The sequence below is a fragment of the Planococcus sp. VCh962 genome (genome assembly GCF_057748275.1).
Genome location: NZ_JBYLHS010000002.1, coordinates 155716 through 213386, shown reverse-complemented (window position 1 = coordinate 213386; position 57671 = coordinate 155716). Strand labels below are relative to the sequence as shown.

The 57671-nt window shown below is 45.5% G+C and carries 36 protein-coding genes (1 of these 36 running past the window's edge); 25 read left to right on the top strand and 11 right to left on the bottom strand.

Annotated features, from left to right (window positions below):
- The 12 genes from AC3AQ9_RS08395 to AC3AQ9_RS08340 all read left to right on the top strand — a co-directional run.
- Positions 1-664, top strand: partial view of an aminotransferase class I/II-fold pyridoxal phosphate-dependent enzyme gene (locus tag AC3AQ9_RS08395; RefSeq protein ID WP_488307017.1) — the 3' portion only. The gene continues 503 nt to the left of window position 1, outside the view; only the last 664 of its 1167 coding nucleotides appear in the window; its start codon lies off the left edge, out of view; its stop codon occupies positions 662-664.
- A gap of 32 nt (positions 665-696) precedes the next feature.
- A complete protein-coding gene (locus tag AC3AQ9_RS08390; protein ID WP_488307016.1) occupies positions 697-2316 on the top strand; it encodes a M20/M25/M40 family metallo-hydrolase in 1620 nt (539 codons plus the stop codon).
- 720 nt (positions 2317-3036) lie between these two features.
- Complete coding sequence (locus AC3AQ9_RS08385) at positions 3037-3987, top strand: nuclease-related domain-containing protein (RefSeq protein WP_488307015.1); 951 nt, start codon at positions 3037-3039, stop codon at positions 3985-3987.
- A 517-nt stretch (positions 3988-4504) separates the two neighbouring features.
- Complete coding sequence (locus tag AC3AQ9_RS08380) at positions 4505-5638, top strand: mandelate racemase/muconate lactonizing enzyme family protein (protein WP_488307014.1); 1134 nt, start codon at positions 4505-4507, stop codon at positions 5636-5638.
- Positions 5631-6722: an amidohydrolase gene (locus AC3AQ9_RS08375; protein WP_488307013.1), complete on the top strand. Its 1092-nt coding sequence runs from the start codon at positions 5631-5633 to the stop codon at positions 6720-6722. The genes AC3AQ9_RS08380 and AC3AQ9_RS08375 overlap by 8 nt, the downstream gene beginning before the upstream one ends.
- A 110-nt stretch (positions 6723-6832) precedes the next feature.
- Positions 6833-8245 carry an alanine/glycine:cation symporter family protein gene (locus AC3AQ9_RS08370; protein WP_488307012.1) on the top strand — a complete coding sequence of 471 codons (1413 nt, stop codon included), beginning with the start codon at positions 6833-6835 and terminating at the stop codon, positions 8243-8245.
- An 85-nt stretch (positions 8246-8330) separates the two neighbouring features.
- Positions 8331-8813: a VanZ family protein gene (locus tag AC3AQ9_RS08365; RefSeq protein WP_488307011.1), complete on the top strand. Its 483-nt coding sequence runs from the start codon at positions 8331-8333 to the stop codon at positions 8811-8813.
- 215 nt (positions 8814-9028) lie between these two features.
- Positions 9029-11203 (top strand): 5'-nucleotidase C-terminal domain-containing protein, encoded by a 2175-nt coding sequence (locus AC3AQ9_RS08360; protein WP_488307010.1) that lies wholly within the window; start codon positions 9029-9031, stop codon positions 11201-11203.
- Positions 11204-11423: 220 nt separating this feature from the next.
- Positions 11424-12872 carry an N-acetylmuramoyl-L-alanine amidase gene (locus AC3AQ9_RS08355; protein WP_488307009.1) on the top strand — a complete coding sequence of 483 codons (1449 nt, stop codon included), beginning with the start codon at positions 11424-11426 and terminating at the stop codon, positions 12870-12872.
- Positions 12873-13028: 156 nt separating this feature from the next.
- A complete protein-coding gene (locus AC3AQ9_RS08350; RefSeq protein ID WP_488307008.1) occupies positions 13029-14930 on the top strand; it encodes a S8 family peptidase in 1902 nt (633 codons plus the stop codon).
- Between the two features lie 216 nt (positions 14931-15146).
- Entirely contained in the window at positions 15147-16196 is a 1050-nt protein-coding gene (locus tag AC3AQ9_RS08345; protein ID WP_488307007.1) for a C40 family peptidase, read from the top strand.
- Positions 16197-16395: 199 nt separating this feature from the next.
- A complete protein-coding gene (locus tag AC3AQ9_RS08340) occupies positions 16396-18402 on the top strand; it encodes an S-layer homology domain-containing protein (RefSeq protein WP_488307006.1) in 2007 nt (668 codons plus the stop codon).
- A 497-nt stretch (positions 18403-18899) separates the two neighbouring features.
- On the opposite strand, the gene AC3AQ9_RS08335 is transcribed toward AC3AQ9_RS08340, so the two are convergent.
- The 4 genes from AC3AQ9_RS08335 to csaB all read right to left on the bottom strand — a co-directional run bounded on the left by AC3AQ9_RS08335 (position 18900) and on the right by csaB (position 24362).
- A complete protein-coding gene (locus AC3AQ9_RS08335) occupies positions 18900-20468 on the bottom strand; it encodes a hypothetical protein (RefSeq protein ID WP_488307005.1) in 1569 nt (522 codons plus the stop codon).
- An 11-nt stretch (positions 20469-20479) separates the two neighbouring features.
- Positions 20480-21994, bottom strand: a complete 1515-nt coding sequence (murJ, locus tag AC3AQ9_RS08330) for a murein biosynthesis integral membrane protein MurJ (RefSeq protein ID WP_488307004.1) — start codon at positions 21992-21994, stop codon at positions 20480-20482.
- Between the two features lie 68 nt (positions 21995-22062).
- Positions 22063-23244, bottom strand: coding sequence for a glycosyltransferase family 4 protein (locus AC3AQ9_RS08325; RefSeq protein WP_488307003.1), 1182 nt, complete (start codon positions 23242-23244; stop codon positions 22063-22065).
- Positions 23241-24362 carry a polysaccharide pyruvyl transferase CsaB gene (gene csaB / locus AC3AQ9_RS08320; protein ID WP_488307002.1) on the bottom strand — a complete coding sequence of 374 codons (1122 nt, stop codon included), beginning with the start codon at positions 24360-24362 and terminating at the stop codon, positions 23241-23243. Before csaB ends, AC3AQ9_RS08325 begins: the two co-directional genes overlap by 4 nt.
- A gap of 133 nt (positions 24363-24495) precedes the next feature.
- Between csaB and AC3AQ9_RS08315 the strand changes: the two genes are divergently transcribed.
- From AC3AQ9_RS08315 to AC3AQ9_RS08300, 4 genes are all read left to right on the top strand, one after another.
- Positions 24496-25212 (top strand): WecB/TagA/CpsF family glycosyltransferase, encoded by a 717-nt coding sequence (locus AC3AQ9_RS08315; protein WP_488307567.1) that lies wholly within the window; start codon positions 24496-24498, stop codon positions 25210-25212.
- Between the two features lie 171 nt (positions 25213-25383).
- Entirely contained in the window at positions 25384-26481 is a 1098-nt protein-coding gene (locus tag AC3AQ9_RS08310; protein ID WP_488307001.1) for a glycosyltransferase family 4 protein, read from the top strand.
- Entirely contained in the window at positions 26478-27878 is a 1401-nt protein-coding gene (locus tag AC3AQ9_RS08305) for an O-antigen ligase family protein (protein WP_488307000.1), read from the top strand. The genes AC3AQ9_RS08310 and AC3AQ9_RS08305 overlap by 4 nt, the downstream gene beginning before the upstream one ends.
- A gap of 562 nt (positions 27879-28440) precedes the next feature.
- Positions 28441-31479 carry an S-layer homology domain-containing protein gene (locus AC3AQ9_RS08300; protein ID WP_488306999.1) on the top strand — a complete coding sequence of 1013 codons (3039 nt, stop codon included), beginning with the start codon at positions 28441-28443 and terminating at the stop codon, positions 31477-31479.
- Between the two features lie 1087 nt (positions 31480-32566).
- On the opposite strand, the gene AC3AQ9_RS08295 is transcribed toward AC3AQ9_RS08300, so the two are convergent.
- Positions 32567-32971, bottom strand: a complete 405-nt coding sequence (locus AC3AQ9_RS08295) for a hypothetical protein (RefSeq protein WP_488306998.1) — start codon at positions 32969-32971, stop codon at positions 32567-32569.
- Positions 32872-33678, bottom strand: a complete 807-nt coding sequence (locus AC3AQ9_RS08290) for a DUF3987 domain-containing protein (protein WP_488306997.1) — start codon at positions 33676-33678, stop codon at positions 32872-32874. Before AC3AQ9_RS08290 ends, AC3AQ9_RS08295 begins: the two co-directional genes overlap by 100 nt.
- 283 nt (positions 33679-33961) lie before the next feature.
- Between AC3AQ9_RS08290 and AC3AQ9_RS08285 the strand changes: the two genes are divergently transcribed.
- The 6 genes from AC3AQ9_RS08285 to AC3AQ9_RS08260 all read left to right on the top strand — a co-directional run bounded on the left by AC3AQ9_RS08285 (position 33962) and on the right by AC3AQ9_RS08260 (position 44317).
- Complete coding sequence (locus AC3AQ9_RS08285) at positions 33962-34237, top strand: excalibur calcium-binding domain-containing protein (protein WP_488306996.1); 276 nt, start codon at positions 33962-33964, stop codon at positions 34235-34237.
- Between the two features lie 369 nt (positions 34238-34606).
- Positions 34607-35656 carry an S-layer homology domain-containing protein gene (locus AC3AQ9_RS08280; RefSeq protein WP_488306995.1) on the top strand — a complete coding sequence of 350 codons (1050 nt, stop codon included), beginning with the start codon at positions 34607-34609 and terminating at the stop codon, positions 35654-35656.
- Between the two features lie 296 nt (positions 35657-35952).
- A complete protein-coding gene (locus AC3AQ9_RS08275) occupies positions 35953-37197 on the top strand; it encodes a serpin family protein (protein ID WP_488306994.1) in 1245 nt (414 codons plus the stop codon).
- Positions 37198-37445: 248 nt separating this feature from the next.
- Positions 37446-38990, top strand: a complete 1545-nt coding sequence (locus AC3AQ9_RS08270; RefSeq protein WP_488306993.1) for an endonuclease — start codon at positions 37446-37448, stop codon at positions 38988-38990.
- A 282-nt stretch (positions 38991-39272) separates the two neighbouring features.
- Entirely contained in the window at positions 39273-42764 is a 3492-nt protein-coding gene (locus AC3AQ9_RS08265; protein WP_488306992.1) for a DUF8508 domain-containing protein, read from the top strand.
- A gap of 266 nt (positions 42765-43030) precedes the next feature.
- A complete protein-coding gene (locus AC3AQ9_RS08260) occupies positions 43031-44317 on the top strand; it encodes an S-layer homology domain-containing protein (protein ID WP_488306991.1) in 1287 nt (428 codons plus the stop codon).
- Between the two features lie 102 nt (positions 44318-44419).
- On the opposite strand, the gene AC3AQ9_RS08255 is transcribed toward AC3AQ9_RS08260, so the two are convergent.
- A complete protein-coding gene (locus AC3AQ9_RS08255; RefSeq protein WP_488306990.1) occupies positions 44420-45322 on the bottom strand; it encodes an S-layer homology domain-containing protein in 903 nt (300 codons plus the stop codon).
- 483 nt (positions 45323-45805) lie between these two features.
- Between AC3AQ9_RS08255 and AC3AQ9_RS08250 the strand changes: the two genes are divergently transcribed.
- A complete protein-coding gene (locus tag AC3AQ9_RS08250; RefSeq protein WP_488306989.1) occupies positions 45806-47797 on the top strand; it encodes a S8 family serine peptidase in 1992 nt (663 codons plus the stop codon).
- A 366-nt stretch (positions 47798-48163) separates the two neighbouring features.
- Here the strand turns inward: AC3AQ9_RS08250 and AC3AQ9_RS08245 are convergent, their stop codons facing one another.
- The 3 genes from AC3AQ9_RS08245 to AC3AQ9_RS08235 form a co-directional block, all read right to left on the bottom strand.
- Positions 48164-49207 (bottom strand): hypothetical protein, encoded by a 1044-nt coding sequence (locus AC3AQ9_RS08245; RefSeq protein WP_488306988.1) that lies wholly within the window; start codon positions 49205-49207, stop codon positions 48164-48166.
- 11 nt (positions 49208-49218) lie between these two features.
- Positions 49219-50646, bottom strand: coding sequence for an MBOAT family O-acyltransferase (locus AC3AQ9_RS08240; protein ID WP_488306987.1), 1428 nt, complete (start codon positions 50644-50646; stop codon positions 49219-49221).
- Positions 50647-51127: 481 nt separating this feature from the next.
- The gene (locus AC3AQ9_RS08235) at positions 51128-52984 is read right to left on the bottom strand and encodes an LTA synthase family protein (protein WP_488306986.1); all 1857 of its coding nucleotides are present in this window, start codon (positions 52982-52984) and stop codon (positions 51128-51130) included.
- A gap of 224 nt (positions 52985-53208) precedes the next feature.
- Between AC3AQ9_RS08235 and AC3AQ9_RS08230 the strand changes: the two genes are divergently transcribed.
- Positions 53209-54525, top strand: coding sequence for a S1C family serine protease (locus tag AC3AQ9_RS08230; protein ID WP_488306985.1), 1317 nt, complete (start codon positions 53209-53211; stop codon positions 54523-54525).
- Positions 54526-54822: 297 nt separating this feature from the next.
- Here the strand turns inward: AC3AQ9_RS08230 and AC3AQ9_RS08225 are convergent, their stop codons facing one another.
- Positions 54823-55584 (bottom strand): C40 family peptidase, encoded by a 762-nt coding sequence (locus AC3AQ9_RS08225; RefSeq protein WP_488306984.1) that lies wholly within the window; start codon positions 55582-55584, stop codon positions 54823-54825.
- A 646-nt stretch (positions 55585-56230) separates the two neighbouring features.
- Between AC3AQ9_RS08225 and AC3AQ9_RS08220 the strand changes: the two genes are divergently transcribed.
- Positions 56231-57208, top strand: coding sequence for a patatin-like phospholipase family protein (locus AC3AQ9_RS08220; RefSeq protein ID WP_488306983.1), 978 nt, complete (start codon positions 56231-56233; stop codon positions 57206-57208).
- Positions 57209-57671: the final 463 nt, after the last annotated feature.

The following is a 57671-nucleotide window of genomic DNA, read 5'->3' as shown; positions in this document are numbered from 1 at the left end:
TTTCCCTTCCAATCCCACAGGTGTCACGCTGACGGAAGCCCAAATGGGGCCGTTGGTGGAAGAGCTCAGCAAACATGAAATCTTTGTGGTGACCGATGAGATCTACAGTGAAAATACATTTGAAGGCATTCATATTTCGTTTGCTGGTTTTGATGCCATTAAAGACCGGACGTTTCTCGTGCACGGCTTGTCCAAATCCCATTCCATGACGGGCTGGCGCATGGGCTTTTTGCTGGGGCCGGAACAATATGTTACACAAGTGCTGAAAGTGCATATGTACAATACGGTATGTGCATCCTTGCCGAGCCAGTATGCCGCAATCGAAGCGTTGAAGAATAACCGTGACGCTCCGGAAGTGATGAACCGGGCCTATCGGGAGCGCTGTGATTTCGTCTATGGAAAACTGACCGAAATGGGCCTTGATGTCGTGAAACCGGCAGGCGCCTTTTATATTTTCCCTTCCATCGCGAAATACGGCATGACATCGTTCGAATTCGCCACCGCTTTATTGAAAGAAGGAGGCGTGGCCGCTGTGCCGGGGTCAGCCTTTACAAAAGCGGGAGAAGGTTTTCTCCGCATTTCATATGCCTATTCCATGCCGACGCTTGAACAGGCGATGGAACGCATGGGGGCATGGCTGAAAACGCTGGAGCAAAAACGATAACAATCGGAGTGGCATATAGAGGAGGGCATAAGATGACGACATACTGGGGGACTCCCGAAAAACTGCAGGAATTGTTATGTGAATTGGTCGGCTGGAAAAGCATGACCTTAACAGAAGGTGAAGTCCAGTTCGCCTATAAATTAAAAGAAAAACTGGAGATGCTTCCATATTTCCAGGAACATCCTGAAAACTTGGCGCTAACGCAAGTGAATTGGGGGCGTGAAAACGTCACGGCACTTTACAAACACCCTGACGCTGCCGAGACGATTGTACTCATCAGCCATTACGATACCGTCCATACTTCGGAATACGGCGATTTGGAGCCGCTTGCTTGCAGCCCGCTGGAATTGGCAGAAGCTTTCATGAAGGTTCGTGATGAATTGGATCCCTATGCTCAGGCAGATCTCGAGTCAGGGGAGTACTTATTCGGGCGAGGCACCATGGACATGAAAGCAGGTCTGGCGCTCCATATGGCAATGATTGAAAAAGCGGCTGCCGAACAATGGCCCATCAATTTGCTGCTGGTGACAGTGGCCGATGAAGAAGTGAATTCCGCCGGCATGCGCTATGGTGTTGCGAAACTGCTGGATCTGGAACGGGAGCATGGTTTGGAATACATCTTATTCTTGAACGGTGAACCGGTATTTGCCCAACATCCAGGAGATACTGCGCATTACCTCTATACCGGATCGATCGGCAAGATCATGCCATCCGCCTTGTTCTACGGCAAGGAAACACATGTCGGCGAACCGCTATCCGGCATCACTTCCAGCTATATCTCGACTTATTTGACGCACCGGATGGAGTGGAATACAAGTTTTACGGAAACCGTCCACGGAGAAACAACGCCTTTGCCTGTAACTTTATTTCAGCGGGATATGAAAGAAGCGTACTCGGCACAGACCCCGTACCGGACCAGCGCCATGTACAATGTCTTTTTAATGGAAAAAACGGCCGAGGAAGTATTTGAGCAATTCGAGAAAGTGGCCATCGAAGCGATGGAGCATTGCACGCGCGACTACCGCGCCATGTGCGAACGCGAAAACATCGAACCGGTCGGCGATATCCGTGTGCTCCGCTTTGAAGAATTGATGAAATATGCAATTGAAAAGTTTGGCATCGATTATGTCAATGCGGCATTATACGATACCATGATGCATCCGGAATGGGATGTGCGTGAAAAGTCGATGCATATCGTCGACATCCTGTTGATCAATTGCCAGGAGCTGACACCGGCGACCGTGCTGCTGTATGCGCCGCCTTATTATCCACCAGTAAACTCATCGGAAGACGAACTTGTCAAACGCTGCGTGGAACAAGTGACGACCAATGCGATGAATAAATTCGGGCTGAAAATAGAGCAAATCCATTACTTCAACGGCATTTCGGATTTAAGTTATGTCAATTACACCGATCAAAATGGCGGCTGGATCACCTATGAAAAAAACACACCCGTTTACGGCGACCTATACAACATCCCGTTCCAGGCGATGAAGCAATTGCAGGCGCCTGTCTTGAATGTCGGACCTTTCGGAAAAGACGCCCATAAACGCACCGAACGGCTGCACATCAAAAATACATTTGAAGAAATGCCGATTTTGCTGGAAGAATTGATTTTGTCGATTTCGGTTAAGAGCCAAATGATTAAATGAAGAGCATGATAAAAGAAGAGACCTTCGCTTAGAGCGAAGGCCTCTTTTTGATTATCTTTGAAAAACACCGATAGAAACTTGTGAAACGCCGATAGAAAGCGTTAAAACACCGATAGAAACCGGAGAAACACCGATTAAAAAGCTGGAAACAGTGATAGAACCCCTTCGGACTGTCGATAGAAAATCGTTCTATCGCATTTCGCCAAAGCGAAATGCATGTTTGGCAGCGAAGGGCTCTTCCATCCAAGCCTTTGATTTTGTACCAGAGAGCGGAGCATGTTTTGGAGAATATCGATAGAAAATAGAAAAACACCGATTTAAAAGCTGGTAATAGCGATAGAAACTTTCAAAACACCGATAGAAATCAGATAAACTTCGATAGAAAAGCCGGAAACACCGATAGAACCCCTTCAAACTGTCGATAAAAAAGTTTGGTCTTTGTATTTCGCCAAAGCGAAATGCATGTTTGTTCTTTGAAGGAGACCTTCGCTTCAGGCGAAGGTCTTTTCCATCTGAGCCTTTAAATTTGTACGAGAGGGTGAAGCTTGTTTTGAAGAACACCGATTAAGAACTTGAAAACATCGATAGGTAAAATATTTCTCTCGGCCAATACATCATCCAAATCTCATTTTTCCATCGATATAGCTATTCAAATCTCGTATTTGGATATATATGGAATTATCTCGAGGAGCTTGATACAATCAAGCAGGGGGGATGAAAATGATCATTAAGTATCGTGAAAGAACAGCGAAAATCGCTGGCTATGAAGCGTTATTGAAAAGGCTACCGGTCAAACATGAAAAGAACAGCAAAATCCAGGAATTGCTGAATTACGAGAAAGCGGGAGCAGGAGGCGAAGAACGAGTGGATGAACTCCTGTCTTACTTCGAGCCGGACTATCCGTTTGTCGTCATTCAGGATTTGTCACTGCCAGACCGCAGCCAAATTGATACTGTTTTTATTACACAAGATCGGCTATTGATATTGGAAATCAAGAATATGGGAGGAGAGCTGAAGCTTCAGTCGAATCCCAGCGTATTGGATCAAACCATGCCGAATGGAAAACGCCGCTATTTTAAAAGTCCGGTGATCCAGGCAGAAACGGCAAAAATCAAAATGGAAAAAGTGTTGAAGCAAATTGGCTGTAGCTTGCCGGTTGAAACCGCCGTAGTAATGGCATATCCTTCGCAAGTGATTGGAAATGTGCCTCCGGGAGCAACCGTATGGATTGCAGATGAACTGTTTTTCCAATTGCACCGGTTAAAAATTGAAAAGCAGCTTCTTAGTGTGGAACAGCTGAATTCACTCGGCCAAAATCTCTTGGCTGTTGATCAGAAATACCAGCCTTTCCCTTTAGCCCCCAACATGAGAATCAATCTCCAGGACATCCAAAATGGCGTCTACTGCCCGCGCTGCGGTTTAAGAAAAATGAAGCGCATCGTGCGCAAATGGGAATGCGCACCGTGCAACTTAATCAGTTTGGATGCGCACCTCACAGCCATTGACGATTGGTTTATGCTTTGCAAACCAACCATCACTTCGAATGAATGCAAAACCTTCCTTGGAATGCCGACTCAAGAAGCTGCCAAACGGGCATTAAAAAGAAAAAATCTAGAAGAAGTCGGTGGAAAAAGACATCGTTTTTATCGACAAAAAGAAGAACACCGATAAAAACCTTCAAAACGCCGATAGAAACGTATGAAACGTCGATAGAAACCCCAAAAACACCGATAGAAACGTGAGAAACGTCGATAGAAACAAAAAAAACACCGATAAAACCCGAATCGCAGTTCGCGACCAGCGAAATGCGTACTTAAGCTTTCTGGAGACCTTCGCGTACTGCGAAGGTCTTTTCCATTTCAAGCACTTAATTTTGAGTCTTGGAAAGACATAGAACTGAACGAACACAGATAGAAACTGTTAAAACACTGATAGAAATCCTCAAAACACCGATAGAAAATCTTGAAACATCGATAAAAACCCGGGAAACGCCGATAGAACCCTAATCGCAGTTCGCGACCAGCGAAATGCACACTTCAGTTTTTAGGAGACCTTCGCGCATTGCGAAGGTCTTTTCCATTCCAAGCACTTGATCCAGAATGAACACCAAAATAATCCTTCCTATCCTACAACAACCGCCTCCAATCATGTACAATTTAATTTGTACATACACGAGGGGGAATCAGGGATGAAAATCGTCAAAGCACAGATCTATGCAGTGGAATTTCCATTGAAGGAGCCGTTCATCATTTCGTATGCGACCTACCCGAACATGCCAGCGGTCATTGTGAAGCTGGAGACGGACACGGGCCTCATCGGATACGGAGAAGGTGTGCCGGATGAGCATGTGACGGGAGAACAAGTCACGGGTACATATGAGATTTTAAAAAACGTACTTGTTCCGCAAATTATCAACCAAAGCCCTTTCGATATTGAACACATCCATCACCTTATGGATGCGGCGATTGCCAACAATCCAGCGGCGAAAGCGGCAATCGATATTGCGTGCTACGATTTAATGGGGAAAGCGGCAAATCAGCCGGTCTATAACTTGATTGGCGGGCGCGCGCATGACAATTTGCAATACCCGAAAGTGCTGAGCATCGAGGCGCCGGAAATCATGGCGGAAAAAGCAAAGAAAGCGATGGACCAAGGATTCAGCAGCCTGAAATTGAAAGTGGGCGGCACAGATTCTGCTACTGACATTGCCCGCATCTATGCGGTAAGAAAAGCGGTTGGCCCCGATATGCCGATCCGCATCGATGTCAATCAAGGCTGGAAAACGGTGGGGCATGCGGTTCAGACCATCAACCAATTGGCGGACGCCCAGCTGACATGGATTGAACAGCCGATCCGCATGGGGGACATCCGCGGGCTTGCAGAGGTCCGCAAGAAAACGTCAACACCGATTATGGCAGACGAAAGTGTCCAGACGATGGAAGATGTGCTTGAAATCATCCGCCTTGAAGCAGCCGATTACATCAATATCAAATTGATGAAATCCGGTGGTATATTCCCGGCTATCCAAATGGCGAAAGCGGCCGAAGCGGCCGGTATTATTGCCCAAATCGGTTCGATGGTTGAATCATCGGTCGGCTCTGCGGCAGGCTATCATGCGGTGATGTCCCGCCGCAATATCCAGACCGCGGAATTGACCGGCCCTCTTTTATTTGCAGAAGAGATTGGGAACCTTGAGTTTCAACTTCCCTATGTGAATCTGACTGAACAGCCCGGCCTTGGCGTCGAAGTGGATGAAAATCAGCTGCAGAAACTGACTACAGCCACCTGCACAGTGGAAGGGAATGGACCGACAAATGGATAATGAATCAAAAATCCTCGAATACTTCGACCATTTTCATGCCCATCCGGAAGTGAGCTGGAAAGAAGTGCAAACGACGAAGAAGTTGGCTGATATTATGGAAGAACTGCAAATTAAGCATCACACCTTCGATGACGTAACGGGATTGATTGCTGAAATCGGCAAAGGAGACCAAGTGGTGGCTGTTCGGGCAGACATTGATGCGCTGTGGCAGGAAGTGCAGGGCAAGGTGCAAGCCAACCATTCCTGCGGCCATGATGCCAATATGGCGATGGTGCTGGGGGCGCTTCTTTACTTGAAAGATAAAACCCTGACGAAGCGTATTCGTTTTATTTTTCAGCCGGCAGAGGAAAAAGGGAACGGCTCGCTTGCGATGATTGAACGCGGAGCGCTGGAAGATGTGACGCATTTATACGGTGTGCACCTGCGGCCGGTTGAGGAATTGCCTTTTGGCCAAGTAGCGCCTGCCATCCATCACGGCTCCGGAATTTTCCTGAAAGGCAGAATTTCCGGCGTGGATGCGCACGGAGCGCGGCCGCATCAAGGGAAAAATGCCATTGACGTCATTGTGGCGATTCACCAGTTTGTGAAATCGATTTATTTCTCGCCGTTCGAATCTTATTCGGCGAAGCTGACGAATATCCAGGCAGGGGGCGAGTCGTTGAATATCATTCCAGGCAGCGCTGTATTTGCGCTGGATGTCCGTTCCCAGTCGAACAGCCTGATGGCGGAATTGAGAAAACGCATCGATGCGGGGCTCGAATCCATCGCAGCGTTATATGGCGTTGCAATTGACTGGAAATGGGATGATTACACACCGGCAGCGGAAGTATCGGAAGAAGCGATGCAAATTGCGAATGCTGCTATCCGGTCTGTTATCGGAGATGACCATACGTCAGCGCCGATCGACACAACCGGTGCGGACGATTTTCATTTTTATACAATCAAAAAGCCCGAACTGAAAGCGGCGATGCTCGGAGTAGGGGCAGACCTTGCACCCGGTCTCCATCATCCGGACATGGCGTTCAACCGGAAAGCGCTGGATATCGGAGCGCGGGTATTGGCCGAAACGCTGAGAAGAACTTGAGCAGGTTTTCGGTTTTAAGTATTGGGGTAAAGTAAACAGGTTTAACTGCATCTAAGAAAATTACAGCTAAGAGACTGTAGCTATAAACTACAGTTAAAAGGAGATATTTTATGGATACTATTTTGGATGGACTGACGTGGGTCATCAATGAAGGCAATGATTTATTATGGACGTATATCTTAATTGCCTTACTTTTAGGACTCGGTTTATATTTTACGATTCGCACAAAATTTGTACAGATACGCCTGTTTGGCGAAATGTTCCGCGTAATCACGGAGAAAAAAGACGGAAAAGATGGAGTCTCGGCATTCCAGGCCTTTACCATTTCTACAGCCTCCCGGGTCGGCACAGGAAATATCACTGGTGTGGCCATTGCTATTGCGGTCGGAGGGCCAGGCGCCGTTTTCTGGATGTGGATGGTGGCTCTGATCGGGATGTCAACTGCATTTATTGAAAGTACATTGGCACAAGTTTATAAAGTGAAAGACGGCGAGCAGTTTCGCGGAGGGCCGGCTTATTACATGGAAAAAGCGCTCGGCAACCGGAAACTTGGAATTGTCTTTGCGATTTTATTGACATTGGCGTTCGGCTTTATCTTCAACTCGGTGCAGTCGAACACCATTGCGCAATCATTCGAAGATGTCTTCCGCATCCCGGAATGGGGAATCGGTTTGGGATTGGTCATCTTGACAGCACTGATCATTTTCGGAGGGGTACAGCGGATTGCCCATGTAACTCAGGTGCTGGTACCAGTTATGGCGGTGCTGTATATTCTGGTGGCTTTATATGTAATTATCATGAATATCACCGAAATCCCGGCTATTATGGCGCTCATTGTCAAGAGCGCGTTCGGCCTGGAAGAAGCGGCAGGCGGAGCAATCGGGGCGGCAATTATGCAAGGTGTGCGCCGCGGTTTGTTCTCGAACGAAGCAGGGATGGGGTCGGTGCCGAACGCGGCAGCAGCGGCGAACGTATCGCATCCCGCGAAGCAGGGCCTTGTCCAAAGTTTGGGTGTGTTCTTTGATACCATCATCATTTGTTCGGCTACCGCTTTTATCATCATTTTGGCGGGCGTCTACAAAACAGGCGAACAGGAAGGGATTTCGCTGACTCAAGCTTCCCTGAATGTCCACGTCGGCGACTGGGCTCCGTATTTCCTGGCCATTGCCATCATGTTTTTCGCCTTCAGTTCGATTATCGGGAATTATTATTACGGCGAGACGAATATTGAATTTATCAATGCGCACAGTGCGTGGCTGACGGCTTACCGCTTCGGCGTGCTCGGTATGGTAATGTTCGGTGCACTCGCAAAAGTGCAGCTCGTCTGGAATATGGCCGATTTGTTCATGGGGCTCATGGCGGTGCTCAACTTGACCGTTATCGCGATCCTCGGAAAAACGGCATTCAAAGTGCTGAACGATTACACCACCCAACGTAAAGCCGGCAAGAACCCGGAGTTTTTCGCAAAAAACATTCCGGGCTTGAAAAATACGGAATGCTGGGGCGAACATAGCAGAGATTAAATGGATCAAACACATCCGCCTAGAGGCGGGTGTGTTTTTTCTGTCCAGCCGCAACCCGCAAATAAATTCATGATACAATTCAACTATGAAAAAAATACTCATCTTTCTTATTTTATTTGCCGTCTTATTTGTATCATCCGGCCAAACGTATGAAGAACAATCCTTGATCCCCATGTTGGAAAAGTATTTGCCGTCCCAGCCGTTCAAAGGGGTATTGAGCCATTTGGAAATTCCGTATTGGGGCACTCATGTATCCATCGAAGAAAGGGGCTATTACCTGTTTGTCGAATTTCTGATTCGAAAAGGTGCACATGTCTTGATGTTCGGGTTGATTGCCTTGGCCGTGCTGAATCTCTTGCCAAAGCCAAAAGTGTGGCTGGCTTTGGTGATTACGGCAGTCATTGCTTTAACCGATGAATATCGTCAATCGCTGACCGGGGGAAGGACGCCGGCGGGTGAAGATGTGCTTCTTGATTTATTTGGGGCCGTTTTATTTTTATCGATTTGGGCACTATGGAACAGAAGAAAAAGAAAAGTACACAAGCAAAAAAAGAATAGGGCAAACTAGAAAGGCGGTGCTGCATTAAATGCAGCATCGCCTTTTTATATCAATAAATTAACAATATACAAATCAATAATTTATCAAAAAAGAAGCAACCAAAAAAATATAAAATATTAAGAGAATCATGTAAATATTTAGTAAAGTGAGTAGTTCAATGATTGGGAATTTGGTAAAATAGTATCGTACTCGAATATACCTATTCCTTGAGGAGGAACACACACATGGTAAGTATGTCAAAGAACAAAAAGTTTATTGCGTCTGCAGTAATAGCGGCAGCCGTGGCATCAGCAGTTTCACCGGCATCAGCAGCGGAGATGAAATTCACTGATGTGCCTGACCGTTATACAGAAGCGGTCCAACTTTTGTTTGATTTAGGAATCGTTAAAGGTGAAACAGCAACAACTTTCGGTACACAGCATAGCATTAAACGCCAAGATGCTGCGGTAATGATCGCCACGGCATTAGGGTTTAGTTCCACAGGGAAATACGCCGATTCAGGATTCACGGACGTACCATCTAGAGCGAAATGGGCAGTAGATGCTTTGGCTGAAAACGGTTTTGTAGATGGAAAAACGGCTAAACGTTTTGGTTCGAATGACGTAATGACACGCAACGAAGCAGCGAAAATCCTGGCTACAGCGGCTGGATTTGAGATTGATGAGAATTTGAAAAAAACTCAATTTACGGATGTGAACGAGCGCTTTGCGAAATACGTAGATGCATTGGTTAAAAATAAAATCACGGTCGGCAAAACAGCTACACAATTTGCTGCCAACCAGGCTGTAACACGCGGAGAAACCGCTTTATTCCTTCACCGCTCCGCGGATAAAATTATCAAGGATGTGTACCCTCTATCCATTATGCATGTCAATGATACACATGCCCGTGCAGAAGAGTCGACAAAATTGGTGACAGCGGTAAAAGGCTTCCGTGCAGAAAATCCGAATTCGCTTCTTTTGCATGCGGGTGATGTCTTCTCAGGAACTTTGTATTTCAATGAATTCCAAGGTGAAGCGGATCTTGAAGTGATGAAATTGATGAATTTTGACGCCATGACTTTCGGTAACCATGAATTTGACCTTGGGGCTTCACCGGAAGGGCATCAAGCGCTTCAGGAATTCGTCACGGCTGCCAACTTCCCGTTCGTTTCAGCGAACGTGAATTTCACACCGGATCCATTGTTTGAAGGCCTATTCCAAACGCAAATATCTTCTGATCCACAAGACGGCAATATTTACACAGGCATCGTCAAAGAAGTGAACGGGGAGAAAGTCGGGATTTTCGGTTTGACGACAAAAGAAACAGAAGTTATTGCAAGCCCAGGGCTTATCTCATTCAATGAAAACTACATCGCAGATGCCCAAAAAATGGTGGATGAATTCAAAGCGATGGGCGTGGACAAAGTGGTGGCCTTGACGCATATCGGCTATGATGACAACCCGGCAATCGACAATGACTTGTTATTGGCCAAAGGCGTTGAAGGCATTGACGTAATCGTCGGCGGGCACACCCATACGGCGCTGGCTGAACCGGTGATTATCAAGGAAAATGAAGACCCGACGGTTATTGTCCAATCGGGAGCTAACGCTGAAAACCTGGGAACTTTGGACATCTTGTTTGATAACGATGGCGCAGTATTGGCGTTTGACGGGGAATTGATTGCTTTGAAAGAATTGGCTGCAGACCCACAAGCAACAGAAGTCTTAGCACCTTATAAAGAAGTAGTGGCGGAAGTTGCAGCAGAAGAAACAGGTGCGACAGCAACAGCAGCGCTGGAAAACCCGCGTGCCGGCGATAACCCGAACGCACCAAGCGTACGCAAAAACGAAACGGCTTTAGGCAATATCATCACCGATGGAATGCTTAGAAAAGCGAAAACGTATAACGAAAATGTCGTCATGGCATTCCAAAATGGCGGCGGGATCCGTGCAGGCATCGATGCTGGCCCGATTACAGTCGGTGAAATCATCACCGTTCTGCCTTTCGGAAATACCTTGGCTACAATGCAATTAACCGGTGCTGAACTGAAAGCTGCTTTTGAAATCAGTGTCGGCCAATACCCGCTTGAAAATGGCGGATTCCTGCATGTTTCAGGAGCAAAAGTGGAATTTGATTCTTCTAAACCGGCGGGGCAGCGCGTCGTTTCCATTTCCTTGAAAAACGCAAATGGAACATTTACGCCAATAGCTGCCAATACTTCTTATACAGTCGCAACAAACGCCTTCACAGCTAAAGGCGGAGACGGGTACACTGTATTTGCTAAAGCTTATGCAGAAGGACGCGTAACGGACCTAGGACTTTCTGATTGGGAAAACTTGAGAGAAGAATTAGTGCGCCTCGGACAAGTGCAGCCGGCTGTTGAAGGCCGCATTGTTGATGTAAAACCTTCCAATTAATGGGTTTTATCGAAAAGTAAAAATCATTAAGAAATTGAAAAAAATATGTTAAATAGCAAAGCCCTGTCTAGTCACTAGACAGGGCTTTGTTACGTAATACCCACTAAATATTAATAAAAAGAACTACTTTTTTTTGAAATAATTCAATTGATACATAGAAATTTAGAAATTTTTAGGTTAGTGTATGGGGAGAAAGAAAAATATTAGGAGGAAATGAGTCTTGAAAAAATGGATAATAATGCTTTGTTTCGCATTGATTGTTTCTGTATTAGTCCCTTATCAAAACCAAGTGAATGCAAGTGTAAATTTAAAAGATATCAGTACTGGCCACCGGGCATATCAGGAAATTACGTATTTGGTTGATCGTGCTATTGTCAATGGCTATAATGACGGCACTTTTAAACCTTCAAAACAAGTGACGCGCGGGGAAGCGGCTGCAATGCTGGGCAGAGCGCTGAAATTGAACGGCGCGAAGAAAAGCACTGATTTTTCAGATGTAGGATCTTCTAATATGGCATCTGGTTATATTGATGCGCTCGTCGATTTAAAAATCATTTCAGGTTATTCAGACGGAACGTTCCGTCCGAATAATATCTTAAACCGTGGTGAAATGGCATTGCTTCTGAATCGTTCATTTAACTTTGGAGGCACTACCTCAGCTACTGCTGCAGCAAAATTAATGGAAAAAGGCATTGCGCAAGGATATCCGGACGGTTCGTTTGGAGCAGATGAAAAAATTATACGCGCAGATTTCTCTGTATTTTTAGCGCGCAGCTTAAACGAGAGCTTCCGTGTTGGGGTACAAGCGGGAGACGTTTCATTCACGAAGACAATGTATGTCAAAACAGGGTCGGACACATTAAATATGCGAAAAGGTCCTGGAACTTCCTATCCAACAATCAGCAGCTTGAAAAACGGCACAGCAGTCAGTGTGGCAAGTTCTGTGAATGGCTGGTCCCATATCCGCGTTAATGGAGTGATCGGCTATGTGGCAACAAGCTACCTCTCCATTTCTAAACCGGTTTCTGTAGTACCAGTCGTTAAAAGTGATTTGACAGTCATCATCGATCCAGGCCATGGAGGCACAGATTCAGGCGCAATTGGCAATGGATTTTATGAAAAGAACGTAGTTTTGAATGTCGGCAGACACATGAGAGATTATTTTGCTAAAACACCGATCACCGCTAAAATGACACGTGATTCCGACACATTCATCAAATTGTATGACCGTGCGAAGTACGCTTCCAGAAATGGCGGAGATGTCTTTGTCAGTATCCATACAAATGCATTGAATGGTTCGGCAAATGGACAAGAAACTTTCTATTATGCAAGCACGGCAGCAGTAAATCCAAAAGTCCAGCAGTCCCGTGCACTTTCGATTTATTTGCAGGCGCGCATGCAGGAAGCTTGGAACTTGAAGAACCGCGGAGTTAAACAAGGAAATTACCAAGTGCTTCGTGATAATACCGTACCGGCTGCTTTAATCGAAATGGGCTTTATCGATAGTGCAACTGATATTCAATACATCAAATCAGAAGCAGAACGCAAAGAGATGGGGAAAGCATTGTTCCTTGGAACTTTGGATTATTTCTACCGTTACGAAGGGCGCACCGATGTGCTGCCTTATTACAAAACAGTTGGCGCAGCACCAAGCAATAAACGCCATTGATAACCCTCAATACTCCTGTTGGCTTTTAGTCACAGGAGTTTTTATTTTATAAATTAGTATAAAAAGTTAAAATATAGAACTTTTATACTACTATTGGTGGTTTATAAAAGCCGGCATAAAGGTATTTGAAAAATAGAGAGAGAAAGAGGGGGAATTATGATGAAGCACTATACTGCTGTATTGCTGTTGTTCGCTATGCTTTGTTTGCCGGCATATGTTTTTGCACAAGAAACGGATACATATATGATTTATGCACCAGAACAAGAGCTGGAAAAAATTAAAGAGCAGTTCAAGTCTGTGAAAAAAGAGTTTGATGAGGTTCCGTTGGTTGAAATGGAGCTGACGCAACAAGAAAAAGATGAGTTGCAGCAGCAATTCGAAACAGCCGAGATTTACCCGAACCAAACCTACCAAACAGCGGCGGATATTGTGTCTCCAAGTTTTACCAGCACAAAAAGCTCTCCTGCTTTAGCGACTCCTTACACAGGAGCCGGGGTCCGGGTGGGAGTATTGGATACAGGAATCGATACAAGCCATTCGGATTTAGCGGTAGCCGGAGGAGTTTGTACAGCTGCTGTCTGTTCGAGTAAAATTCCATACGATGACGATTTCGGCCACGGAACCCATGTAGCCGGCATTATCGCCGCTAAGAAAAACAATGCGGGGATAATTGGGATTGCCCCCAATGTAAAAATGTTTGCCATAAAAGCGATGGACAGCGAAGGGGCAGGATCAACCGCACAAGTCACCAAAGGTGTGGAATGGGCGATTAAGAATGACATTGATATATTGAATTTAAGCATTTCCATTTCGGTGAATGACCGTCCATTGGATTTGATGCTGCAAGAAGCCAGCAAGCAAGGAATGCTGATTGTCGCAGCTGCAGGCAATGAAGGAGGAGCGGTGGGAGAAAATACAGTCACTTATCCCGGGAAATTCTCTTCCGTTATAGCAGTGGGAGCGCTGAATAACGAGATGAAGAAAGAAACACACTCTTCGGTAGGACCGGAAGTGGAACTTGCTGCTCCAGGATATGAAATATACAGCACGTTTCCAAGGAGGCTTGACCACTCGGATTATGTAGTGGACGGCTATAAGAATTTGACGGGAACGTCGATGGCTGCCCCGCATGTTACCGGGATACTGGCTTTGTATAAAGAGCAGCATCCCGCGTTGTCGAATGCCAAGCTGCGGGAAATTCTCCAAAGCACGGCAAAGGACTTGGGCATTGCAGGACGCGACAGTTCTTTTGGCTTCGGGCTGGTGCAGTATGAAAAAGACATTAAAACCGTACCGTTGATCGAAACAAAAGTGGAAAAAGGAAAAATAACGCTGACTTTAAAAAATAAAGAGTTAGCAAGCAATTGGACGTTGAAAGAAGGTCAAAACATTTTAAGGGAAAACGAGCCGGGCAAGTGGGTGTTGTACAAAACCAAGGGCGTTTATCCGTTGGCCTTCAGCTACACCAATAAAAATGGCATAAAGAAAAACGAGTCTTTATCAATCAAAGTAAATGAACCGGCTTTTCCAGATGTCACAATGGCTTCCTGGTATGCTCCGCACATCAGTTTCTTGTACAGCAATGGTTTTATGAGCGGATACCTGGATGGGACATTCAAACCGACACGCGAGATCAAGCGGGGAGAAGCCCTGATCTTGCTTGGGAAAGCGCAGGGGTTTGATGGAACTCCTCGGACCACAACGTTCACAGACGTTGGAGTGAACCACTCCGCTTCCGGTTACATCCAATCGGCATACGAAAATGGGATCATACAAGGATATCCGGATGGAAGCTTCAAACCAAACCAATCGGTCACAAGAGCCGAAATGGCTTTGCTGATCCAAAATGCTTATCAATTTGAATTTGATCCGGCAGTGAACCCGCCGTTTACGGATGTTCATTCCGATCAAGCCAGCTATGGAGCGATCCAAGCAATTACCCAGCAAAAGATTACGGCCGGCTACACGGCTACCACTTTTGAACCGTCCAAAATGATGAACCGTTATAGTTTCGGGGTATTTTTAGCTAGAGCTGAAAACAGCTTATTCATAAAATGACCTAAAAGAAGTTGCGACTGAATAATCAGCCGCAACTTCTTTTTTTACCCGGATTTATTTCTTTTAAACCATAAAAAAGGAAATGTTACACAAATGTAATATTAGTGTAACCTAAAATTGGTAATTCCTTGGTAGTATGTAACACAGGTTAAGAAAACAGGAAGATTCCGTGTTTGATCAACACCATGAATCGCAAATTTTACTAGAGGTGACGAATTGAAGAAACGAATGCTACTTATGATAATCGCTGTTTTATTCATAACAGCCAGTCCATTAATGACAACCGAAGCCGATGCCAGTGGAGCATCAGCAGAAGAAATTGCGAACTACGCATTAAAATTTAAAGGAACGCCTTATAAATTCGGCGGAACGACGCCATCAGGATTTGATTGCTCTGGATATATCCGTTATGTATTTGACCATTTCGATATTTCATTGCCAAGAACATCTGCAGATCAATACAAAGTAGGAACGGCCGTATCAAAAAGCAATCTGCAAAAAGGAGATCTTGTATTTTTTGCTAATACATATAAAAAAGGCATCTCACATACCGGCATCTACATAGGGGATGGCAACGTCATCTCAGCAGAAAGCGGCGGGGTAGGAGTTTCAAATATTAACACGAACCCGTATTGGGGACCGAAATATGCAGGCGCTAAACGCGTCATCAGCACGGCCCCGGTAAAAGCATCCGCTCCAAAAGCATTGCCGCCGGTTACGGATGGCAATTTTGTAGACGTCCCAACTTCCCATCCGGCTTATGAAGCCATTAAAAGTTTAAACATATCCGGTGTGATCAGCGGGTTTGAACAACAGGATTTCCGTCCGACGGAAAAAGTGACAAGAGGGCAAGCTGCGGCAATGATCAACCGCGAATTAAAACTAACACCAACTAAAGGCATTCAATTCAAAGATGTATCAGCCAGCCACAAATTCGCGAAAGACATCGCTGCGATGAATGAGGCAGGCATTTTGAAAGGTTATACAAATGGCGCTTATGGAATGTACGACTCATTAACCAAAACGCAATTAGCCGTGATTCTGGAAAGAGCCTTTGAAATGTCAAAATCAGAGAATATCCAGGCACAAACTGCTTCAGTGAAGTATTTGGATGTAGCCCCGACATATTGGGCACATAAACCGATCGTGACTTTAAAAGCGGTTGATGAAACAACTGTGTTTCAGACTTCCAGATTCTACGGAGACAGAAACTCAAACCGTGCTGAATTTGCAGCGGCATTATACAGCGTCATACAAGCAAAATAAGCAGTAAACAAAGGAACCGGTTGATCGGTTCCTTTGTTTTGTTTATATAAGCCTTTTGTCTCTGTTGCTGCCAAACGGGTATGAAATTTGGTTTTTTACTAAGTCGAATGGCTCTTTCTTACCATCAATTCCATAAAAAACCTTTTTTGTAGGATAAAAATGCTTTACACTGAGTATAGGCAGAAATAAGGAGGACTACATGAAAATTATCAATAAATTCATTGCGGCTATTTTATTAGTGGCAGGAGTAATAAGTTTCGCATCACCAAGCCATGCTAGTGATATTGCGCCAGGGAGTGCCTTGGAAAAAGAAATGAAGGCAATGATCGAACAAGGCGTCCTTTTCGGATATGGAAAAGATGTTTACAAGCCAAAAGATTCTGTAACACGTGAACAATTTGCCGCCTTTATCAGCCGGGCGCTGCAATTGCCTGCGGGGGTTCACAATTTCAAAGATGTCCCGATGAATTCGAAGCTTTCAGCTGAAATCGGAGCAGTTTATACTGCCGGATTGATGCATGGAAATAGCGACACGACATTCAATCCGACAAGTTTGATCACACGTGAGCAAATGGCTCAAACATTAAAAAATGTCCTGGTTTTCAGTAAGATGGAATTAAAAGAAAAACGGGTAAGCTTCTCGGATGAAAAAGATTTTGTTTCTTCAGGCGGTATTCGAGCAGTTTATAATATCCTCCATTATGACATCACTGCAGGTATGCCGGATGGCAATGGCGGTTTGAAATTTGCTCCTAAAGACAGCACAACACGCGAACAAGCAGCAGCTTTCATCTACCGTTTCCTTGAAGCAAAAAAAGTGGCGGATAATCCTTCTGAGCCAGTGCCGGAAGAGCCGACACCTCCATCAACTGACGAAAACTTATATTATTTAGGATATGTCGAGAACGGACAATTGGTGAAGCAGAGTTACAGCCATAAAGATTATTTGAGCGCTGCGGAATCTTTCAAAGCGGTTCCTTCAGCAAAAGCGATTCTTCGCGGCGATGAAATCATCCGCATCAAAAGCGGCTTTGCGTTTGGCGATCGTGTGTTAAACGGCGCCAAGCAAGTAACGACCATCTACCATGATACTGCTTTCAAGAAGCAGGCAACCTATATTGAACACGGACGCGAAATCCGTTTTATCGATTCAAATGATGATTTTGTCAAAGTGCAAGTCGGTGGCACAATCGGCTACGCGAAACACAGCGAAGTGGATTTTGTTCCTCTTGAACTGGTGACAGCACAGGATTATTACATGGTAAATCAGTGGGGAACACTGAATCACCATCAATACAATTATGTCACCAAAGCACGTGCCAGTTATTCTATCGGGCCAGCCCCAGCAGGAATGCAGGCTAACGTGAAATATTACAGCCACGATGGCGTCCATTTCCAAGCGGGCTCTTCAAAAATAACGCATTATCCTTATTTCCAGTATCAGTCTGTGCGCACCAAAACAAGCTACACGGCTGCGGAATTGGATACGTTCATCATGAACCGCCTGACGGAACTGAACAGTTCCACAGGAACTTATAAAAATGCGACAACAAGATCGAAACTGATTGGCAAAGGGAAATACTTTATCGACATGCAAGAGAAATACAATATCAATGCATTATTCATGCTGTCTGTGGCTATGCATGAAAGTGCGTTTGGCATGAGCGATAACGCACAAGTCAAAAACAATCTGTTTGGCATCCGTGTATTTGATGGAACGCCTCATGAAGGCACCGTTTATGCCCAGGCAGAAAACAGCATCGATGCCTTTGCCAGAGAGTACATGAACCGCAATTACGTGAACCCGAACGGTTCTTATGCAAATGGCGCATCGCCAGGCAATAAAACAACAGGCTTCAACGTCAGCTATGCTTCTGACCCGACGTGGGGAGCGAAAGTAGCGGGCCATATGTTCCGCACCGACTTGGCACTTGGCAAGAAAGACATCAACAAATACAAGCTGGGCATCACCAACACAGCTTCTGTGAACGTGCGGAAAGCGCCTCAAGGCGAATTGTTGTACAGCTACAAACGTGAATATCTCGGCATCGACCAGGCGTTCGGATATCCTGTGGTTATCCTTGAAACGGTAAAACATACCGATGGATACAATTGGTATAAAGTGATTTCCGATTTAAATCCGGAACACGATACCAATAACGGAATCGGCTGGATCCGTGCAGATCTAGTGAATACCATCAATTAATAAAGAAAGAAGGATCAGCAGCTGCTGATCCTTTTTTTATTTGTTATGGAAAATAAGAAGGATTTAAACTGTTCAGCTTAATCGATATTCCGCCAAACAGCTCCGCTTGCCGCGGGCGAGCGCCAAGCCGCTTCGTCGCTGCGCTCCTGTCTCTGCATCGCTGCGCTAGCTTCGAGACATGAAAGGGCGTTGCAGGGTCTCGGCTGTCTCGTCGCTACGCTGCCCCGCAGGCAAGACATTGGCCGAAGCCTGCGAGGGCAAGTCTTTGCGACGAAGTGCGCAGCACTGCAGGAGCAGTACGATTTTCTCCGCTGTTTGGCTCTATATCTGGAGAGCATATAGAGTTCTCTTTAGAAAATCACTGTATCTAAAAATTAGCTAAGAGTGACAAACACGAATGTCTAATAAAGCGAATGAGTCCGCCGGATATGAAGCGCTATAACTTTCCAAAATAAATAAAAAAACCGCTCGCATAAAGCGAGCGGTTCATAGCTGTATTACATAAGATTCGTAACTTTTTCAATCAACTCAATGCCTTCGGATTCCAAATACTGCATTTTGGCTTCGATCATTTCATCAAAATAAGTATTGCGTTCCATTTGGAGTTCTTCGAACAGCGCTTGCGTTTCAAGCAAGTCGACGAGTGTCAGCTGCGGATAATCATCGCCGCTGAATGTGCCGTCCGGACGGGCTTGATACCATAAATCTCCATTTTCCCGAATCCAGCCGCCTTCATCTTGGCCGAATTGCTCAATGCCGGCAATGACTTGATTTGCGGCCTGCAAATATTTATCTTCATTTGTATGCCGGTAAGCAGTCAGCAATATTTTTAAGCCACCAAGTTCATGGTTCAAGGAAGCGTGAGTGAGCGGAGTTTCGGGATCTTCATCGAAATAATCGACAATGAGGTAGCCGTCTCCGGCTTCGATGACCTCGTCTTCTTCAATCCGGCTTAACAAGTAATCGGCATACACCTCAACGGCGAGCTGTTCCTGGTCCACATCTTCTTTATAAAGTTCTGCTGTGTTGTCGAGATAGAAAGCGACGTATTCGTTAAAGCGTGTATCGACATAGGGAGCGGTGATGCCATAGGCGTTTTTCAGCCACGTGCTGGTGTATTCAGTCGGCCATCGTGTGCCTTCGAATTCAGCGAGGTAACTCAATAAGTTGACCCGGGAATTCAGGACCATCGATTCAAAATAAAGGGAAGGGGAGCGCTCGTTCCACTCCAGGGCCACTTCATCTTCGAATCGGCCCATCGCGCGTCCGTAGCCCATTTTCGTGCTCGGTTCTATAGAGAACGGCAATTTGGTAAAAGGTCCATCGGCAGTCAGCCAGTTTAATTGCATGGTCTGGTTATTCAAAGCAAATTCAATCCATTGCGTTTCTGTCGCTTCATCTGTGAACAAAGGACCTTCTGTCAACAGCGTCCAGGATTCAGCGGTACGGGCTGGCATCAGCCAGAATTCCTTGTTGATGGCTCTATCTGAAAGTTCCAGCTCGCGGATTTCTTTGTCCAAATCTTTCAGCCGGCTGACTTGCTGGTCTTCATAGGCCATTTCAAGTTTTTTTGAGATATAGACGTTTCCTTGGAGGATTTCTCCGTCTGAATAAGCAATTGCTCCGAATGGATTCACTGTAGGATCGACGCCGAAATCATTGTGATAAGGATGTTCAATTTCTTCGGGATTCCAATCCGTAAATTCCGCGTTCTTCAGTCCGGACAGCTTTGTGGAAATGGGAAGCGGCAGCCAGCTGGAATTTTCCATTCTTTCGAAAACCAATTCCGCACCGTTGCCGAGTGTCCGCTCGGTTACTTCGTAGATGCCGGCATTTAGGCCAAATAGTTCGAGATTTGCTGAAAACGTCCGGTCGACGGCGTTTTCAATTTTCTTTTCAGTGGTATTAATTTCGGTTAAAGATAAAAGTGCCGGTTTTTCAATGGTCAACGTGAGACTGTTATTTTCATAAAAAATGATTTCATCTTTAATAAGTGCGAAAGCCCCCAGAGCCAAAGCCAATATGATAGCTAAGGCTCCTATTCCCAGGGCAATTTTCTTCACCATTTTGCCACCCCTCATCTTCTGCGTTTAGCCAATCCTAAAAATCTGTTGAAGCCGGCTGGATGAACGATGCGCAGCGCGGCAACATAGACGGCGATTCCAATCGGAACCAGTATTCCCAGCTGTAGAATCGCATGCCATTGTTCAGCATTCAGCAATTCTTTCGCTCCCCATACAACAAGCCCCATGATGATAGAAGGGATCAAAATACGGACAGCGGTAGCCATAAAGCGGTTGAATTCTTTTATTCCTAAGTCTTTATAGACGACAACCATGGACACGGCAAAATAATAGACCGATACGGCTGAAGCAGCAAAAGCGAGAGCCGTGTAACCGTAATCGTCGACCAATAACCAGTTCAGCAAAAAATTCAGGACGATGGTGGTGACGGAGATACGGAAGACCACAGCCGTTTTTCCCCGTGCATACATCGATTTCGACAAAATAAGCTGCATGCCCTGGAAAATGATGATCGGCAAGTAGAACAGCAAAGCGGCGTAAGTGTTTGCGGTGTCTTCAGCTGTAAAAGCCCCGCGTTCATAGACGAAAGAAATCGCTGCATCTCCGACCACCCATAAACCGATGGCAATCGGCACCAGTGTAATGAAAGAAATCTCCATTCCCCGGAATAAGGTGTCTTTGAATTTTTCGCGGTCATCGGTTTGCTCGGACATCAGCGTGAAAATGATTGCGGCTAACGTGGAAGCGTAAATCGCATTCGGTATGCTGACAAGCAAGGAAGCGTTATTCAAGTATGTAACGGCCGCGTCGATGGTGCCGGAAGCAAAAGCTTTATTGACGAATAAATTCACTTGGCCGACGACCGAATTCAACAGGGAAGGAATGATCAAGATGACAAAAGCCTTGGTGAAATCTGATTCCATCCGCAATGTCGGTTTCCATTTATAATCGGAGCGGATCAAGTACAGCAATTGAATCGCTGCGCCGAGAACCGTTCCGGCGACAAAGCCGTAAGCCAGGGAATAGATGCCCCAAATATCGCTGAAAAATAATGCGAACAGCGCGGACATCAGCGTCGCCAGCAGTTTTGATACCAAAGTCGGCACGAAAATTCGGCGGGATTGCAAATAAGATTCGAGCAATCCGGCTAGGGCGATAAATGTCATGAAGATAAAGAACACTTCGGTAATGCCGATGGCGATCGGCTCGGCCGTTTCCGACATCATCGGATAGATGGTGGGAACGATCGATTCCGACCAGGTCCAGCCTGCTACGGATACCGCAGCAAAGATGAGCATGGTCCAATTAAGGAGCCCATTCGCATTTGTATCATCTAAATCCGTGCCATTTTTCCGGCGCTTGATATACATCGGCAAAAAGACATTATTAAAGCCAGTTGCAATCATGGCGACCACTAACGTGATAAAGGAAAATGCCAGAAAGTAAGCATCGGTAGCGGCCGAGGCGCCGAACTCGTTGGCGACGATCGACTCCCGGAGCAATCCCGATAATTTAAGCAATAACGCCAGGCCCGTTGTCCAAATGGCGGCTTTTTTCAGACTCGACATGAGTCCACCTCTTTTCACAGAATAAGCGGCCAGCTCATTCTTCCTGAGCCAGCCGCTGATTTATTAACTCAACTGTATTGTTTTGCTAATGCTTTCAGGTAGATCTTTTCATATTTTTCTGCTGCTGCGAAATGGGAGTACTCTTCGATGATCTTCGTACGTCCAGCTTTCGCCAATTGAGCTCCTTCTTCAGGATTCCCCAATAAGCGGATCATAGCATCTGAAAGTTCTTCAATATTCTTTTCTTCGACCAGCAAGCCGTCTTTTCCGTGGTCGACGATTTCCTTCAATCCACCGACTGCACAAGCGATCAGCGGAACCCCAGAACCCATCGCTTCAAGAGCGGAAATGGAAGTCGCTTCTTCCACACCGGCAGAATAGATGGAAGGCACCAGGACGATGTCGCTTAAAGCGTAATAGCGGATCATGTCTTTATGATCGACCGCGCCAAGCATCGTCACACGTTCTTCCACGCCAAGTTCGCGCGCTTTCTTTTTCATCTCGTCCATCATTTCACCCGTTCCCGCAAATACCAGGCGGGCTTCAGGGAAACGTTCAACGACTGGCGGGAAAGAAAGAATCGGGTAGATGACGCCGTTTTTCTTTGTCAGCCTGCGGGGGATAAAGAAAATCTTATCGTCCATCGACAGATTGAATTCTTTCCGGAATTCAGCTCGGCGCTCGGTCTCCGGCTTGAAATCTTCCACATCGATGAAGTTTTTAATCATATTGCCGGTTACGCCGGTTTCCGCATGGATATAATCCTTGATGCGGGTATCGACTGTAATGACTTCGCGGGACATTTTATAGCCATTATGTTCGAATTGCTTAATTTCATTTGCATATGCACTGTTTTCAGCTACAGATCCTTTTGAAATGCCTTCAAACGTCATATAGCCGTGGACAGTGGTGACAACTGCAAACCCGGACTCTGTGGCGGCTTTTGCCGACATGACATCCTGGGCATTGACCAAGTCGATGTCTTTAAACTTGGGATCTTTCAAAAGTTCTTTCATGAAATCAGCGCGGCGTTTCAATGTCCAGACGTAGCCGGCACCAAGTTTCATTTTGTTCAGCATCATTGACGGTCCGCGGGCGATTAAATCACGCTTCCATTTCGGCACATCCGAGAACGACAGGACAGAAACTTCATGCCCTCTCGATTCAAGCCCCGATTTTAAAGTCGTGATGTGTGTCGATAAACCGCCGACATGCGGATAATCATAAATGCTCAGTAATAATATTTTCAATGGGAAGACCCTCCGAACTGTTCTTTTAGTAATCCAATATTCCGTTTTGCTTCTTGACGAAGCAGCTCCACTTTTGGTTCCATCACGTCTTCAAGTTCGGTGCGGTGATCCAAAGCGTATAAGGCATTTTCAAGCAAAGCTTCCTGCGTGAAGTCGCCCAGTTCAAAGGATTTATCCCACATTCCGGACCGCTTCAAGAAGCTTTCCACTTTGCGGTCATAGCTGAGCCCGATATGAGGCACTTTTGACAGCGCCGAGAAAATCAGCGCATGCAGCCGAAGGGCAATGGTCAAATCGCAGCGCGCGATGAAATTATAGAATTGGTTCGGCGTAAACTGTTCGCCGAGCAGCATCGTTTTTTCCGGATGGCGCATCTGTGCTTGGATCTTTTTCGACACATTTGTATCGTAAGGAGGTTCCATCGGCACGAATACCGGCGTCACTCCGCGCTGTTCAATCAACTGATCCAAGGTCCAGGCCATTTTTTGGATGTACGCATCTTCATGCTCGAACCAAGGGCGGGGAGCCACTGCCACTAGACGTTCCTGTCCGGTCAACGGAAGGGAATCATAAGCGGAATGGTCTTCATCCGCCATAAAAGCGAAGACGATGTCTGCCGTCACGACGGATTCAGGGCGTGTCACGCCAAGTTTCTTCAAATAATCTTTTGAATACTGGTCTCGCACGGTGATAAAGTCGGCGCGGTTCGCGAAAACTTTCATCAAGATCTTGCCCCATGTCGAAGTGACCGGGCCGATGCCTTGAGAAAAGAACATCACTTTTGTGCCGCATAGTTTTGCCAGCATAACAATCAGCAAATAATAAGGAAGCGGGCCGAACAAGAATTTTGTCGGGTATGTATCCTGCAGCAAACCGCCGCCGCCCGAAATCAGCAGATCAGCGGAACGGAGCGCTTTGACTTTTTCTTTATTTTCACGGCGCCAAGCGCGGTAAACCGATTTCACATTATATTCTTTAGCCGTTTTTTCCGGTGACAATGAAAAAACAGTGATGTCCGGGTCTTTCAACTCCGCTCGCAAGTTATCAATAATGGCTTTTAGGATTGCTTCGTCACCCGTATTGCCTAATCCATAAAAACCAGATAGTACAATTTTCACATATTCTCCTCCTCAAACTAAAGCTCTCAAGCTTTGTCCTCGCTAAATTCTAACACTTGTCAAACAGCCTGTGCAACCACCCACAAAATCTGCTATACTAATAAAATTGAAAGCGACTATATTGAGGGTGTGAATAATGAAGGAAAAATATTTAGGGGTGAATGTTTCACCTCTTTCATATGAAGGTATAATAAGTGACTTAAGGGTCCGCACGGCAAGCGGCAAGCAGTCGACCATCATTGCAGTCAATCCGGAAAAAGTGATGAGCGCACAGCGCGACCCTGAAGTGAAAGAACTGATCAACTCATCCACTTACCAAATTGCGGATGGCGTCGGCATCTTGCTGGCAGCGAAGATCAAAGGCGGCAACATCACCTCACGGGTCACCGGTGTGGATATGATGGCTCGGTTGCTGCAATTTGCGGAAAGTGATGGCCATTCGGTCTATTTTTATGGCGCAAAAGAAGAAGTCGTGACCAAAGCGATTGCCAACATCCAAGAAAAGCATCCCGCTATCCAAGTAGCCGGCTACACCAACGGCTACGAGACAGACGAAAAAGCGCTCGTTTCGAGAATCCACCAGAGCGGGGCGAAAATCCTTTTCGTCGCACTCGGCAGCCCGAAACAAGAACTATGGATCAGAAGGAACTTGAAGGACTTGCCGAACGTCCAAGTATTCCAGGGAGTAGGCGGCAGTTTTGACGTGTTTTCCGGAACCGTTAAACGGGCACCGGCTGTATTCCGAAAACTTGGCATGGAATGGCTGTACCGGCTTCTTGCAAGCCCGTCCCGTTTAAAACGGCAGCTGAATTTGCCGGTATTTTTGATCAAAGTATTGCAATCGCGGTAAAAAGGAAAAAACGCATCCGTACAGCGGGCGGCTGGAACCTTTAATTTCCATACTTTTTTATGATTCTGGAAAATACATACCATGATGCCCAAGCCATTTGTCAGCAAAAAAAGCATGCGCATAGAGCCGTGCAGTCCAAAATCTTTAAAATCGCAATAGGCGATGAAATAGGTGAACTTATTGAGAATCCTGCTATTATCCAATATGTATCCTTCCGAAGCGGCCCCGAATTACGGGGTCTTTGTCCGCAGAACCGAACAATTGCTGCTTGAAGCTGGCCATGAAGTAAAGCGTGTCGTGCTGTCAAAGCAAACCTCGCGCATCCGCAAACTGGCGGGATACGCACAATACGTCTTACGTCTTTTCAAAGAGACAGCGGCTTTTAAGCCGGAAGTTTTATATGTCCACTATGCCTCCCAGAATGCGAAACCGGTCCTTTGGCTGAAACAGCGCTATCCGAATCTTCGGGTGGTGCTGAATGTCCACGGCACAGACGTTTTGCCGCAGACAGCGGCACAAGCGAAATATCAGCCCGATGTGGCACAATTGATGAAGAAAGTCGATCATGTCATAGTGCCTTCTTCTTTTTACCAGGAAACCATTCAAGAGAAATACGGCTTCAACGGAGCTGTGACGGTTTTCCCTTCAGGAGGGATTGACCGGAAGATCTTCTATCCCAATCCTGAAATCGGTGCGGATTTCCGAAAGCAGCACAACATTCCAGAAACTGCCTTTGTTGTCGGCTACATTTCGCGTATCGATGTCGGTAAAGGATGGGACACTTTACTTGAAGCCGCCCGGCAAGCCGATATCCCGAATCTGCATGTTCTTGTTGCAGGCACCGGGGCTGAAGAAGCCAGCTTCCAGGAAAAAGCGGCGGCATTGCAAAAGCCGATCACGAAACTCCCGATGCTGACCCAGCCGCAGATGAATGCCGCTTTTAATGCGATGGACATCTTCTGTTTCCCGTCCCATCAGGAATCACTGGGACTGGTAGGAATAGAAGCGATGGCGGCTGCAAAACCGATCATCGTATCCGACATTCCGGGTGTGAAAGATTATGCCACGGATGAAAATGCCTGGTTTTTTGAAGCGGGCCAAGCCGGACAACTGGCAGCCTCTATGGAACATGCGGCAATGCAGCCACTGACGGACCATCAAGCAAGCGCTCTGGCAACGGCTAAAGCATTCGATCAACATTTAGTGAAAGACCAGCTTCTCACTGTTTTTAACTCTACAACTGAAAAGAAAGAGGATTCTCTGATATGAATAGAAATAAAATTCTTTTGGCTCTCGTTGCCTTTTTAGTCCTTCAGCCGATTATCGATGTCCTGACGACTGCGTCCATATTTCTAATGGAAACGAGTTTGACCATCGGAGTCATCATCCGTGCTGTTTTTATGTTGGCGATGCTTGTCCTGCTGTTATGGCTGTCGAAAACAAGCAAAATCAGCCGGATCTTGACGCTTTACTTGGTCGGCTTAGCCGCATTACTGGTCATCAATGTATTGATCAATCTGCAAGTAAAAGATCCGTATTACCTTTTCCAGGAACTGAAGTTTTTCAACAAAGTGATCTACTTCCATATTGTCTTCTTAGGATTAATAATGGCTTACCGCCAATTAAAAGATGCAAACTTTGATGTGGCGAAAAAGACGACCCAGTATATTTGGCTGTCCGGTATCATCATCGGAATCGTATTTGCGGTAGCGCAGGTTACCGGAACGAGCCTTTCCAATTATTCGCATACGAAAACCGGATTTACCGGCTGGTTCTTTGCCGGCAATGAAATCGGCGCCATCATGGCAATTATCTTGCCGATCATGGCATTATACGCGGTCGAAAAAACCGATTCGTGGAAAAAAACGTGGGCATGGCTTCCGTTCATCTTATTGTCAGCAAGCATGCTGGCGCTTGGAACGAAAGTCGGCTACGGCGGCATTGTGATCGTCCTCCTGTCGGTGCTCATCGGCAGTGTCATCATGCTGCTGATCCTGAAACAGCGCACCGCGACCATTAAAACCAATTTACTGGTGTCCCTTGTTCTAACGGCAGTCTTGGCCGCCATCACACCACATACCCCGGTATTCGGCAATATGTTCGCGCATATTACGTCACTGGGCATTGATTTGGGTGAACCGGTGGAGCGTCCTGGACAGGAAGAAGAATTAGTAGAAGGGGATGAAGGCTTCGAAGAACAGGAAGCTGCAAAACCTGAAATCACCAACGAGCAAGTCCAGAACCTGGTCTTCAGCTCACGGGAAAAATATGCGGAAGTGATGAGTGACGATTTCTACAGCTCTCCGCTGCCGCAGCAAGTATTCGGTATGGGGTTTGCAGGGAATTATCCTGAGCCGCTGCCGGGGAAAACACCGAAAATGATCGAAATGGATTTCCATGACTGGTTCTATTCATTCGGCTGGTTCGGCTTTATCTATTTGCTGGCACCGCTCGTGTGGTTTGCTGGGAAGTACGTGATCCATTTCATCCGCAACATCAAAACGCATTTCACTTATTTTTATATCTTGTACGGAGTAGCGTTCCTGCTGGCACTTGGTATTGCCTATACAGCAGGCCATGTCTTAACCGCTCCAGCAGTATCCATCTACGTCGCAGCCATTCTCGCAATGCTGGTTGTGAAAGAAAATTTAATAACAGAGAAATAAGTACTAAAAGACTCCCATCTCGTTGAGGGAGTCTTTTTTTTGCGTGTCTAAAACATTATGAAATGAAACTTACAAATAGAAAAAGACTAGAGAAAACAAGGTAAAAGGGCCTATTACAATAGAATGTTATCAAAAAACATTAAATCCAACAATTTACAAATTAATGGAAGTCAGAATATTTTCAAAGAAAGGCGGAAAAGTTCTATTTTATACCATTTATTAACATTTTAGTAAGCTTAAAAGCATAAAAGAATATTTAGTTTTATTATGTGATGAAATATTTTGTAATGCAATTGTATTATTTTATCAAAGAAAGGTAATTTTTTGGATATATTTTTAATTTTATGGTTGATATTTTCCATATGTTTGATATAGTAATAAAGAGTTTAGTTACCGAACAGAACAAGGCTTACTACCCAAAAATTCCACTTCTCACCATTTATCTTTCGTCACATCATTTAGGAATAATTTAGGTAAACCTGTGTTTCATTTGGGTAATTGAATTAAGTTTAAAAGTCACATTTTCAAAATGTACACCTATCTAAGGGAGGAATTACACACAATGGCTTACCAATCAAAGTCTTACAAGAAATTTATCGCTACGGCAGCAACAGCTACAATCGTTGCATCAGCAGTAGTTCCAACAGCATTCGCTAGCGAAGCAACTACAGCAGCATTCACGGATGTTCCTAAATCATATACAGATGCAGTTTCATTCTTAGTTGAAAACAACTTCGCAGTTGGGGTTTCTGAAACTCAATTCGGAATTTCTTCTCAAATCACTCGCGGCGATGCTGCAATCGTAATTGCTAAAGCAGCTGGCCTAATGAGCGATACTGCTAAAGCTTCAGGTTTCACTGATGTTCCTAAACGTGGAGCAATCGCTGTAAACTCTCTTAAAGAAGCTGGCGTAATCAACGGTACTTCTGCTACTAAATTCGGCTGGGATCAGCCAATCAAACGTGGCGACGCTGCAATCATGTTCGCAAAAGCTTTCGACTTGCCAGAAGGTTCTGCGGCTGACGTTAAGTTCTCTGACGTTCCTGACCGTTACAAAGACGCAGTAGCTGCATTGTTAGCTAAAGAAGTTACTAACGGTGTTTCTGCTACTAAATTCGGTACTGACAACAACATCAAACGCGGAGATTTCGCTAAATTCGTATACGCTGTTAAAGACTTGATCGAATTGCCAGAAAAAGATCTTGCAGTTGAATCAACAAAGGCGATTAACTCTCTACAAATCGTTGTAACATTGACTGACGGCGAAAAACACACAATCAACCTTAAAGAAGCAGACCGCCTTAAAATTGGTAAAAACGAATTCCCTGTCACAATTGATGGCGTAGACTACGACGTAGTAGTTTACCATGAAGCTCCAGCAGTGGAAAAAGCAGTAGCAGTGGATGCTGACTCGGCTTTGGTAACATTTGACGATGGCGATAAATTCACTTATGAGCATGGCAAAAACTTTGTCGATGGCGACAACAAAATTACCTTCACTTTCAATGGCAAGGATTACACTACAACAGTTTCTTATAAAGCTCCTGTAGTTGCTCCTGAAGTAACTACTGTTAGTGCAATTAACGCTACTCAAGTAGAAGTTAAGTTTGCTACACAAGTAGATAAAACTGATGCTGAATTAGAAGGACGTTATACAATCAACAACACTTCTCCACAATTGGCAGAACTTGGAGCAGACAAGAAGACTGTTACTCTAACATTTGCAAATGCAGGTCAAGTAGAAGTTACTAACGGAGTTCTTGTAGTAAACCCAGTTAAAACTGCAGCTAATCCAGCTGTTACAACTGAAAAGATTGCACAAGTATTCTCTTACGAAGATAAAGTAAACCCACTAATTTCTAGTGTTGAAGCAAAAACTAACAATACTGTTGCAAACAGCGTAACTGTAAAAGCTTCTGAGCCTATCCAGTCTGCTTTGGCTAAAGTGAACGGTTCATATGTAACTGTTAACTTCAATGGTACTGATACGGCGACTATTACAGGTCTTTCTTTAGAAGCAGGTAAATCTCATACGGTTGAACTAATCAACCTTACTGATAAAGGTGGAAATGTTACTGTTTCTACAACGGCTTCATTCAACGTAAGCGTTGATACTGTTGCTCCAACAGCTACACTTTCAGCGCAAGGTGACAAGCACATCCTTGTAACATTTAGCAAAGCAATGGATGCAGCTTCTGTTACTGCAGCTTTAGCAGATGCTCAAGATCCTGTTAAAGACGAAACTCTAGCTAACGTTGAAACAACTGATGCAACTGTAGTAGAAGGCACGAACAATACACAATTCTTGATTCCTGTTGAAGCAACTTTATTTACAAACAAATCAACCAGAACACTTACAGTGGTATTGCCAGCTACAATTCAAGATAGCTTAGGTAACAAAATCGCTGCAGGTACTCAATCTGTTAAACTTACACAAGATACAGTTAAGCCAGCTACAACTGGTTATAACGTAATTAAAAACGCTGACGGTGAAGTTACTGATATCGAAGTGTTGTTCAGTGAAGCTTTAGCTTTAAACGCTAATCCAGCAGAACCGACAATCGTTAACGAAAATGGAGTCGCTGTTTTAGCTGCTGATTTCCTTGGCGGATTGACTGCTGATGCCGTTGCTGCTGGAGACAAAAAAGTGACTTATTCTGTTGATGAGCCAGCTGAATTGTCAGGAACGTTTGCTTTCACTTTCCCTGCTGCTTTGGTAACAGATCAATCAGAAGCTGGAAATACATCTAATGCATTCAACTACACTATTAACTTTGGTGCAGGAGCAACTACTTTTAGCTTGCCAAGCGGCAATCTTCCAGCTACAGTTAATTCAAACGTAATTACTGTTGAATTTGGCAGAGCAGTTAAAGGTGGAGCGGTTGCTAACTCTGCTACTGATGTAGCTAACTACACATTAGGTGGAAAACCACTTCCTGCAGGAACAACAATTGTATTGGATGCTGCACAAGATACAGCTACTATTACCTTGCCTGCTGGATCAATTGAAAAAACTGACCAAGCTGCAGTATTTACAGTAGCAAACATTAAATCATTGAATGGTGAGTTGTTGAATTCTTACAGAGGAACTGTAGACGTTGACGATAACGTTAAGCCAGTATTGAACTCTGGTTCTTTAACTGCTGATAACAAGTTACTAATCGGATTTAGCGAAACATTAAGAACAAAACCTGCTACATCTGACCTAGTTATCAAAGTGAACAATCAAACAATTAGTGCTACTGGTACTAATGCTACCCTTACTGTCACTGAAGGTTCTGGTTCTGACGTTGGTAAGTATCTGGTGAACCTAGATGCTCTAATTGAACAAGGTTCTGCTACAGGTGCTGGTGTAGATGAAGTACTTGGAACTGAAGATGACGTTGCAGCTACTCCTACTTATGTAGATGTAAATAACAATGCACTTTATGATGCTGGAACAGATATCTTTATTGCTAATGGCCCGGTATCAACATTTAAATTTACTTCTTCACCAGCAATCAACGCTGTTACTGTTTCTACTAAAGCTACTGGTGAAACTGTAGGTGACGATGCTGCAAACAATGATCTTAAAAACGACGTAACTGTTAAAGTTAAGTAATTTAAAAATTATTAGTGACAGTTACCCACTCAATTCGAATACTATTAAATTAGTTCATAGTTTGTTGTGCTGAATTGGGAAGAAAGGCTTCGTGGAGAGAAATCTCTGCGAGGCCTTTTCTATTTTCTTCGTAATGAGTCCAAAGACAAGCAGATATTATAATTGTGTAACAAAGAATAAGGCGCGAATTCCTTCGTGAGGTTCGTGCTTTTCTAATTAAGTATGGAGAAGGTGATGAAAGAATATGCCGAAGGACAAGTAAGAGGCCAAGAAAGCGGGAAGGAATATCCGCTAACCGGGTGAACATCGTCTCACTTAAGGTGGTCAATGAGACGAACCTGCTGTGCAAGGGCTGCCGTATTCTTTTGGAAAAAGAAAGCTATGAGCTGATCCGGCCGTTCTTTAAAGATGTGGAACAGGGAATGTCTGTCGTCATCGTCTCGCTAAATATTAAAAACTTCTCCACATCGATTCTGATGTGTTGTCTCTATAAACTGAACACCTCAATCGTGCAACTGCGGAAGTGCTGAAGATGGCTTTCCTAAAAACGTAGTCTCAACCCATTTATTCCACGATTTCCCATTCAGTTTGATCAAGACCATTTGGAGTCAAATTGACTGAAGGAAGTGAACGAAACATGGGATTTAAGCTGTTAAATTCACAAGCCATCAATCAGGGGAAGATATGAGATAAAACCCACTTTTCAAATTTTAAAAATAAAAAGATGACCCTTCTACTGTTAGGGTCATCATCTAATCATCTGGCTGCGCAGTTTAGTTAATTCAGTTGGATACAAAATAGGAAGTAGCTTATCAAGATCTGATCCTTTATTTCGGACAATCCATTCGTTTTTAGCTTTAGGAACTGAGAATGAATAAACTAGATTTCTAACATAACAACTTTTTTGCCCTGGACTGCTACAAAAAGTAAAGGGAACCGCAGGATATACAGTCTCATACATAAAATAAACTCATCGTCTTTTAGTCAAAGAATTCTTTATTAATTGATCGATGTAGCGAGATACTGGATAAGGGAGGAGCGCTGGCATCCTTGCAATTGCTATCAGGGCTGATAGGGAGAGAACAGTCTACTCCTGACCCTTCTTCTCTCTTAGGCTTTTTCTTCTAGTAGGACAGTAGGAGGCCCTCAACTGGTTCATCAGAAGGACAGGATTCAGGCAGATGAACTCCTTCCGTCCTGTGCTGCCGCCGAGGATGCGCTGGATGTAGTAGCGCGATTCCAGTACCCGGAACGCCGCATCCAACCGCCCGGCGGTCCCAATCGTCTTGCGCGTCTTCTGCCAGATTGCCTGCCGGCTGACGATGGGTCCCTCTTCCTTCAACAGCTTATGCAGGACAAGCAGCGCATCGGTCTGGGCGCCGTTCTGCCGCATCAGGCCGAACGCTTTCTCGGCATGGCGGATGAAATAATCTTCCAGCCGGAACGCGGCAGCCAGCGTTTCGCGGCTGATGACAGTGGGAATGTCCGCCATGTCACATCCTGTGCCGGAGTGGTAAGCGACGTGCAGGAGGCCTCCTTCCCGATGTCGTGCTGGAAGCGGCTCAGGAGCCGCCGGCCCGCTTCGTCCAGGCGCAGCGTGATCGGCTTCTCGGGTGAAAAGTCCAGCATCTTTTCCAGGAGTTCCCCGTAGGCCGCCTTCACGTCCTTCGAGACCACCGGGGCGTCCGGGTTGCGGTAACCGATGAAATCCTCCGGCACCGAGAACAGGAACCGGGCGATGAATCCGCGCCCATGCAGCGCCTCCGGCAGGCACTGAATAATGGCGGGCTGGGCGGACAGGCAGATCGTGAGCAGCGGCTGCTCCAGCCGCTCTGTCGGGCGTCCGATGCGGTCCACTCGGAGCGGGTCGCCGCTGTAGGCTTTCAGGAAGATGTCGACCTTCACCGGATCTGCTCCTTTGCCTTTCAGCTTCTCAAGCAAATCGCCTTCGGCAGACAGGATTGCGAGCTTTCCGCCGTTCTCCTTCAGCCGGATGACCAGCACTTCGGCGGTCGCGTCGTCCAGGACGAGGGGTGCCGTTCCGGCAGCCGGTCTAGTTGCTCGACCACGTCCTGAACGTCGTCTGTGCCGCTGGCCTCGCTGTGCTTCGCGAAGTCCGCCTGCAGCTTCTCGAGCCGTTTTTCCAGGGCGGTGCGTTTTGCCTAGCATTTCACACTTTTTTGTCACTTTGGCGAGCAATTCATTTTCAAATGCACAATTATTGCACTAGTTATTCAAGGAGTAAGAAAGTGGAGATAACGGATTGCTATAAGAAAATAGGAACTAAAAAATGATTATTAAGTGCATAAAATAAAGAGTTCATTTAATGAATTATCTTATATGTTTCTAATGACTATAGTCATAGGTAGAAATACTTGGTATAATATGTAAGCGAACGGTGCTTGAGGGAAGGCTATCTTTCCCTCAGTATTGTCAGCAATAAACACAAAGTGAAAATAAAATGGGAGAGGGGGACATGAAGATGAAGAAACTTAGTTTTGCAGCCTTATCGTTGATGGTAGCGCTTAGCTTCACAATTAGCGCGGCACCGATGCCGGCAGATGCTGCAGGTACAAAAGCGAAGACGTATGCCAACTGTAAAGAAATCAACAAAGTCTATCCAGGCGGCATTGCCCGATCTTCAAAAGTGAAAAACAAAGGTGGAAAAACGAAATACAAGCCGCACGTTTCTCAGGCATTGTATGATGCAAACAAGAAAAGCGACCGTGATAAAGATTTGATTGCTTGCGAGCGGTAGTATTGTAGATAAAAAAATTTAGTTTAACAATAGAAGAGACCTTCCCGCCGAGTAATCGGTTGGAAGGTTTTTTTATATAGTGTACGCTGTACGGCAAGTTCAATAGAGAAAATACAGAAGCCACAGAACTTGCCGTCTAGTTTATCGTATTGAATAAGATGTGCTTCTTCTGAATCGTTAAAAAGAAATCAATCAGCGATGAAATGACGGTTGATCAGGTTTACGTCAAAAGGAAGATTCTAAGTACTATTTGCGTAACGATTTGTTGATTCAAGTGCAAAATTGACAAAGTAATGTTATTCTGAAAAAATAAATTTATAAGAACTAATAATTTTATTATAATCCCCGTTCTTATAGAAGGAGATTTGTATGAATCAAAGGTCATTTTCTTCAATCAAAAAATTCATTTTAGTATTCTTAGCTGCGGTAATCATTTTCCCTGCTATTCCGAAAGCTTCTCAAGCTGCCGCCGCTTTCTCGGATGTCCCTACTTCCCATTGGGCGCATCAGGAAATAACGGAACTAGCCAGTAAGAATATCATTCAAGGAAATCTAAACGGAACGTTCAGTCCGACAGGTTCAGTCACACGTGCCCAGAGCGCAATGATGATTGTGCGGACCATGGAAATTTCAACGAAGAATCGACCGGATCCAAAGTTTGCGGATGTTTCTCCTAATACTTCCGGATACGCAGAAATTGCGGCTTTAGTGGATCTTGGCGTCTTTGCGAAAGCAGAGAAATTCAATCCCCAGCAGCCGGCGACACGTGCACAGATTGCGAAGATTCTTGTAAAGGCATTTGAGTTGCAAGGGTCCAGTTCAAAGATTAAAGCATTCAAAGACGTAGCCGTTACAAACTCTTTCTATTCCTACATAGATACACTGGTCGCTAACGGCATCACTGCCGGTACAACTGCTTCGACGTTCAGTCCGTATCAAAAAGTCACGAGAGCTCAGATGGCGGTGTTCATTCACCGAATTTTGGAGTCCAAGAAGCCAGCCGCTCCCCAAACCCCTCCTGCGGTAGCGGGTGAAACGGCATTCATGGCGGAAGTGCTGGTTTTAGTTAATAAAGAACGTGCCAAAGCTGGCGTTCCTGCTTTGAAATCGCATCAAGGTGTACAGAATCTGGCGATTATAAAATCAAAGGATATGGCGGACAATCGTTACTTCGATCACAAATCGCCGACACTTGGCATGTATAGTGACCAATTAGAGCGTGCTGACATCTCGTATAGCCGAGCAGGGGAAAATATTGCTGCTGGCCAGCAGACACCGGAAGCAGTCATGAAGAGCTGGATGAACAGCCCAGGGCACAGAGGTAATATCCTGAGCAGCGACTATACGCATATAGGAATCGGCACATACAAAGGCGGAAGTTATGGCTACTACCATACGCAGATTTTCATTAAGCAATAGCAATTAGAAAATCATGTGGTTTAGCGGAATAGCTTACCCATATTCCGGGGTGGGAAATGAGTTATTTATTTCCTTCCATTACTTTAAAATAGCCATACTTAGAAACCTTGATGGTTTTTAGGTATGGCTTTTTGTATATCTTCATTTTTGAATCGCCGGGTAAGTATACCTATTCGAGCAATGATGGCTGATGGTACCCATGTTCAGCACGCTATCTTCAAAAGAAGTAAAGATTGATACTTTTAAATGTAACTTTTCCTCTTTTATCCAGTCTAATGGAAAAAGGAGGGATACTATTGCAAAAGTTATTTTGGATCTTATCCATATTATTGTTAGTTGGATGCGGTACATCGGTGCCGGATGGCACTTCGGGGTCGCTGAAGATATCGGAGAGAGTGGAGTACGGAAAGAATGATTACCAGAAAATCGTCGCACCGAGCAATGAGCTGGGCTGGAAGCTGCTGCCGGTCATTGAACCGAACAACGAAGGAAACCGCTTTATTTCTTCTGCCAGTTTGTTTATGGCGGTATCGATGGTTTATAACGGGGCAGATGGCGTGACGAAAGAGGAAATGGCGGAGGTTCTGGAGGTTTCGGGAATGGAAAGGGATGAATTGAACCGGGCGAATGCGTCGCTGATAAATCAGCTTTACAGCGAGACGGAAGCGATTCAGTTGAATATAGCTAATTCGATTTGGCTGAACGGGGAATATCAATTCCAGCAAGATTTTGCGAAGAATAACGTGGATTATTTCAATGCGGAGGTTGAAGAAATGGATGTCATGGACAGCGGTTCCGCAAAAAGAATCAACAATTGGGTGAAACAATCGACAAACGGCAAGATTGAGGAAATAACGGAAGACCCTCTGGATCCGAACCTGGTAGCGATGCTGCTGAATGCCATTTACTTTAAAGGGGATTGGCAGTATCCATTTGAAGCGGACCATACAGCAGAAAAGGACTTTCATTTGGAAGGCGGTTCGGTAAAGGCGGTGCCGCTCATGGAGCTCAGTGAAACGCTGCCTTACTTGGAAACAGATAAATTCCAGGCGGTATCTTTGCCTTACGGCGAAGGGGAAATGCGCATGAAGGTATTTCTGCCGAAAAAAGACTCCACACTGACGCAATTTGAAGAGACCTTGACGAGCGGAAATTGGGACAAATGGAATTCGGCTTTTCGGGAACGGTTTGGAATGCTCCATTTCCCTAAATTCGAACTGGATTATGAAGTAGGATTGAATGAACCTTTGCAGAAGCTCGGCATGGCAGCAGCATTCGGGCCGAAGGCGGAATTCACGAAGATGGTTGAAGGCGCTGGCTCGTTCTACATCGATGTGGTAAAGCAAAAAACGTATCTGAAGGTGGATGAAGAAGGAACAGAAGCGGCTGCCTTGACGGCGATTACGGTGGAATCTTCCGGACCCGACGAAGAACCGTTTGAGATGCAAGTAAACCGGCCATTCTTTATCACCATTGAAGATGTGGAAACCGGATTGATTTTATTCATGGGAGCGATTGCTGAGCCGATGAGTGGGAAATAAGCGAGGTAGCCCTGCAGAGACTTTTTCTCTGCGGGGCTTTTATTTGTTCTATTAAGATTATGTAAGTCTTTTGAAATAGCGTTGACGGAGCGGAGAGGATTCGATAAAGTCAAAGTAGAGAATAACAAAAATTGTAAATAACATTTTTTCTACTAATAATTTACAATTAGAAGCGTTGCTGGGGAACGTCAATAGAGCTGCAAGTTTAAATGAGACTATTTCATGGAAAAGAGGAGGAACACAACAACATGGCCCAAAAGAAATGGAACAAACCAGTGAAAATTTTGCTGTCATTCGGGTTGGCTGCCAGTCTATGGCTGCCCGGTTCGCAAACAAAAGTTCAAGCGGCTGCAACAGCTAGTGATCTTTTAATTTCGGAATACATTGAAGGTAGCAGCATGAACAAAGCGGTCGAGCTATACAACGGCACCGGTGCAGCAGTCAATTTAAGTTCGTACTCGCTGGTGCTTTATTCGAATGGCAGCACGTATCCGCAAAGCGAAGTGAATTTATCCGGCACATTGGCGAATGGCGAAACCCTTGTCGTTTATCACGGCAGTGCAGCCGCTTCAATCGCAGCTGAAGGTGATCTCAGGAATGACAGCGTCGTTAACTTTAATGGAGACGATGCACTGGTGCTGGAGAAAAGTGGTGCAGCAATCGATTCCATCGGCCAGGCAGGTGCACGCGTCAATAATCTCGAAAACGTCACGCTAGTGCGGAATGCGGAAGTGACAACAGGCGACCGTGTGGTGAGCGATGCATTCCAGCCTTCGGCACAGTGGACGTCTTATCCGTCGAATACGTTCAGCCATCTGGGCGCGCATGTGATGGCAGGAGGTGCTGCGGCACCGGACGGAGCGCCGGTCGCCACAAAGACTTTTGCCAATGAACAAGTCCAAGCGGGTGAGAGCCTACAATACGAGTTGCGGAATTATTTCACGGATCCCGAAGGGCAGAGCCTGTCATTCTCCGCCACCAAAGGGACGATTACAGGATCGACTTTGACACTCAATTTGCCGGAAGGCTCCCATATTGTCGGGGTGACGGCAAGCGATGGCACGCGAAGCGTCACCCAGTCGTTTTCGGTAACGGTGACGGCGGAAGCTCCAGCGGCAGAAGGCTATTACGAAACGGCGAACGGCTTGCAGGGGGAAGCTTTGAAAGCGGAACTGCATGAAATTATCGATAGCCATCAACAGCTCAGCTACTCACAAGTATGGGATGCGCTGAAAGTGACCGATGAAGACCCGAATAATCCGAACAACGTCATCTTGCTGTACAGCGGTGAATCACGCTCCAAATCATTGAATGGCGGCAATGTCGGCGACTGGAACCGCGAACACGTGTGGGCGAAATCGCATGGCGATTTTGGTACAGCGATGGGAGCAGGCACCGATATCCATCATCTGCGCCCGACGGATGTCCAAGTGAACGGATCACGGGGCAACCTCGATTTTGATTACGGCGGCAGCACAGTCAGCGGCTGCGATGGCTGTTTGCGCACATCCACTTCATGGGAGCCGCCGAATGAAGTAAAAGGCGATGTCGCACGTATGCTGTTTTATATGGCAGTGCGCTATGAACCGGGCGACCCGGTGGACCTGGAGCTGAACGAACAATTGAACAACGGTTCTTCGCCTTGCCACGGCAAGCTGTCGGTTTTGCTGGAATGGCATGAGCAAGATCCGGTCAGCGACTGGGAACGGCAGCGCAACGAAAAAATCGAAGACATCCAAGGAAACCGCAATCCATTCATTGACCATCCTGAATGGGCCGAAGCGATTTGGTGATTGGTGATGTATGGCAGGCAAACAATTTCTAATTCCTAACCACATAAATGCCACAAAAAACAGAATAGAGCTGGATGAAAGGCTATTACCTATGGCTTTTGGTCCAGTCTTTTTTTTATTTATTCTATTTCTAAACAACGGAAATTAGATTAATCCAAATATTACAAATAATATGAAACGATTGGGCAAAAATATAAAAGTATACAGTAAATTTAGAAAACGTTTACAATTATTTAGTATAATTATGTCAGTATCTAATAAAATCCCAAGGAGTGGAGCGATTTGACGAAGAATGCCTTCAGTAAGATTTTTCTAAGTCTTTTACTGGCTTTATCCGCTGTCTTGCCGTATATGGCGACAGCCAATGCTGCAGAACCGATTACGGTAGCGGAAGCGATTGCGAATAATTCAGGAACAGCGACAGTGAAAGGGTATATCGTCGGAACCGCCAACAGCGGGACGAGCTACGACCAAGAAGCACCTTTTGCCAGTGCAACAAATTTAGGATTGGCGGACTCGCCGGATGAAACCGATCCTGCGAAAATTTTGCCGGTGCAATTGCCATCAGGTTCGATTCGTACAGCATTGAATTTAATGGACAATCCAGCAAACTTCAAAGCCCAGGTAACAATTACGGGTTCGCTCGAAGCTTATTTCTCAACAGCGGGATTAAAATCCCCGACAGCTTACACGAACCTTTCAGAAGGTGAAGCACCGCCTGAAGCGACTGCGGTTGAAACACTTGCCGAAGCACGCTCCATGCCTGGCAAACTGATTTCAGTTGAAGGCACGGTTACGACCGGCACCGGTTTCTGGGGAGGCAAGGCATTTTACATCCAGGACGAAACAGCCGGAATTTATGTTTATACAACGAGTGCAACTGTAGCGCCTGGCGATAACTTGCGCCTCGTGGGCTCGGTATCCGAGTATTCCGGCGAGCTTCAATTGCAGCCCGATATAATAGAAGTAATTTCTTCAAACAACGAACTTCCGGCTGTCCAAAACCTTACGCCAGCTGGAGTCAATGAAGAAACGCAAGGTGAATTGATCGAACTCCAAAATGTGGTGATCACGGACCTGCAGTCAGTAAATAGCTATGGCACTTTCGAGTTCACAGCAAAAGCTGAAAACGGTGAAACGGTCGTTGTCCGCAACGACAACCGCAACGGCTTGACGTTTGACCGCTTTACTCAGCAATACAAAGAAGGCGATTTGATCCATGTATCCGGAATCGCTTCTAAATTCAACAGCACCTACCAAGTGAAAACACTTGGTGTCGAAAGCTTTGAACTGGTCAACAAACCAGCCGTCTACACGGATGTCTTCCCGGGCGTCGTTTCCCAGGGAACGGCCATCACGCTGCAATCGGGCTGGGAAAATGCAGAAATCTATTATACGCTTGACGGCTCAGCGCCAACAGCTGAAAGCACCCGGTACACTGCACCCATCACCTTGACAGAAGATGTGGCCATCAAAGCCATCGCAGTCGGTGCAGAAACGTCTGAAGTCTTCACATTCGACTACACCGTACTGAAAAACGCGGATCTGAAAATCCGTGATATCCAAGGGAAAGATCATTACTCGAACTACGAAAACGTATTGGTGAATGAAATCACAGGCGTCATCACGCATTTCTATAATGGAGCGAATTTTGTCATCCAGGATTCAAACGATGATGGTGACTGGAAGACTTCTGAAGCGATCATCGTCAACAAAGCAAGCGCCAGCACTTCATTCAAAGTGGGTGACGTGGTGACGGTTGCCGGCACCGTGGAGGAATGGTTCTATAAAGGTTATTCCGATATGCGAGACAATGACCTTCCGCTTACCCGCATCCGCTCAACGGAAGTTGTCAAAGAGGGAACAGCAGCACTGCCTGAACCATTGATAATCGGGGAAGACGTTTTCCCGCCGGCACAGAATATCGACAATGACGAATTGGCTCTTTTCAATCCGGAAGAAGACGGCATTGATTTCTGGGAATCCCTTGAATTGATGCGTGTTGGCGTAGCCGACGCACAAATCGTCGGACCGCAGGATTACGGTGAAGTGTTCGTCGTATCGAAAAACGCAACAAACAACGATTTCCATAAACAAGGCGGCGTCCTTTTATCTGAAGATGACTACAACCCGGAACGCATCACCGTCACCACTGGAGATAAGGTCATCGCCAAAGCAGGTGATACCTTCGCCGGAACGCCTGTTGGGGTTCTTGGCTACGGCTTCGGCAACTATCAGATTTGGACACAGGAAAGTGAATTACCAGCAATCGTTGATGGCGGAACAAAACCGGAACAGACATGGATCGAAAATGCAGAAGACAAATTGACGGTAGCAGCTTACAACGTCGAAAACTTCTCAGCAGATCCAAGCCACACATCCGATGCAAAAGCACAGCGCATCGCTGAATCATTCGTCAATGACTTGAACTCACCGGACATCATCACACTGGTCGAAGTACAGGACAACGATGGCCCTACAGCTTCCGGCAATAGCGATGCCACAGCAAGCTATGAGCGCTTGATCGCGGCAATCGAAAAAGCAGGTGGCCCAACTTACGCTTGGACCGATATTGCCCCTGAATACAATCAGGACGGCGGAGCGCCGGGCGGGAACATCCGCGTCGGCTATCTTTACAATCCGAAACGTGTGACTCTTTCTGAAGGCACAAAAGGGACAGCCACACAGGATACAGAATGGGTGAACGGCGAATTGTCACTCAACCCGGGCCGCATCCAGCCGATTCCAATGCCGAATACCCGCAAACCGGTAGCGGCACAATTTGAATTCCAAGGTGAGCAAGTGGTGGTCATCGGCGCCCATTTGAATTCCAAAGGCGGAGATCAGCCGTTGTTCGGTCAGAACCAACCGCCGTTCCTGGGATCTGAAGAAGAACGCATCGAACTTGCCACAGCGATCAACGGTTTTATTGAAGAAGGGCTGGCACAAGATCCTGACTTGAATGTCATCGTCGCTGGTGACATGAACGATTTTGAATTCACACCGGCTCTTGAAGCGTTGAAAGGCAACATTTTGACGAACAAAGTCGAAGATGTGCCGCTGGAAGACCGTTTCTCTTATTACTACCAAGGCAACTCGCAAGTTCTTGACCATTTGCTGGTGACAAACAACTTGGCGGACCGGACAGAACTGGATATGGTCCACATCAATTCGATGTTCATGGAACAGCACGGCCGTGCATCTGACCATGATCCATTGCTTGCACAAATCACTTTCGCGGATCCGGTTGTACCTGGTGAACAGCAAGCGGACCCGGACATGACGGGCGAAACAGCCGTCATCAAAGCAGGCGAATTTGACGAAGACGGTACATTGGATATCAGATTCTCTGAAGGCACTGTGGACAAATTGCTGGAAAGCGGCAAAGATCTATTAATCGACTTGCCGACAGCGGATTTGACGCTTTCTGCAGCAAACTTGCAGCAGCTGGCGGATGCAGCCGGTGCAGGCTTCACATTGGCACTGGCAGTGGACGATGCGGCGGCAGTGGATAACCGCCCGGCACTGACAAACCAGATCAATATGGCCATTACCGATGCGGAAGGAAAAGAAATCCCTGTTCGTTTCACTTCAAGTGCCACCTTGGCTTTTGATACAACAGCTGTCAAAATCCAGTTCGGTGCGCGAGAAGACGCCAAAGGAAAATGGAAGATCATCCAAGGCGAATTGAACGGGGGTACGTTTACCCTCAGCATCAACGAGTTCGGCAACTATACAGTCGTGACCAATAAAGGCCAGATGAAAAAGCAATAGCAGGAAAAAACTGGCCTCACTCGGTGATGGGGTCCATTAAAATGAATCAAGGAAAAACACCTCCACTGCCGTTTCAACGGAAGAATGGAGGTGTTTTTCTATAAGGGCAGAAAAGCCGATTCAACTAATGATGCACAGTATTTTGAGATCTTTATTCGTAAGATTGTTTAGAAACAGCTAAAAGGGAACTTTCCTTTACCAAAAATGGTGTAAAATAGAAATTGTCTTTAAATCAGTTTAGATTGATAAGAAACAGGGGGAACCATATGTTGAAACCAAGGAGAAAAGCCGGAGTTGTCTGGGTATTGTTGATTTGCCTGCTTTCGGGATTCAGTGGAAATGCACAGGCAGCTGCCGGCTTCAAGGATCTCAAAACGAACCACTGGGCTTACGAAGACATCCAAGCGCTCGTCGAGAAAAAAGTGCTGAGCGGCTATTCAAACAATACGTTCAAACCGGATGAAAACATCACCCGCGCCCAGGCAGCGAAGATTTTGTCGCTTGCTGCCGATATTAAACCGATCCAACCAGAGAAAGCGAGTTACCCGGATGTCGGAACAGGCCACTGGGCATTCGGCTATGTTGAAGCCTTGAAACAAGCGGGGATTGTGGACGGGACAGCGGATGGCAAGTTCGCACCTGATGAAGTGCTTTCCCGCGGACAGATGGCCAAATTTCTGGCTGTGAGTTTTGAGCTGGAAGGCAGCGGGGCAAAGCCTTTCAGGGATGTCAAAGAGACCGACTGGAAATTTCCATACGTCATGGCGATGCGAGTTCATGGCATCACCGTTGGATATCCCGGCGACAATACCTATCGGCCTAATAATGCCGTAACACGGGCGCAGATGGCGGCATTTGCCAACCGCGCGATGGTTCAAAAAGCAATGGAAATAAATAAAGTCATCGCTTTTGGGGACAGCAATACATCCGGCTCTTATTTGCCGAAAGAATTTCCGGAATACCCCGATCATAACTGGCCGGCTTTATTGGGCATTAAAAATGCAGGGGTCAGCGGAAATACAACAGCCAATGCGTTAAAACGGCTGAAGCAAGACGTACTGGACCACAATCCGCAGACCGTCGTCATGATGTTCGGTCTGAACGATGCCATCATCCGTCCGGATACGAAAGAGCCCCAAATCAGCAAAACGCAATTTGAGCAAAATCTGCTGGCCATGATCGGACAAATGAAAACGCAGCACATCGACGTCATCTTGATGACCAATTTGCCGGTCCATGAAGGGGTTTATTACACAGCGCAATCCCCCGCCAATCCTGAAGTCCGCAGCCTCTATACGGATAAAGGTGGCATTCGGGTGTGGCAAAACAGCTACAATGACATCATCCGCAAAATCGCCAAACAGCAAAACCTCCACTTGATCGACAATTATGCCAACGCCATTCAAAAAGCGGGAAGCGCAACGGATGAAGCGATTGGCAGCAGCGGATTAATAGATCCGCTGCTCGGATTCCATTGGACGCCGAGAGGCCATATGATGGTGGAATATTCGGTGAGACAGTATTTAAAAGACGGAAACGAACCAGGTAAATAATCTTTAATGAAGAAACTCCGCAAAGCTTTTGGCTTTGCGGAGTTTCTTCGTTCATTCATAAAAAATGCTTGGATAGTTTTGAGCTATCCAAGCGTTTCAGAATTATTTAAAGTTAAATGGCGCTTCTTTTATCGTTTCAAAATCACCGATAATGATCTTTCCGGCTTTTCCGCTCAAGTCATTATCAGTGTGGGTAATCGTCAATACCATACGGTCAGTCGAGATCTTGTAAGAAGTCGGGTTCAGCATCATTTCGGTTCCATCTTCCAGCTTGATCAAGTAATAGAAGAAAAAGTCTGCGTCAATCGCATTGTATTCGGCCGGAAGCGCTTCAGACAATGTAATGTCAGTGGAAGTCGGGCTTGTTACTTTGGCACTCGTGACAGAAGGGAAGTAAAGGTCTTCCATGAAAAAGTTGATGGTGTTGTACAGTAAATTCGCGAATTCGCCGCGCGTAATATTGGCATGGGTGCCAAAAGAAGTTGCTGTCTTGCCGGAAGTGATTTCCGTGCCATAAAGAGCTTCGATATAAGGTTCAAAAACTCCGCCTACATCAGTGAAAGGTGTCTCCTGCTGGTAATCTTCCAGTTCGAAAGACAGCACCAGGAATTTCGCCATCGCACCGCGGCTTAATGGTTCGCTTGGTTTGAATTGCGTTTTGGTAACGCCTGAAACAATGCCTAATTCTGCAAGGGCGTTAACAGATCCGCTTACGCGTTTGTTCAAATCTTTAAATCCGGCATCTGGTACTCCAGCCGTCTCCAATCCTAGCGTATTGGCTAAAATGACAGCTGCATCACCGCGTGTCAATGTCTGTTGTGTACCGAATTTCGTTGGAGAAAGACCTTTGATGATTTCATACTCATATAAAAAGCTGACTGCTTCATCGTAGCGAGAACCTACATCGGTAAATGTATGCACTGAAGAAGCGCTGACAGGTGCAGCAACAGAAACAACAGCGAGTGAGACAGCAGATGCTGCCATGAAAAGTTTATGATTGTTCAATTATGGTATCCCCTATCTAAATGTTCTGAAGTGATTGTATCATCCTGATTTTTACAAGTAAACAACTTTTTTACTAAATTTTTAAGAAAATATAATTAAATTTATATGCAAGAAATATACGGCTAATTTTTCAGGAAAACAGGAAAAATTAGTGGGAAAATAGTATGGTTTTTTATGAAATCTGAATAGCTAATGGTTTTTTGGCCAAATGAAATCTGTTTCCGCTTTTCTTTTGATTCCCCTTTCGAACTTCGCATGAGCGCCTGCATTATAAGGATTTTGTGGGTTATTTTCCAGGCAGGAACAGGCAGTAAAATAACGGCTTTGAATTTCTTGCTGTTTACATGGAATTAATAAAATCGATCAAGGACACCGGGTGAGGATAATGGACATAAATGGCAAAAAAATATATACTTAATTTGTAAAAATAAAAATAAATGTAATATTATGTATAAATTTATAACGGAAGAAGGGAACGGTTAAATGAAAAAATTCCTCGTTTTGCTGCTCATTCTAGGTTTGTCCCTGTCTCTTGTCCCTCCTGTTTTTGCAGATGCAGAAATTGAGCAAGATGTGTTGATTGTATTCAAAGACGGAGTCGATGAAAAGGAAATGGCTGAGAAAGTAAAAGCTGCGGGAGGCGAGATGGCCGAGCCCTATGAAGGAGTGGCCGTTGCTTCCGCAAAAGTTTCGCCTGACAGTGCAGAAGAGCTGCTGAACGACCCGGGCGTCGCCCATATTGAAGAAGACGTCAAGGTTCGCTTGAATGCCCAGATGGAAGATTGGGGCATTCAGTCAAGCAACATCCCGGCAGCCTGGAAGTCCGGATTTACCGGACGGGGAGTCAAAATTTCCGTCATTGATTCGGGCATTGCAGCCCATGAAGATCTTCAGATCGCCGGCGGCTATTCGGCTGTCGATTATACGGCTTCTTATTACGATGATGAAGGACATGGCACGCATGTTGCCGGAATTATCGCTGCCCGCAATAATGGATTTGGGCTGAAAGGGGTGGCCCATGACGCAGAGCTTTATGCGGTAAAAGCTTTTAATGCCTACGGAGAAGGCCAGCTTTCCGATATGATTGAAGGCATCAACTGGTCGGTCGCAAATGGCATGGACATCATCAATCTAAGTGCCGGCAGCCAGACCGATTCCTTTGCGCTCCGGTCAGCTGTTGACAAAGCTTATGCGAACGGACTGCTCGTCGTCGCAGCCGCCGGCAATGACGGCAACGCGCTTGGAACGGGCGACACGGTCGATTATCCTGCGAAGTACCCTTCTGCAATCAGTGTAGCGGCTGTTGACAACTACTCATTGCGAGCCGACTTTTCATCCACTGGCAGCACAGTGGAAATCGCCGCTCCCGGGGTCAATATTGCAAGCACCTATCCCGGAAATCAATACGCGTATATGAGCGGAACTTCCATGGCGACGCCATATGTTTCAGGCCACCTGGCGTTATTGAAACAGGCCTACCCAAAATTGACAAATGAGCAGCTTCGCCAAGTGCTGGTTTCCCAAACAAGAGATGCAGGGCCAGCTGGACGTGACCCTTATTTCGGTTTTGGCATCCTGCAGTCAACATCACTCACAGCGCCTATTGAATTTGTCGAAGATAACGCAATTGCCAAGCTGTCGGTAAGCAATAGTTTGCTTGCAGGCAAGCCAGGGGATGTTTTCCAATTGGACGCGTCCGCTCAATTCGAAAACGGAACGGTTCAGAAAATCACGAGCGATGCGGTGTGGACTTCCGCAAATCCGGCAGTCGCCGTGGCGAATGATGGCCGCATCGAACTGAAAACAGCGGGCACGACGACTGTTACCGTCACATATGAAGGTTTCTCGGCGCAGATCAGCGTCAGCAGCGAATTGGCTCCGGAGCCGATAGTGGTACCAACCCCAGTGCCTGTACCGGAACCGGAACCAACGCCTGTACCGGAACCGACACCAGTGCCAGAGCCATTGCCGTTTCAGGATGTGAGTTCTTTCTATGCACCGGCTGTTCAGTATTTGGTGGACCGCAACATTACGCAAGGACTGACACCGACTGTCTTTGGAGTGGTAAAGCCAATCACCCGTGCTGATGCAGCCATCTGGCTGGCAAAAGAGCTGGAACTCGATACTGCAGGCGCTCCGCCATCCGGCTTTAGCGATGTGCCGGGCCGTGCGGAAGGGGCAGTCAATGCGCTGAAAGCGGCTGGCATCATCGGCGGGAAAACCGCTGATCGATTTGGTTCTTACGACGCGCTGACACGCGGCGAAATTGCCATCATCCTGCAGCGGGCCTATCATTTGGAGGCTAACGGCGTTTCCTCATCGTTCACCGATGTTTCGGACCGTTACAAATCCGCTGTCGATGCCCTAGTTGCGAACAATGTAACAGATGGCATTACGCCAACCCGTTTCGGAGTTTCGCAAAACATCACACGCGGCCAGCTTGCCGTATTCATCTACCGGTTATCTGGCCAATAAGAAAATTAATGGATAAAAGCCGTGCAATCATAATTGATTGCACGGCTTTTTAGGATTGTTGGGAAAGTTGAAATTTGTAGTAGGTATTCATTCCTTAATCGATATTCCGCCAACCAGCTGCGAAGCTATTGGCCGAATCATTTCGGTCAACAGCTTTGCAACGAGCTTGCGCAGGAGCAGCGCACTTTCATGTCTTGGAGCTAGCGCAGCGATGCAGGTGCCGTGCAGAGATAGTAGTTTTTTCTCCGCTGTCTGGCTCCATATCTGGAGAGCAGGTACAAACATTGGAAAGTCAATAAACCTTCACTTAAGTTTCTTTATTTGCATAAAAAAGAGCCGCTCAATTAAGAGGCGGCTCTGCTGAATTTATTCTAATCCTGCTGCTGATTTTTTCACTTTTGCCAGATGGGCATCAATCGTTTCCGGGGTTACGTATACGCCGAAGTCTTCCGGCACATCGGCACTTTCTCCTTGTTCGATGCGTTCAGCGATGAGATTGCCGACTTCCGGATAAAAGTGGTGGCCATCGTAATAATTGGTAATGTCGTTGGTTACCGAATTCGGATACATGAAGTTCCAGACGCCTCCGTAGACATCGACCAAGTCACGCAGCCAAGTTTCATACTCGTCGTACACGCCGCTGGACACCAGTGATTTAAAAAGTTCGGTGGAGATCGGCGTCGTATAGACAATCTTTTCAGCCTCGGGATGCGTGTCGCGCACTTTCGTCATAATTTCCTTATACTTCGGAAAATATGTGTAATGCTTTCCGTAGAATGTCGATTCAAATCTTTCTATTTTATCGTCTGTCTGCTGCATGATTTCTTCTTCAGACAGGTGCTTTGCAAATGCATTGCCTTCACGGTTGTACAGGCGGTCTTCTGCAATTTTATCGTCAGCAGACAATTGGAAGTTCCCCACCGAAGTCTTCAATAAGTCAAAGGACAGCAAATTTTTGCTCCGGTAGAACGGTTGGGTGACGCGCTTGACGTGATTCAAAATGGAACGGGGAGCTTCCGCTTCCTGTGTGCTCGATTTAAAGAAATCAACGCCTAGGATCACGCGCTCATAATGGGGGTTCTGCTCGAAAGCGAAATTCATCATTGTCTGATACTCACGCATGGATAAATTCGCAACCGAGTAATTGTAGACCTCCCAATCGGTGAAGCCATCGGTATGGATATAAGTGCTTCGGCTTGAGCCAATCAATAAGGTATCTGCAGTTTTCGGCACATAAAGCTGATTGGCTGTTTTTTGTTCACGTTCATCGGTGACGATTTGCACATCGTTGTATTCATGGGCATGGCTGTAATTCCACAGCGGGTCCATCCAATAATTGAACCCCACTACGGCAAGTGTCAAAACGGCGAAAATCGCCATGACGCTGAGCGAGAATTTTTTATCGTTCATGGGATTTCCTCCTAAAAGTTAAAGTACAGGAACTCGCTGACTTGCTGCAGCTGCATCACGCTGTAAAACAGCAGCACAGCAGCGAAAACAGCCATCGAAACGTTCCGTTTTGTTTCATACATGATTTCTACCGAGTTCTTTGTGAACCAGGCAATCAATAAACCGATCAATATGGTAACTGAAATCTCAAGTGGGGACGCAGTGAACGGGAAAAGCCAGCCCGTATCTAGGCCATGGAACCATTCCTTTGGCAACCGGACTCCGTTAAAGCCGAACATTGCTTTCAAGACAGACATGGCATCTTGAATTGACAATGCCCGGAAGAATACCCAAGCAAAATGGACAAACAAAAACGTCGTTATCCAAGCGGCAATGGAATTCATCTTATAGCCGGCCAGTTTCCAATAACGGCAGATGATGCTCGCCAGCCCGTGCATGATGCCCCAGATTAAAAACGTCCAGCCGGCACCGTGCCAAATGCCCGATACCAGGAAGATGATGAAGATGTTTAAGTAAGTCCGTTTCGGTCCTTTGCGATTGCCGCCAAGTGGAATATAAATATACGTTGTCAGGAAATGCGACAGCGTAATATGCCAGCGGCGCCAAAAGTCCTGAATGTCCCGCGCTTTATACGGCGAGTTAAAATTCAGCGGCAGACGGATATTGAAGAGTAAGGCCAATCCGATTGCCATGTCGGAATAGCCGCTGAAATCGAAATACAGCTGCAGCGTATAAGACAGCGTCGTAAACCAGCTGTCTACGAGAGTCAAATTGTTCACATTGTTGTATCCGGCATTTGCCCATTCGGCGAATGTGTCTGCAATGGCTACTTTCTTGAACAAGCCGATGGCAAAGATCAACAAGCCTTGTGAGATATGTTCATAGTTGATGCGGTAAGTTTTCTTGTCGCTGAATTGTGACATCACCTGTCCATGGTGGACGATAGGTCCCGCGATCAGTTGCGGAAAGAAGGTTACGAACAAGCCGTAATTCAAAAAATTGTATTCTTTCGTTTCTAAACGATAAGAATCGACAAGATAAGCAATTTGCTGGAATGTATAGAAAGAAATAGCCAATGGCAGCAAAATTTCCTTAATTACCAGCTCGGAGCCAAACAGAATATTAATATTCTCCACAAAGAAATCGTAATACTTATAATAGCCAAGCAACAGGACATTAAAGACAATGCCGACAGTCAAGATGGCTTTCCGGTAATTTTTGGCTTTGTTTTTACCCAAAAACATACCAAATGCATAGTTGACCAGCATGGAAATTAAAATAAGCGGCAAATAAGCCGGATTCCAATAGCCGTAAAAAAACAGCGAAGCTACAAGTAGCCAAGTCTTGGCGAAGGGAATATGCAGGCTTCCAAGCAAGATGTACAGCACCCAGACAAGCGGGAGGAACAAGAAAATAAATTCAAATGAGTTAAATATCACTGTGAGACCCCTCTAATAGATGAAATTTTAAAACAAACCGGTTTGGCAATGCCGATGATAAAACACTTAGAATGATTTGGCAGACGCGGGCAACGGGCATCCGCATGCTGCAGCGAACCAGGAAAGACGAGGAATATCCAGAGCTTATTCTCTTCTTTTTATGCATTCTTTCATTAATGGTATAAATTTATCGCTTCCTGTATCGAAGCATATGCAATGTATTTGTTTTAAAAGAAGTGCAGAATGCCTTGTTATAGGCCGGAATCATTTAAGGCATAATTAAACTTATCGCATATGCCAATTTATTATAGAACGAAAAGGCAAAAAAGTCATGAAAAATTATCATTTTATACCATTTGATACAAAGTTATAAATAATTTTATTTGATTATTAATTGCAGATGCAGATTTTCTATCAAATCCTTCTAAAACACAAAAACACCCCAAAAGTTATGGTCATAAGCTTTTGGGATGGCCTGTTTTTATTGTTCGAATAATGGTTCGCGAGAATATTGATCGCCAAACAATAAATCATATTGAATTAATTGATAGTCGCTTTTCAGACTTTCCACGGAGTCAGGGGTGACGCTCAGCAGCTTGCCTTCCGCATCAATCTTCACATCGCGTGTATAACCGGGCATCTGTTCCGAAAACTGCTCAAGAATGGAATAATACAAAGGCTTCTTGATTCCAGCTAAATCGAAAACAGTGGGTCCGAGAAACGAAGTGCTGACGGTATCGATTTCAGGAATTTCAGCACCGTAATTATTCCAGATGACGAGAGGCGTCGTCCGGGTTTTTTGGAAATGCTCCAACTCCCAGTTTTCTTCGCCAGGTCCGCGGGCTACAAAATCAGCTTGTTTAAAGAATTTATAGTCCTGTCCAATGGCTGGAAGATGGTCGCCAAAAAAGACCACAAGCGTCGGCTCGTCAGTAGTTTCATAGTAATTGATCAATTGCTTGAAGGCGGCATCGGCATCTGCCACACCTTGCGTATAGGAACGGAGCAGCAAATTGAAAACCGGATCGACAGTTGGTGGAATCTGAGTTTCCACGGTATATTCCGGATATTTATCTTCATTATAGCCGGTATGGTTTTGCATCGTGATGGCATAAGCAAAGACAGGATCTTCGCTTTGCTCGGTTTGTTCAATAATGGTTTTGGTCACTTGTTCATCCGACACGAAAGGGCCTTTGTATAAAGGGTCCGTAAAGCCGTCTATATCGATAAACTGCTCAAATCCAAGATGCTTGTACACTTCTTCGCGGTTCCAGAACCATTTTGGATACGGGTGGATGGCCGTGGTCTGATAACCTTTTTCCGCCAAGTAGCGGGGCATGGAAGGCAATTCGTTTTTGATGTATTGCTGATATGGCACAGAGCCCGGAGGCAGGAACATATTGGTGAACCCGGTCAGGACTTCGAACTCGACATTGCTGGTGCCCCCGCCGAAAGTAGGCGACAAGATTTGCCCTGACTGGTGCTGCCGGACAGTTGGTAGCGGATCTTCCTTGAATGATAGATTCTCCATTGACACGGGATCCCAGAAACTCTCACTCATCACAAAAATAATATTCGGCTTTTCATCAAGATCTACGTCCACAGCAGGCGGGATGGGTTCCAAGTCGCTGACGATCTTTTGGATTTTCTTCTCGCTATAGCCATTCGGCTGCAGCACAATGGCACTTTGCATATTCAGAAGAAACGTCATTAAAAAACCATTCTTTTTGTAATTGCGGTTTTGGTCAAACGTGATATTTGTTACCCCGGCTTCCTTAAGAGACTTTTCCACTGGCGGAACGGAGCGGTAGAAGATAAAGACGCTCAAGTAAACGGCAGCCATTCCGACGAGTGTGATCCGAACCCACGGCTTCAAGCGAATCAGCCGCTTCGGTTTTTTGATGAATAGGAAAGCGGCCAGACCGGAAAGCAGGACGATCAAACCGATGGCAATCAAAGCCACTTTAGCGAAGTCGATTTCTTTATACAGATTCGGCAGCAGATTCAAGATGTTATTATACAGCAGCATATCCCAAGGATAGAGGAATTCACCTAGAAAGCTGAATTTATAATAGCTTAGCACCGCTAAAAAGAACACGACCGCATTGGCAAGGATAAAGCTGACAACAAAGCGGTTGAAAAGGCCGAGAAACAGCAGGAACAAACTGTAGACAATCATGATATTGAAGAAGAACGCTTCTTTCCGCTCCGTTTTCCAAACCGCCGCTTCTTCAGGATTGCCTTTCAAAAAAGTTTCAATGCCACTGACGGCAAAATAAAAATAAAGCAAAGCAGCAAGCATTAACAATACGCCTTTATAATTAAAAAAAGATTTCAAAAAACCACCTCAGACCAAATTAGGAAAAATTTATAGTATCCTTACAGTATACCGAAGAAAGCCAGAAAGTGGAAAGTATAAATGCGAAATGGCAGACCTTTTAGAAGTGAATTGTTATAATAAGAATCAAACGACTATGCATTTTATGGGAAATCAAAGCTGTAACCTATTTTCACGTTTTCCGTCTATATATACATCATTAAACTAAGAATCGAGTTGACTCTATGAATAATCGCATAACCAATCGCAATGCCAATACACAAAAGAAGAAAAAAATATGGATTGCTGCTTTGTCATTGATTTTGCTGGCCGCCATCGGCATCGGCAGTTTTTTCCTGATTGACCAGCCGGAAGAGGCACCGCCGACAACGGCGAGCACCAAACAGGAATCGTTCGCCGGCAAGAGCTATAGCGGCTTCGAGGCAGCTCCTGAAAAAACGGCTGAACCGGAAGAAGCGCCAGCAGAAGGCAGTGTAGAAGACGCGAGGGAAGAAAAGGCAGAAGCACCGCAGATGGAAACCATCATCGTCACGCCGGAAAAGCCGGTCGAAGCGCCTGAAAAAGATTTATCGCTGATGATCGCCAATGCCAAAACGCATGTCTATACGCTTTATACCGATTTGGAGCAAGGTTCCGGTTTCTTGTTTAACGAGCAAGGAGACATATTGACGAACGCCCATGTTGTCAAAGACGCTTCGTATGTCTTGCTGAAAAACAGCGATGGCCAGGAGTTTAACGGACAAGTGATCGGCATTTCGGAAACAACGGATATCGCGCTGGTCCGGGTCAAAGAACTGGCCGGCAAAACGCCGCTGCCAATGGCCGCTGAACTTCCGGAGCCCGGCACGAAAGTAGTTGCCATCGGTTCGCCGGAAGATCAGGCGAATACGGCCACCGAAGGGGAAGTCACGGAAACCGGCAAAAGCTTTTCCGACGGCTATGAATACAAGGATATGATTGAAAGCACCGCAACCTTGAAAAAAGGTTCCAGTGGAGGTCCGCTGATTGACGCGGAAACTGAACAGATTCTCGGCATCAATTCCATCATTCTCGAAGAAAACCCGGAAATCGGCTATGCCATCCCGATGCATACCGTTATGGACCAACTGAATGAATGGGTTGCCAACCCGATTGAGTACGAAGAGGAAGAAATTATCCTGCAGGATGTCAAAGACGCTTATTTTGACAAAGAACTGCTCGGAAGCTTTATCCAATCCTATTACGAACTGATTCCGTACTCCTTGAACGATCCCGAACTGACATATTACGAGTCTTATCTGCTGCCGGGAAGCGAAGGGGAAACGGAAGGCAAGAAGCGCGTACAAGAACGCACCGATGCCAATAAAGTCTACGATGCTATCAACTCATCGATTGTGAACGTAGAAATCGGGGAAGAAGAATCAAAAGTGGAAGCGACTGCTGAATACATCTACCATGACAAAACGACCAACGAGACATTCAGCGAAACAGAAACAACGGTCTTCACCGTGGTCATTGATGAATACGGCGATTACCAGATCAAGAGCATGGCCAATAAATAAAGGCTTAAGCCATTTTCGTTCGCGAGAATGGCTTTTTTCTATGCTTTTTGAGAGCAGGGAAGGGCGGTTTGGATGCTTTTCGCTCGCGAAAAGCGCTTTTTCTTTTGGCAATCAGTCTTTTATTTGCGTTCAGGGGAATTTATTTGCGTTCAGCACATTTTTTTTGCGTTTAAAAAGTTTTATTTGCGCTCGAGACTGCTTTATTTGCGTTCAACAAAATTCGACATAGCCAATTTTTAAAAACAACAACAAAAAAGCCCTTCAGCCTGTTGGCTGAAGGGCTTTATATTTTATGGATTAGAAACGCTTGTAGCTGTGGAATTTCTTGCCCCAGTAAGGGTCGTTTACACTTTTCACTTCAGCTTTTGATCCGCCGGCATGAACGAATTGGCCATTGCCGATGTAGATTCCAACGTGTGAGATTCCAGCTTTGTACGTGTTAGCGAAGAAGATCAAATCGCCGGCTACTGGAGAGCTGACAGTTGTAGTTTCAGCGAACTGTGAACCCGTTGTGCGTGAAACAGATTTGCCCGCTTGCTTGAATACGTATTGGATGAACCCGCTGCAGTCAAAGCCGCTAGTCGTCGTTCCGCCGAATTTATATGGTGTTCCTTGAAGAGACAATGCAACCGAAACAACTTTTGAAGAAGAAGATGAGTTTGAAGCTTTTACGACTTTAGCAGAAGCAGGAGTCAGCAATGAGCTAAGAACCCAGCCAGCTTTTCCGTTCACTTTTACTTTATACCAAGTTTGTGAACCGACTTTCTTTTGGTGAGTCGCAGTAACTGTTGCGCCTTTTTTAGCAACTGTTACCACTTTATATTTAGTGCCTGCATCCAAACGGATGTTAGAGTTGTGCTTAGTTTTGTAAGTCCCTGATTTAGCAGTTGCTTTAGCTGCTGCAACTTGCTCAACGTTCTCTGTGTTAACCTGTGCTGTATGTGTAGACTCAATGGCCGAAGTAGATGTATGTGAATTAAAAGCTGCCTGTGCATCAACAGCTGAGTTAGTAAATATCAATGAACTAGCTGCGAAAAGAGTGAAGACTAATTTTTTCATTGTTTTTCTCCTAACATTCTTTGTTATCCTCAAATAGGATTCCGTTTGTTTTTTCAATCTGTTACCTACTATAAAGACAGAAGGATTGAATAACAACGTCAATTCGATTGCAGTTATATTACAATTGTATAACAAAAATATTTCTGGCTAATAAACCCAGTTGCAGCAAGGGTTCCAGAGGCTATAGGAATTTTAAAAAAAGGTTTAAAATGAACTAAAAAAGGGTTTATTTCATTGTTTAAGGCTTTTTTATGACATAAAAAGTCATAAAATAACTGTTTTGAGTTATCAGATGAATTGGAATATGTAGCAATGAATGTGGAGATCTTCCTGGAAGTACAGGTTAAATGGTTTAGAAAAAGTTATACAGATACCTAAATATTCAGAAATATAAGAATCCAAATTATGGTATTAATGAAAAATGAGAAATTATCATAAAATTAACAAGCATCACAAAATAATGTGTATTATGGTGTAAATTCTACTTCAATATAATGATGGAATATTTTTAATGTAATTTCCGCCATGCCACAGTCTTTAATGACTGCCTCAGCGTCACTTTTTGACAAATTGGAGCGGATAAACTACCCTTAATTTATTCAGAATATTCCATTTAGTTGTAATCGATAAAATGGGAGGGGAAGACATGATTAAGATTCTGTCCATAGACGGAGGCGGCGTCCGGGGAATTATTCCAGCGATAGTTTTAGCGGAAATAGAGAAGCGGACGCAGAAGCCGATTTGCGAACTTTTTGATTTGATCTCCGGCACATCCGCAGGCGGAATTCTGGCGCTGGGATTGGTGGTGCCGGAAGAAGGGAAAGAAGGCAGCCGCATTCCGAGATATACCGCGAAAACGCTTGCGGAACTGTTTAAAAAAGACGCCCATATCATTTTCGATAAATCGATACTTTTTCGCATACCCGGCGGGCGCTATGTATATAGAAGATATCCCGATGACGGCATGGAATTCGTCCTGGAAAAATACTTCAAAGACGCCATGATTTCCGAGTCGTTGACCGATGTCCTGATTCCAAGCTACGAAATCCAGCTGCGGAGTCCCGCCTTTTTCAAAAGCGCCAAAGTAAAATCAGAGCATCCGACGCAAATGGATGTATTGATGCGGGATGTGGCGAGAGCGACGTCGGCGGCGCCGACTTATTTCACGCCTGAGAAAATTGAAACACTTCCGGAATTGGCATTTATCGATGGCGGCGTCTATGCCAACAACCCGGCCATGTGCGCCTATGCCGAAGCAAAGGCAATTTTTGAGGAAGAAACTGATTTTCTGGTCGTGTCGCTCGGTACCGGTGAAGCCAATGCACCCATTCCCTATGAAGAAGCCGTTAATTGGGGCCATATCGGATGGTCACGGCGCATGCTGAACATCATGATGGATGGAAACTCGGATTCCGTCGATTATCAATTAAAGCAAATTGTGACACCGTACAAAGGGGAAGACCGCTACTACCGCTTCCAGACCGAACTCGGCAAAGATACTGAGCCTATCGACAATTCCGATCCTTTCAATATGGAGAAACTCGAAGCGCTGGGTATCGGCATCATCCGCAATCGAGACAACCAGCTCAAACTCGATAAACTGTGCCAGCAGCTATTGGCATAATAAAAAAGGCATTTGCAGGTTTTGCTGCAAATGCCTTTTTTAGTGAAGGGAGTGGAGGAGTAAGGTTTAAGAAATTTACTTTGCGGAGGAGAAGGTTGTAACTTGAACTGATTTGGTTGTAACTCAAAGTAGAAAGGTTGTAACTCAAGTGGAAAAGGTTGTAACTCACACACAAAAGGTCGTAACCCACAAAGGCAAACCACTAGATGGATGCTTTTCGCCTTGGCGAAAAGCGAAAAAGAAATAAGGCCTTCCAAGAGAGAGGTTGTAATTCAAGTGGAATTGGTTGTAACTCAGAGCAGAAAGGTTGTAACTCGCACTGAAAAGGTCGTAACTCAGCACCAAGTCGTCGTAACTCACACACAAAAGGTCGTAACCCACAAATGCAAACCACTAGATGGATGCTTTTCGCCTTGGCGAAAAGCGAAAAAGAAATAAGGCCTTCCAAGAGAGAGGTTGTAAT

Bases quoted from the DNA above. Each gene is read 5' to 3' on its own strand.
- AC3AQ9_RS08230 (WP_488306985.1), top strand. From the start codon at position 53,209: ATGAATAATCGCATAACCAATCGCAATGCCAATACACAAAAGAAGAAA.
- AC3AQ9_RS08350 (WP_488307008.1), top strand. From the start codon at position 13,029: ATGATGAAGCACTATACTGCTGTATTGCTGTTGTTCGCTATGCTTTGT.
- AC3AQ9_RS08365 (WP_488307011.1), top strand. From the start codon at position 8,331: ATGAAAAAAATACTCATCTTTCTTATTTTATTTGCCGTCTTATTTGTA.
- AC3AQ9_RS08305 (WP_488307000.1), top strand. From the start codon at position 26,478: ATGAATAGAAATAAAATTCTTTTGGCTCTCGTTGCCTTTTTAGTCCTT.
- AC3AQ9_RS08360 (WP_488307010.1), top strand. From the start codon at position 9,029: ATGGTAAGTATGTCAAAGAACAAAAAGTTTATTGCGTCTGCAGTAATA.
- AC3AQ9_RS08225 (WP_488306984.1), bottom strand. From the start codon at position 55,584: ATGAAAAAATTAGTCTTCACTCTTTTCGCAGCTAGTTCATTGATATTT.
- AC3AQ9_RS08245 (WP_488306988.1), bottom strand. From the start codon at position 49,207: ATGAACGATAAAAAATTCTCGCTCAGCGTCATGGCGATTTTCGCCGTT.
- AC3AQ9_RS08375 (WP_488307013.1), top strand. From the start codon at position 5,631: ATGGATAATGAATCAAAAATCCTCGAATACTTCGACCATTTTCATGCC.
- AC3AQ9_RS08280 (WP_488306995.1), top strand. From the start codon at position 34,607: ATGAATCAAAGGTCATTTTCTTCAATCAAAAAATTCATTTTAGTATTC.
- AC3AQ9_RS08370 (WP_488307012.1), top strand. From the start codon at position 6,833: ATGGATACTATTTTGGATGGACTGACGTGGGTCATCAATGAAGGCAAT.
- AC3AQ9_RS08285 (WP_488306996.1), top strand. From the start codon at position 33,962: ATGAAGAAACTTAGTTTTGCAGCCTTATCGTTGATGGTAGCGCTTAGC.
- AC3AQ9_RS08340 (WP_488307006.1), top strand. From the start codon at position 16,396: ATGAAAATTATCAATAAATTCATTGCGGCTATTTTATTAGTGGCAGGA.
- AC3AQ9_RS08260 (WP_488306991.1), top strand. From the start codon at position 43,031: ATGTTGAAACCAAGGAGAAAAGCCGGAGTTGTCTGGGTATTGTTGATT.
- AC3AQ9_RS08300 (WP_488306999.1), top strand. From the start codon at position 28,441: ATGGCTTACCAATCAAAGTCTTACAAGAAATTTATCGCTACGGCAGCA.
- AC3AQ9_RS08295 (WP_488306998.1), bottom strand. From the start codon at position 32,971: ATGGCGGACATTCCCACTGTCATCAGCCGCGAAACGCTGGCTGCCGCG.
- AC3AQ9_RS08335 (WP_488307005.1), bottom strand. From the start codon at position 20,468: ATGGTGAAGAAAATTGCCCTGGGAATAGGAGCCTTAGCTATCATATTG.
- AC3AQ9_RS08385 (WP_488307015.1), top strand. From the start codon at position 3,037: ATGATCATTAAGTATCGTGAAAGAACAGCGAAAATCGCTGGCTATGAA.
- AC3AQ9_RS08390 (WP_488307016.1), top strand. From the start codon at position 697: ATGACGACATACTGGGGGACTCCCGAAAAACTGCAGGAATTGTTATGT.
- AC3AQ9_RS08380 (WP_488307014.1), top strand. From the start codon at position 4,505: ATGAAAATCGTCAAAGCACAGATCTATGCAGTGGAATTTCCATTGAAG.
- murJ (WP_488307004.1), bottom strand. From the start codon at position 21,994: ATGTCGAGTCTGAAAAAAGCCGCCATTTGGACAACGGGCCTGGCGTTA.
- AC3AQ9_RS08270 (WP_488306993.1), top strand. From the start codon at position 37,446: ATGGCCCAAAAGAAATGGAACAAACCAGTGAAAATTTTGCTGTCATTC.
- AC3AQ9_RS08220 (WP_488306983.1), top strand. From the start codon at position 56,231: ATGATTAAGATTCTGTCCATAGACGGAGGCGGCGTCCGGGGAATTATT.
- AC3AQ9_RS08250 (WP_488306989.1), top strand. From the start codon at position 45,806: ATGAAAAAATTCCTCGTTTTGCTGCTCATTCTAGGTTTGTCCCTGTCT.